Annotated in this window: 58 protein-coding genes (1 of these 58 running past the window's edge); 33 read left to right on the plus strand and 25 right to left on the minus strand. The window is 45.7% G+C overall.

From position 1 onward, the window contains the following. The first annotated feature begins 236 nt into the window (after window positions 1-236). Window positions 237-959: an ATP-binding protein gene (locus tag M0P91_RS10625; protein WP_295066995.1), complete on the plus strand. Its 723-nt coding sequence runs from the start codon at window positions 237-239 to the stop codon at window positions 957-959. 16 nt (window positions 960-975) lie between these two features. Here the strand turns inward: M0P91_RS10625 and M0P91_RS10630 are convergent, their stop codons facing one another. Next, window positions 976-4488, minus strand: coding sequence for an EAL domain-containing protein (locus tag M0P91_RS10630; RefSeq protein ID WP_295066997.1), 3513 nt, complete (start codon window positions 4486-4488; stop codon window positions 976-978). A gap of 179 nt (window positions 4489-4667) precedes the next feature. Between M0P91_RS10630 and M0P91_RS10635 the strand changes: the two genes are divergently transcribed. Both M0P91_RS10635 and M0P91_RS10640 read left to right on the plus strand, forming a co-directional pair. Beyond that, window positions 4668-5375: a YebC/PmpR family DNA-binding transcriptional regulator gene (locus M0P91_RS10635; protein ID WP_295067000.1), complete on the plus strand. Its 708-nt coding sequence runs from the start codon at window positions 4668-4670 to the stop codon at window positions 5373-5375. A gap of 107 nt (window positions 5376-5482) precedes the next feature. Beyond that, window positions 5483-6046 (plus strand): outer membrane beta-barrel protein, encoded by a 564-nt coding sequence (locus M0P91_RS10640; protein WP_295067003.1) that lies wholly within the window; start codon window positions 5483-5485, stop codon window positions 6044-6046. A 239-nt stretch (window positions 6047-6285) separates the two neighbouring features. On the opposite strand, the gene M0P91_RS10645 is transcribed toward M0P91_RS10640, so the two are convergent. The 3 genes from M0P91_RS10645 to M0P91_RS10655 are packed head-to-tail and all read right to left on the minus strand — an operon-like array spanning window position 6286 to window position 9553. Next, on the minus strand, window positions 6286-6957 hold the full coding sequence (locus M0P91_RS10645) for a transglycosylase SLT domain-containing protein (protein ID WP_295067005.1): 672 nt from the start codon (window positions 6955-6957) through the stop codon (window positions 6286-6288). Window positions 6958-6959: 2 nt separating this feature from the next. Next, the gene (locus tag M0P91_RS10650) at window positions 6960-8189 is read right to left on the minus strand and encodes an MFS transporter (RefSeq protein WP_295067007.1); all 1230 of its coding nucleotides are present in this window, start codon (window positions 8187-8189) and stop codon (window positions 6960-6962) included. Further along, window positions 8186-9553, minus strand: a complete 1368-nt coding sequence (locus M0P91_RS10655) for an amino acid permease (RefSeq protein WP_295067010.1) — start codon at window positions 9551-9553, stop codon at window positions 8186-8188. Before M0P91_RS10655 ends, M0P91_RS10650 begins: the two co-directional genes overlap by 4 nt. Window positions 9554-9925: 372 nt before the next feature. On the opposite strand from M0P91_RS10655, the gene M0P91_RS10660 reads away from it, so the two are divergent. Together M0P91_RS10660 and M0P91_RS10665 are read left to right on the plus strand one after the other, a co-directional pair. Then, entirely contained in the window at window positions 9926-10462 is a 537-nt protein-coding gene (locus tag M0P91_RS10660) for a YaeQ family protein (RefSeq protein WP_295067013.1), read from the plus strand. A gap of 101 nt (window positions 10463-10563) precedes the next feature. Then, window positions 10564-10872, plus strand: coding sequence for a hypothetical protein (locus M0P91_RS10665; RefSeq protein ID WP_295067015.1), 309 nt, complete (start codon window positions 10564-10566; stop codon window positions 10870-10872). A gap of 17 nt (window positions 10873-10889) precedes the next feature. Here the strand turns inward: M0P91_RS10665 and M0P91_RS10670 are convergent, their stop codons facing one another. From M0P91_RS10670 to M0P91_RS10685, 4 genes are read right to left on the minus strand one after another with little or no spacing between them, the layout of a single operon-like run. Beyond that, window positions 10890-11834, minus strand: coding sequence for a methyltransferase domain-containing protein (locus M0P91_RS10670; RefSeq protein ID WP_295067017.1), 945 nt, complete (start codon window positions 11832-11834; stop codon window positions 10890-10892). A gap of 46 nt (window positions 11835-11880) precedes the next feature. Continuing rightward, the gene (locus M0P91_RS10675) at window positions 11881-14919 is read right to left on the minus strand and encodes an efflux RND transporter permease subunit (protein WP_295067020.1); all 3039 of its coding nucleotides are present in this window, start codon (window positions 14917-14919) and stop codon (window positions 11881-11883) included. An 8-nt stretch (window positions 14920-14927) separates the two neighbouring features. Beyond that, window positions 14928-15662: an efflux RND transporter periplasmic adaptor subunit gene (locus tag M0P91_RS10680; RefSeq protein ID WP_295067023.1), complete on the minus strand. Its 735-nt coding sequence runs from the start codon at window positions 15660-15662 to the stop codon at window positions 14928-14930. Then, entirely contained in the window at window positions 15659-16891 is a 1233-nt protein-coding gene (locus tag M0P91_RS10685; protein WP_295067025.1) for a TolC family protein, read from the minus strand. The genes M0P91_RS10680 and M0P91_RS10685 overlap by 4 nt, the downstream gene beginning before the upstream one ends. 115 nt (window positions 16892-17006) lie before the next feature. On the opposite strand from M0P91_RS10685, the gene M0P91_RS10690 reads away from it, so the two are divergent. Next, window positions 17007-17615, plus strand: a complete 609-nt coding sequence (locus tag M0P91_RS10690) for a TetR/AcrR family transcriptional regulator (RefSeq protein ID WP_295067028.1) — start codon at window positions 17007-17009, stop codon at window positions 17613-17615. On the opposite strand, the gene M0P91_RS10695 is transcribed toward M0P91_RS10690, so the two are convergent. Continuing rightward, window positions 17612-18277, minus strand: a complete 666-nt coding sequence (locus M0P91_RS10695; protein WP_295067030.1) for a TIGR01621 family pseudouridine synthase — start codon at window positions 18275-18277, stop codon at window positions 17612-17614. The genes M0P91_RS10690 and M0P91_RS10695 overlap by 4 nt on opposite strands. Before the next feature lie 290 nt (window positions 18278-18567). On the opposite strand from M0P91_RS10695, the gene M0P91_RS10700 reads away from it, so the two are divergent. The 9 genes from M0P91_RS10700 to M0P91_RS10740 all read left to right on the plus strand — a co-directional run bounded on the left by M0P91_RS10700 (window position 18568) and on the right by M0P91_RS10740 (window position 24636). Beyond that, complete coding sequence (locus tag M0P91_RS10700; RefSeq protein WP_295067033.1) at window positions 18568-18696, plus strand: hypothetical protein; 129 nt, start codon at window positions 18568-18570, stop codon at window positions 18694-18696. After that, window positions 18693-18890 (plus strand): hypothetical protein, encoded by a 198-nt coding sequence (locus tag M0P91_RS10705; RefSeq protein ID WP_295067036.1) that lies wholly within the window; start codon window positions 18693-18695, stop codon window positions 18888-18890. Before M0P91_RS10700 ends, M0P91_RS10705 begins: the two co-directional genes overlap by 4 nt. 101 nt (window positions 18891-18991) lie before the next feature. Further along, window positions 18992-19246 carry a type II toxin-antitoxin system Phd/YefM family antitoxin gene (locus M0P91_RS10710; RefSeq protein ID WP_295067039.1) on the plus strand — a complete coding sequence of 85 codons (255 nt, stop codon included), beginning with the start codon at window positions 18992-18994 and terminating at the stop codon, window positions 19244-19246. Further along, window positions 19236-19514 carry a type II toxin-antitoxin system RelE/ParE family toxin gene (locus tag M0P91_RS10715; protein ID WP_295067042.1) on the plus strand — a complete coding sequence of 93 codons (279 nt, stop codon included), beginning with the start codon at window positions 19236-19238 and terminating at the stop codon, window positions 19512-19514. The genes M0P91_RS10710 and M0P91_RS10715 overlap by 11 nt, the downstream gene beginning before the upstream one ends. A gap of 67 nt (window positions 19515-19581) precedes the next feature. Beyond that, window positions 19582-23142 carry a hypothetical protein gene (locus tag M0P91_RS10720; protein WP_295067045.1) on the plus strand — a complete coding sequence of 1187 codons (3561 nt, stop codon included), beginning with the start codon at window positions 19582-19584 and terminating at the stop codon, window positions 23140-23142. 22 nt (window positions 23143-23164) lie between these two features. Then, complete coding sequence (locus tag M0P91_RS10725) at window positions 23165-23764, plus strand: pentapeptide repeat-containing protein (protein ID WP_295067046.1); 600 nt, start codon at window positions 23165-23167, stop codon at window positions 23762-23764. Between the two features lie 74 nt (window positions 23765-23838). After that, window positions 23839-24069 carry a ribbon-helix-helix protein, CopG family gene (locus tag M0P91_RS10730; protein WP_295067048.1) on the plus strand — a complete coding sequence of 77 codons (231 nt, stop codon included), beginning with the start codon at window positions 23839-23841 and terminating at the stop codon, window positions 24067-24069. Beyond that, window positions 24062-24313: a type II toxin-antitoxin system RelE/ParE family toxin gene (locus tag M0P91_RS10735; RefSeq protein WP_295067049.1), complete on the plus strand. Its 252-nt coding sequence runs from the start codon at window positions 24062-24064 to the stop codon at window positions 24311-24313. Before M0P91_RS10730 ends, M0P91_RS10735 begins: the two co-directional genes overlap by 8 nt. Before the next feature lie 65 nt (window positions 24314-24378). Continuing rightward, window positions 24379-24636, plus strand: coding sequence for a BrnA antitoxin family protein (locus M0P91_RS10740; protein ID WP_295067052.1), 258 nt, complete (start codon window positions 24379-24381; stop codon window positions 24634-24636). Here the strand turns inward: M0P91_RS10740 and M0P91_RS10745 are convergent. From M0P91_RS10745 to M0P91_RS10775, 7 genes are all read right to left on the minus strand, one after another. Beyond that, window positions 24595-25350, minus strand: coding sequence for a pseudouridine synthase (locus M0P91_RS10745; RefSeq protein WP_295067055.1), 756 nt, complete (start codon window positions 25348-25350; stop codon window positions 24595-24597). The two genes, M0P91_RS10740 and M0P91_RS10745, sit on opposite strands and share 42 nt — an antisense overlap. A gap of 6 nt (window positions 25351-25356) precedes the next feature. Next, window positions 25357-26010: a DUF3226 domain-containing protein gene (locus M0P91_RS10750; RefSeq protein WP_295067058.1), complete on the minus strand. Its 654-nt coding sequence runs from the start codon at window positions 26008-26010 to the stop codon at window positions 25357-25359. Continuing rightward, window positions 26003-26968: an AAA family ATPase gene (locus tag M0P91_RS10755; protein ID WP_295067060.1), complete on the minus strand. Its 966-nt coding sequence runs from the start codon at window positions 26966-26968 to the stop codon at window positions 26003-26005. Before M0P91_RS10755 ends, M0P91_RS10750 begins: the two co-directional genes overlap by 8 nt. Before the next feature lie 70 nt (window positions 26969-27038). Further along, the gene (locus M0P91_RS10760) at window positions 27039-28874 is read right to left on the minus strand and encodes an ABC-F family ATP-binding cassette domain-containing protein (protein ID WP_295067063.1); all 1836 of its coding nucleotides are present in this window, start codon (window positions 28872-28874) and stop codon (window positions 27039-27041) included. A gap of 120 nt (window positions 28875-28994) precedes the next feature. Then, window positions 28995-30071 carry a phosphoesterase gene (locus tag M0P91_RS10765; RefSeq protein ID WP_295067066.1) on the minus strand — a complete coding sequence of 359 codons (1077 nt, stop codon included), beginning with the start codon at window positions 30069-30071 and terminating at the stop codon, window positions 28995-28997. 109 nt (window positions 30072-30180) lie between these two features. Continuing rightward, a complete protein-coding gene (gene flhA / locus M0P91_RS10770) occupies window positions 30181-32316 on the minus strand; it encodes a flagellar biosynthesis protein FlhA (RefSeq protein WP_295067227.1) in 2136 nt (711 codons plus the stop codon). 51 nt (window positions 32317-32367) lie between these two features. Continuing rightward, window positions 32368-32772 carry an Rrf2 family transcriptional regulator gene (locus M0P91_RS10775; RefSeq protein WP_295067069.1) on the minus strand — a complete coding sequence of 135 codons (405 nt, stop codon included), beginning with the start codon at window positions 32770-32772 and terminating at the stop codon, window positions 32368-32370. A gap of 248 nt (window positions 32773-33020) precedes the next feature. Here M0P91_RS10775 and rpsO point away from each other — a divergent pair, with 248 nt between their 5' ends. Continuing rightward, window positions 33021-33296: a 30S ribosomal protein S15 gene (rpsO, locus tag M0P91_RS10780; RefSeq protein WP_295067072.1), complete on the plus strand. Its 276-nt coding sequence runs from the start codon at window positions 33021-33023 to the stop codon at window positions 33294-33296. 152 nt (window positions 33297-33448) lie between these two features. Here the strand turns inward: rpsO and M0P91_RS10785 are convergent, their stop codons facing one another. The 4 genes from M0P91_RS10785 to M0P91_RS10800 form a co-directional block, all read right to left on the minus strand. Continuing rightward, window positions 33449-33790 (minus strand): hypothetical protein, encoded by a 342-nt coding sequence (locus M0P91_RS10785; protein WP_295067075.1) that lies wholly within the window; start codon window positions 33788-33790, stop codon window positions 33449-33451. A gap of 102 nt (window positions 33791-33892) precedes the next feature. Then, window positions 33893-35107, minus strand: coding sequence for an EAL domain-containing protein (locus tag M0P91_RS10790; protein ID WP_295067078.1), 1215 nt, complete (start codon window positions 35105-35107; stop codon window positions 33893-33895). A gap of 41 nt (window positions 35108-35148) precedes the next feature. After that, complete coding sequence (gene kdsB / locus M0P91_RS10795) at window positions 35149-35868, minus strand: 3-deoxy-manno-octulosonate cytidylyltransferase (protein ID WP_295067080.1); 720 nt, start codon at window positions 35866-35868, stop codon at window positions 35149-35151. Window positions 35869-36070: 202 nt separating this feature from the next. Next, window positions 36071-36355, minus strand: a complete 285-nt coding sequence (locus M0P91_RS10800; RefSeq protein WP_295067083.1) for a hypothetical protein — start codon at window positions 36353-36355, stop codon at window positions 36071-36073. 365 nt (window positions 36356-36720) lie between these two features. Between M0P91_RS10800 and M0P91_RS10805 the strand changes: the two genes are divergently transcribed. The 15 genes from M0P91_RS10805 to M0P91_RS10875 all read left to right on the plus strand — a co-directional run bounded on the left by M0P91_RS10805 (window position 36721) and on the right by M0P91_RS10875 (window position 50346). Further along, entirely contained in the window at window positions 36721-37995 is a 1275-nt protein-coding gene (locus M0P91_RS10805; protein ID WP_295067086.1) for an ATP/GTP-binding protein, read from the plus strand. 8 nt (window positions 37996-38003) lie between these two features. After that, window positions 38004-38756 (plus strand): RloB family protein, encoded by a 753-nt coding sequence (locus M0P91_RS10810; protein WP_295067089.1) that lies wholly within the window; start codon window positions 38004-38006, stop codon window positions 38754-38756. Between the two features lie 75 nt (window positions 38757-38831). Beyond that, the gene (locus M0P91_RS10815; RefSeq protein WP_295067091.1) at window positions 38832-39074 is read left to right on the plus strand and encodes a nucleotidyltransferase domain-containing protein; all 243 of its coding nucleotides are present in this window, start codon (window positions 38832-38834) and stop codon (window positions 39072-39074) included. Next, the gene (locus tag M0P91_RS10820; protein ID WP_295067093.1) at window positions 39064-39498 is read left to right on the plus strand and encodes a HepT-like ribonuclease domain-containing protein; all 435 of its coding nucleotides are present in this window, start codon (window positions 39064-39066) and stop codon (window positions 39496-39498) included. The genes M0P91_RS10815 and M0P91_RS10820 overlap by 11 nt, the downstream gene beginning before the upstream one ends. A 109-nt stretch (window positions 39499-39607) precedes the next feature. Continuing rightward, window positions 39608-40639: a PDDEXK nuclease domain-containing protein gene (locus tag M0P91_RS10825; RefSeq protein ID WP_295067095.1), complete on the plus strand. Its 1032-nt coding sequence runs from the start codon at window positions 39608-39610 to the stop codon at window positions 40637-40639. 221 nt (window positions 40640-40860) lie between these two features. Next, window positions 40861-41559: a methyltransferase gene (locus M0P91_RS10830; RefSeq protein WP_295067097.1), complete on the plus strand. Its 699-nt coding sequence runs from the start codon at window positions 40861-40863 to the stop codon at window positions 41557-41559. Then, on the plus strand, window positions 41544-41924 hold the full coding sequence (locus M0P91_RS10835; protein WP_295067100.1) for a YkgJ family cysteine cluster protein: 381 nt from the start codon (window positions 41544-41546) through the stop codon (window positions 41922-41924). The genes M0P91_RS10830 and M0P91_RS10835 overlap by 16 nt, the downstream gene beginning before the upstream one ends. Next, the gene (locus tag M0P91_RS10840; RefSeq protein WP_295067103.1) at window positions 41917-43167 is read left to right on the plus strand and encodes a hypothetical protein; all 1251 of its coding nucleotides are present in this window, start codon (window positions 41917-41919) and stop codon (window positions 43165-43167) included. The genes M0P91_RS10835 and M0P91_RS10840 overlap by 8 nt, the downstream gene beginning before the upstream one ends. After that, the gene (gene trpC / locus M0P91_RS10845) at window positions 43164-43949 is read left to right on the plus strand and encodes an indole-3-glycerol phosphate synthase TrpC (protein WP_295067106.1); all 786 of its coding nucleotides are present in this window, start codon (window positions 43164-43166) and stop codon (window positions 43947-43949) included. Before M0P91_RS10840 ends, trpC begins: the two co-directional genes overlap by 4 nt. A gap of 11 nt (window positions 43950-43960) precedes the next feature. Beyond that, window positions 43961-44527 carry an SCO family protein gene (locus M0P91_RS10850; RefSeq protein WP_295067109.1) on the plus strand — a complete coding sequence of 189 codons (567 nt, stop codon included), beginning with the start codon at window positions 43961-43963 and terminating at the stop codon, window positions 44525-44527. Next, complete coding sequence (locus M0P91_RS10855) at window positions 44524-46047, plus strand: methyl-accepting chemotaxis protein (protein ID WP_295067112.1); 1524 nt, start codon at window positions 44524-44526, stop codon at window positions 46045-46047. The genes M0P91_RS10850 and M0P91_RS10855 overlap by 4 nt, the downstream gene beginning before the upstream one ends. A gap of 137 nt (window positions 46048-46184) precedes the next feature. After that, window positions 46185-47549: a circularly permuted type 2 ATP-grasp protein gene (locus M0P91_RS10860; protein WP_295067115.1), complete on the plus strand. Its 1365-nt coding sequence runs from the start codon at window positions 46185-46187 to the stop codon at window positions 47547-47549. Next, complete coding sequence (locus M0P91_RS10865; protein WP_295067117.1) at window positions 47549-48247, plus strand: alpha-E domain-containing protein; 699 nt, start codon at window positions 47549-47551, stop codon at window positions 48245-48247. Before M0P91_RS10860 ends, M0P91_RS10865 begins: the two co-directional genes overlap by 1 nt. 231 nt (window positions 48248-48478) lie before the next feature. Further along, complete coding sequence (locus M0P91_RS10870; protein ID WP_295067119.1) at window positions 48479-49417, plus strand: M14 family metallopeptidase; 939 nt, start codon at window positions 48479-48481, stop codon at window positions 49415-49417. Beyond that, complete coding sequence (locus M0P91_RS10875; protein ID WP_295067121.1) at window positions 49414-50346, plus strand: M14 family metallopeptidase; 933 nt, start codon at window positions 49414-49416, stop codon at window positions 50344-50346. Before M0P91_RS10870 ends, M0P91_RS10875 begins: the two co-directional genes overlap by 4 nt. Here M0P91_RS10875 and M0P91_RS10880 read toward each other — a convergent pair whose 3' ends face one another. Continuing rightward, entirely contained in the window at window positions 50347-50790 is a 444-nt protein-coding gene (locus tag M0P91_RS10880; RefSeq protein ID WP_295067124.1) for a GatB/YqeY domain-containing protein, read from the minus strand. A gap of 62 nt (window positions 50791-50852) precedes the next feature. Here M0P91_RS10880 and flgH point away from each other — a divergent pair, with 62 nt between their 5' ends. Beyond that, window positions 50853-51569 carry a flagellar basal body L-ring protein FlgH gene (gene flgH / locus M0P91_RS10885; RefSeq protein ID WP_295067127.1) on the plus strand — a complete coding sequence of 239 codons (717 nt, stop codon included), beginning with the start codon at window positions 50853-50855 and terminating at the stop codon, window positions 51567-51569. A gap of 89 nt (window positions 51570-51658) precedes the next feature. Next, window positions 51659-54187, plus strand: a complete 2529-nt coding sequence (locus M0P91_RS10890; protein WP_295067129.1) for a cation-transporting P-type ATPase — start codon at window positions 51659-51661, stop codon at window positions 54185-54187. A gap of 7 nt (window positions 54188-54194) precedes the next feature. Here the strand turns inward: M0P91_RS10890 and M0P91_RS10895 are convergent, their stop codons facing one another. The 4 genes in view from M0P91_RS10895 to trmB are tightly spaced (each overlapping or abutting the next) and all read right to left on the minus strand, a layout consistent with a single transcriptional unit that may run on beyond the window. Next, window positions 54195-55406 (minus strand): murein hydrolase activator EnvC, encoded by a 1212-nt coding sequence (locus M0P91_RS10895; protein WP_295067132.1) that lies wholly within the window; start codon window positions 55404-55406, stop codon window positions 54195-54197. Next, entirely contained in the window at window positions 55407-56219 is an 813-nt protein-coding gene (locus tag M0P91_RS10900; RefSeq protein ID WP_295067135.1) for a cell division protein FtsX, read from the minus strand. After that, the gene (locus tag M0P91_RS10905) at window positions 56206-56877 is read right to left on the minus strand and encodes an ABC transporter ATP-binding protein (RefSeq protein WP_295067138.1); all 672 of its coding nucleotides are present in this window, start codon (window positions 56875-56877) and stop codon (window positions 56206-56208) included. The genes M0P91_RS10900 and M0P91_RS10905 overlap by 14 nt, the downstream gene beginning before the upstream one ends. Beyond that, a protein-coding gene (gene trmB, locus M0P91_RS10910; protein WP_295067140.1) for a tRNA (guanosine(46)-N7)-methyltransferase TrmB crosses the window boundary here: on the minus strand, window positions 56870-57671 show its 3' portion. 374 nt of this gene lie beyond the right edge of the window; only the last 802 of its 1176 coding nucleotides appear in the window; its start codon lies off the right edge, out of view; its stop codon occupies window positions 56870-56872. Before trmB ends, M0P91_RS10905 begins: the two co-directional genes overlap by 8 nt.

Consider the following 57671-nt stretch of genomic DNA (forward strand, 5'->3'; position numbering starts at 1 on the left):
CCGGGCAAAGCCCGTAAAGTGGCAGGGACAATTTGTCCCCTGCACCCCCCTGAAGCTACCCGTATCTTTCGGATACGGGAGATTACTAACCTTTTCGCACTTGTTGAGACAAGGTGCGTAACATCAGCTTGTTATACAGAACGCTTGCCGAGAAGGGGTATCGGATATAAACAAAGTTTGTCCATATATAGGTTATACTTGCCGAAACCACATCAAAATTACCTATGGATGAAATAATGAAACAAAAAATTGGAAAATTTAAAAGCTCAATCGCTACTCTTGAACTCCAAGAGCGGGTATTAACGGAAAATACGCTGATTCTGGCTGAACCGGGTTCAGGGAAAACCCATCTGGCAAATAAAATCCGTGAATTTGTTATTGAGAACGGTATTTCTACCCTTTATCTCGATTTTTCCGATCCGACTCCGGATCAGGTGGAAGAAAAATTCAAAACCAGCAGCGATTTTCACTATATACGGTTTGACGAAAGCGATGCGTTCAATATCGCTCTAGATGAGGCGATCGCACAGCGCCACAACATCTATATGGCCGTTAGCCCCACCTTTTTTGCGAGCAAGCGGGAGATTAAAAGCAAGCTTTCGCAGATGATGCAAAAAAGGGAGCTGTTGGAGAATTATTACTATATCATGCAAGAAATTACCAGTTTGGAAGGGTTTTATACCAAATTTGAAGATTTTATGTTCTATATTTTCGATCTGGTCAATCTTAAAAAATTCGGGTTGACCTTTTTGGCGCAGCCGCACGAGATGTTCGAAAACCCCCGTATCAAACTGCTGTTTTCATTCCTTTTCATCGGTCGCTGCTCCAATGCCTATTATTATAATACGACCGTTTTGCGCAATATGAAACCGCATACCTTTTTGTATCAGCACCGTGTTGATAACCGCTCTCTCCTTTTCAATAATATTCAGAGTGATATCGTTTATATTGACGATTAATCTCGGTGATCCGTTCCTAAATGGACGGAATCCAGACATTGGCGTCTAGGTACTCTTCGTTTCGGTACATCGTTTCAAACTCTTCGGCTCGCAGCGGTTTGCTGTAGTAATATCCCTGTACTTCGTCACACCCCTGATCACGTAGGTAACGCAGTTGTTCTGCCGTCTCTACCCCCTCGGCAATGGTTTGCAGTCCAAGACTGTGTGCCATATGGATAATCGCATCCACAATCGCTTTGTCCTCAGAATCGATACTGATATCACGGACAAACGACTGATCGATTTTAAGCTTGTAAATTTTGAATTGCTTGAGGTAACTTAAAGAAGAGTATCCCGTACCGAAATCATCGATGGACATTCGGATACCCCGTCCGTGCAGATTGGTCATTGTATTGATGGCGGCTTGCGGGTTATGCATGGCCACCCCTTCGGTGAGTTCCAGTTCCAGATATTCCGGGGGGAGGCCGGCTTCGTCGAGGATCCGGGTGACGAGATTGGGAAGATTGGTATGACGAAACTGTACGGCAGAGAGATTGACGGCCATGATCAGAGGGGGGATTGCGCTGTTGATCCACTCTTTTAACTGGTGTACCGCCGTGCGCATCACCCATTCGCCTATCGGCAATATCAGTCCGTTGTTTTCGGCAATCGGGATGAATTCGGCCGGAGAGATCACTCCAAATTCCGGGTGTTCCCATCGCAGCAGCGCCTCTGCTCCGACGATATGCCCGGTATGAAGGGATATTTGCGGTTGATACACCAGATAGAGTTCGTTCCGTTCGAGTGCATGATAGAGCGCATTGCTCAGCTGTAGATTGCGGGTCGAGACGGTTTGCATCTCTTTGGTAAAGAAAGAGTAGGTATTGCGCCCCTCTTCTTTGGCACGGTACATCGCCGTATCGGCATTTTTGGAGAGGATTTCCATATCGGTGCCGTCGGTAGGATAGAGGGCGATCCCCAAAGAGCCGGTGACGGTCAGTTCATGCTGTTCGATATGAAAAGGGCGGGAGATACATTCGAGTAATTTTTGTGCAACATTAGCCGCTCCGTCGGCATGGGTATCGGGGAGCAATAAGATAAATTCATCTCCCCCCAACCGTGAAAGGGTATCTTCTTCACGCAGCATGCTCCGGATCCGTTTGGCCAGCTCGATCAGCAGAACGTCTCCGTAACTGTGCCCGAGAGAATCGTTAATCTCTTTGAAATGATCCAGATCGAGAAAGATCAGGGCAAAATTATTTTGGTGCCGTTTTGCCGATTTTAGGGTAAATTGAAAATGTTCGCTCAGTTGCCGACGATTGGGCAATCCGGTAAGGGGATCAAAATTCGCCAGATAATGGATATTTTTTTCCGACTCTTTTTTTTCGCTGATGTCCTCTTCGATAGCAATATAATGGGTGATTTGATGATCATCGTCAAAGACGGGGGAGATATTGATCGAGTAGCTGTATTCGGTTCCGTCTTTACGCCGATTTTGAAATTCACCGTGCCATCGATTGCCGCAGGTGATCTGGGCCCACATCGTATCATACGCACCGTAGGGGGTATTTCCGGATTGGAGAAAACGGGGATTTTTACCGATGACTTCGGCTTGTGTATATCCGGTGGTTTGGACAAATGCGGCATTGACGTATTCAATAGTGGCTTTATAATCGGTAATAATAATGGTATTTGAGCTTTGCTCGATCGCTTGCGAGAGTTTGAAGAGCTGTTTTTCTGCCTCTTTATGGGCCGTGATATCTTCATATACCCCTAAAATACCGATAATCTCATTGGCTTCATTCCGAAAAGGGACTTTGGAGGTGCGCAGCCATATCGTTTGTCCGTCCGGTGTCGTTTGCGGTTCTTCAAAGAAGAGTTTGGGGTGGCCCGATTCGAGGATGCGGCGATCATCGGCCTGATAGAGTTCGGCTTGTCCCTTCCAGACCAATTGGGTATCGTTTTTACCGATGATGTTTTGGGGGGCAGCTTCTCCGGCATCTTTGGCAAAAATTTGGTTGCACCCTAAATAGTTCAAATGGGTATCTTTCCAAAAAATGCGAACGGGTGCCGTATTGATGATGCTCATGAGGAGATTGTACGAATTTTTCAATCCCTCTTCCGCATTCTTGCGAGCCTCTTCGTGCGCATAGACGGTGAGGGCATGATCGATATCGGCGGTCATTTCAAGGAGGAGATTGCGTGTCAGTTCATCGAAGGCGTCTTCTTCAGCGGCATAGAGGTTAAAGGTCCCGATGATGCGGCCGTTTTTGTGCAGCGGCAGTGCGGCCGAAGCTTTCAACCCATACTCGATACTCCGTTCATGCCAAGGTTTTGTAAGGGGATTGGACTGAAAGTTTTGACACCAAAACGGATGATCCTCACGACAGACAATGCCGCTTGGACCGTTTCCGTTCGGGTGGTCCGAATCGATCGAGATGTGCAAATATTTGATATAATCGCTTCCTTGACCGTAATAGGCGACCGGGTTGAGCCTTTGGGTCTGTTCATCGATTATCCCGATCCAGACTAATTTCATATTGCTATGGGTAACGGCATTTTCACAGATTTTAGGGAACAACTCTGCGGCGTTTCTTGAGCGGATGATGGCCTCATTGCACTGGCTGAGTGCGGCATAGAGCTGACCGGTATGAAGATTGTTTTTTTCGGCCTCTTTGCGTTTGGCATCCAGAAGAGAGAGTTTGATCTGTGTCGCTGAGAGCCATCCGAGAATACTGTTTCCCATCCCTTCGGCTACCGATATCGTCGAAGAGAAATTTCCGCTTCCGATGAGAGAAATCTGCGTATAGAGCTGATTCAAAGATCCCCCCAGAGTTAAATGCAGCGCCCGATAAGTACGCCAAAACAGCAAGAGGAGAAACATTCCGAAAAAGATAAAAACGATCCGCATCCCGGTCGCCGTGTTCTCGGCACAGTGCACATTTTCCAGCGTCCGTTTATCCATCATATCATGAACGTCGCTGATCGGCTGCATGATGGCGGCTTTGGCGTGATGAAACGAAGCGTTGTATAAAAGTCGAATGGCCAGCTCACGATCGGATGCGCAGAGGGAGATTGCCCTAGACTCAATATCGGCCAATGCATCGGATGATCTTTTGGATTCGGAGAGTTTTGCATATTCTGCCGCTGTAAAACCGCTTTGGCGTATCAGTTCGAGTAACGGGATGGATTTGGAGCTATAAGGACGGGGACGCCGGTCATTGGGGCCGATTAAATCCCAGTATACCTTATAATAATTGACGGGACGGGGAGCCGTGCCATTACGGATCGCAAGAATCTCTTCAAAATGACGTTTGTAGAGGGGATTTTTGGTGATGACATAGCTGCGCGCCATTCGGGTGAGATCATCGGAACTTTGGCGCAATTCGTTGATGAGCATGTGCGATTGCAGACGCAGTTCATTGGCATCATCGATCTTTTTTTCCGATTGAACATAGAGGAAAAAAGTGACGGAAAAAACGGTAAATAGAGCCACTGTCTGCCAGAGGCTGCGATAAAACTGGGGCAATCGGCTATTTGACATGTCCATACGTACCACTTGATGAATAAAATTAAAACTATCTCTATTAGTGTATAGCAATTCTTTAAAAAATGGCCTGTTAATTCAGGATTACATAATCCGCTAAAGAGGATATTTGAGTGGGAAGTGTTTGTCATAATCGCTTAAAACGGCTATAATTCCGCTAATTATTCACAGGAGCATACCGTATGGGAAGAGCGTTTGAATACCGTAAAGCGGCAAAGATGAAGCGTTGGGGAAATATGTCGAGAGTATTTCCGAAATTGGGCAAAATCATTACGATGGCGGCCAAAGAGGGGGGTGATGATCCCGACATGAACCCGAAACTCCGTACTGCAATCCTGACGGCAAAAGCGCAAAATATGCCAAAAGACAATATTGAAGCGGCAATCAAACGGGCTTCGGGCAAAGATGCCATTTCATTGGCTGAAATGAATATTGAAGGAAAAGGGCCTCACGGCGTACTCGTTTTTGTCGAGTGCGCCACCGATAACAATGCCCGGACGATTTCGAATGTACGGACGATTTTCGGTCGTGCCAAGGGAGAGACCCTGAACAACGGTTCTTTGGAGTTTATGTTCAGCCGCAAAGCGGTATTTCGATTTCCTAAGCCGGCAACGGATCTCGAAGAGCTTGAATTTGCCCTCATCGATGCCGGGATCGAAAGCATCGAAGAAGAAGAGGGTGAAGTCAGCGTCTACGGTGAATATACGGCATTTGGCGCATTGTCCGCCGAACTGGAAACTATGGGGATTACACCCGACAGTGCCGCATTGGAACGGATTGCAAACTCTCCGGTAGAATTTAGTGACGAGCAGATGGCCGATATCGAAAAGTTGATCGAGAAACTCGAAGAGGACGACGACGTTCAGGCCGTCTACACTAATATCGCCTAATTTCTCCCCCTTCGGGGTGTAAATCTCCGTTTTATCACCTCTTTATCACTTCACAACCGTTTATACGTTATACTTCGTTCCCTTAAATTACCACAACAGGAGAATGAATGAGATTTTCAGGATACGCTAAAGCGGCCCTTATGGCATCTTTATTACTTGGATCTGCATTGAATGCAAAAGAGTTTAAGGTGCTCCCTATACTTGATGGCGGTTTTTGCCCTAAACCGCAGGTAGGCGTGTCGTTAGGCTACACGAATTTTAAGCACATTGATGCGCAGGGGACTACGGTCGGTGCGGAGATCACATTTGACTGCCCGGTATTTACCTTGCCGTGGGATAACCTCCGGCAGCAAATTATGGTCAATCAGTTTAATGGAAACGGAATCAATCTGACGAGTATTGAATTGAACCCGTATTACATCATTGATCTGGGGAACGGTCTGGATTGGGGATTCGGTCCGGGATGGGGGGTGATTTTCTCCGATACCTATAAACGCGACGTTGCCTTTTCGGTTCAGGCGGGGACCGGTCTGCAATACAGTATCGATCATAAGTATTATGCGGGTGCCGATATGCGATGGCAGTGGACCCAAGCTATCGATATCGCTCCGGGTGTGACGGAAACATTGGACAACTACCGCGCTCAGGTTAAAGTCGGATACCGGTTTTAATTTTTTACTTATGGTACGCACTCGATTCGTTTTCCGTCATCCTCGGGCTTGACCCGGGGATCCATCCCCATAAGAGAGCTGGATTCCCGATCAAGTCGGGAATGACGAAGCCAAAGGCAACTTTGAATGGCTCAAATCAATCTTTAATTACCCCCCTAAAGCTTCCCGTATCTTTCGGATACGGGAGATTACTGACCTTTTCGCACTTTTTAACGAATGTCCCTACAACCCCCAAAACATCAGTCGTGCGAAGGGTCCTCTTTCGTATAGTGGATCTTGGCATCAAGGAGCAAGGTTTTGGCAAATTGGGATTTTGCCCCGGAGGGGAAATGGGGATCTTTGAGTAAAACGGAGAGTTTTGTCGTTTTATTTTTTTCAATCAGGCGACGGAGGGTCCCCTCCCCCGATGCATAGGCAAAATCGGCCAGATACCAGGTTCCGAACTCTTTTTTCAAGCTTAAGAGCAATCGGATAATCGCGTCGGTAGAACGCCCCGCATTGAGCCGCTCATCTCTCTTTTTTTGTACCGTGAGACCGAAATTTCGGGCACTTTGTTTGGTCAATTGCCATAATCCCGCCGTACCGTACCCGTGGGCATTGGGCTGGAATTTGGATTCGGAATAGGGGATCAGTGCGAAGAAGAGGGGGATCCCTGCGGCTTCAAACTTCTCTTCCACTTTCCGGTACTCCTCCTGCGTCATCTGATAGCGGTTGTATAAGGTCGTATACCCTGTTTGATAGCGCTCTTTTATATCAAAAAGGGGGCGAATCTGATCCAGTTCTTCGGTCGATTCCAAACTCTTGAGCGAAGCGTTAATCGCTTCGTTGGCAGGAACGGCATAGAGGGATTGGGTTCCAACCCATCCGAGCAGAAAGAGAAAAAATATCGCCTTTACTATACTATCGGGCATGGTTAGGCTTCGATGTAATCGAGATCTTTGTGAAATGTCTCATGGGTATAGTAGAGGGCCACAATCCCCAGTGCAAAACAGACGATGCCGACGATTGCTCCCGCGCCAAGTATCCCATAGCTCTCTTTCAGGAAGATAAATGATGTGGTAATAGGGACGACCGCACCGCGAACAAAATTGGGGGCGGTCGTAGCGACGGTGGCACGGATATTGGTCCCGAACTGCTCCGCCGCCATCGTGATAAACAGCGCCCAGTAGCCGCAAAAAACACCCAGAGCAAAGCAGCTCCAGTAAAACGTATCGGCACTGGCACCGTGCAGGGTGTAAAACCACAAGACGCTAAGGACGGAGAAGAACAAAAAGAGGGCAAACGCTTTTTTACGGCTGCGCAGTTTTTGGGAGAGATAACCGCTTCCGAAGTCACCGATGGCCAGACCGATGTAGCAGTACATCAGTGCCTGCCCCGCAGTGACCGGTTCGGTAATCTCCAACGCTTTTCCGAATTCCGGCGAGAACATCACCAAAACCCCGACAACAAACCACAGCGGTATTCCGATCGCGATCGCTTTGAGATATTTGCTTAAAAGTTTTCGGTTGGAGAACAAAGAGAGAAAATCTCCCCGCTTGATATCTTCGCTGAGATTATGCTCAAACATCCCCGATTCGCGTACTTTCATCCGTAGTACCAAAAGGGAGAACCCGAGGATCCCGCCGATAATGTAGGCGTTGCGCCAGTCGAATTCTTTGGCGACAAGGTTTGCCGCGACGACCCCCAGTACGCCGAAGCTTGCAATCGTCATGATCCCGTATCCGCGCAGCTCTTTGGGGAGGATTTCGGCGACGAGGGTCACACCCGCCCCCAGTTCTCCGGCCAGACCGATTCCGGCGATGAAACGAAGGAGAGCATATTGCTCAACGTTGGTGACGAAGGCGTTAAGAAAATTGGCGACCGAATAGAGGATAATCGAGGCGAACAGGACCGAAAGGCGCCCTTTTTTATCCCCGAGCATCCCCCAGATGATCCCACCGATGAGCATCCCCCCCATCTGCATGTTGAGGATGATAGACCCCCACGAGGTAATCTGATCAGCCTCTAGGCCGAGTTCGGTCAGACTCGCGACGCGGACGACTCCGAAAAGGATTAGATCGTAGATATCGACGAAATACCCCATTGCGATGACGATGACGGGGAGGGTTAGAACGGTTCGTGCCGTAGAGAGCGCACTTCTCATGCGGCAGCTCCTCTTTTGGTACCGTAAAAGGCATAAATCACCATTCCGATCAGGGACCATCCGATAAACCGTAGCCACGTATCAAACGGCAGCCCCGCCATCATGAAAATGATCAGAATGAAATTAAGCGGCATCAGGATTTTGAACGCAGGGACCTTGAACGTGGGATTGATCGTATTTTGACGGCGTAACACGATGATCGCGACCGCAACCATCAGATAGGCGAACAAAGTCCCGATATTGACCAGTTCGGCGAGCGTTTTGAGGGGGATAAGCCCCGCCATAATACTCAAAAGAGCCCCGCCGATCAGGGTTGCCTTATACGGGGTGTTGAACTTCGGATGAATCTCACTCAACGTTTTGGGGAGCAGGCCGTCGCGTGCGAGGGCGAACAGAATACGGGTAAACCCAAGCCCCATGACCAGCATGACGGTCGTGATCGTGATGACCGCCCCCAGCGCAATGATGTTGGCGGCGAACGGTTCGTTCACTTTATAAAGGGCGAATGCGAGGGCATCGGGGACGTTTAGTTCCTGATAGGGGACGATCGCGGTGAGGGTGAAGCTCACGAGGATGAAAAAGACGACCGAGAGGGCCAGTGAGAGGATCAGCCCCATCGGGATGTTTTTCGTCGGGTTTTTCGTCTCTTCGGCGACGGTGCTGATCGCGTCAAATCCCAGATAGGCGAAAATGATCAACGCCGCACCGTGCCAGACCCCTTCCCATCCGAACGGTAAGAAGTTCGAAAGGTTGTTAAAATCGACGTGCGGCAGCCCGACCACGACGAACGTGACCAATACGGCAAGTTTGATGAAAACAATCGCGGTGTTGACCCGTGCGCTCTCTTTGATCCCGATGGCCAAGAGGAGGAAAATCGCCAGGATGATCCCGAACGCGCTGATGTCGATGTAGGTGCCGTTGGCGGGGTTGTACGCCCCGCTGAGCGCCTGCGGCATATGTATCCCCATGCTGTTTTCGAGAAAACGGCGCAGATACCCCGACCACCCGGTAGCGACGGCGGCGGTCGCCACTCCGTATTCGAGGAGGAGGTTCCACCCCACAAACCAGGCAAACACCTCCCCCAACGAAGCGAACGTAAAGCTGTACGCACTCCCCGCCACCGGAAAGGCCGAACTCAGCTCCGCATAGATGAGGGCGGTAATCCCGATCATCACGGCTCCGAGCAAAAACGACAGGACGATCGCCGGTCCCGCCATCGTCGCAGCCGCTTGCCCGGTAATGACGAAAATACCCGCTCCGATAACCGCTCCGACGCCGATAAATGTAACGTCCATCAGCCCCAGTCGGCGATGAAACTCTCCGGGTGCACCGGACATGTCTTTTTTACGAAAAATATCTTTCATAGACTCCCCATCTTGAATAAGTTGTTTATTGTAGTGAAATTCAACTTAATAGCTAACTTTAAGTACCTTCCTTTAACTGGTCCTTTAATACCAAACTTTATTAACTAGGCATACTCTCGTCATTCCGTGCTACGACACAAAATCCAATGTAAGAAATGGATCCCGTATCAAGTACGGGATGACAAAATGCGTATGTACAGTTAAAGATAGACGGTATTAGTAATCTCCCGCATCCGAAAGATGCGGGTAGCTTCAGGGGGTTGTAGGGACTTTAGTCCCTGCCACTTTCCGGGCTATGCCCGGAAAGTGCGTAACATCAGTAACAATATAAAAGGGGTATTGTGGCATAGTTACACGATACAAGGAGTAATGATGGCAGCAGGTTCGACGGTCTACAAAGTGCAGCTCACGATTTCCGATACGGATCGGCACTATTATGAAACGCATGAGATCACGATCGCTCAGCACCCTTCCGAGACGGATGAGAGGCTGATGATCCGCCTTGCGGCGTTTGCACTCAATGCAACCGATCGGTTAATCATCACCAAAGGGATCGGGGGAGAAGACGAACCTGATTTGTGGGAGAAAAACTACGGGGGCGAGATCGAGCTATGGATCGATCTGGGGCAGGTGGACGAGAAACGGCTCCGCAAAGCGTGCGGAAGAAGCGAACGGGTGCGTGTTTACACCTACAATACCAAAAGTGCTACCGCGTGGTGGCGTCAATACGGAGCATCGTTTGCACGGTTTAAAAATCTCACGGTGATCCATTTGAACAGTGAGGGAATTGAGAAACTCTGCGAACGCTCCATGCGGTTGCAATGCACGATCAGCGACGGAGAACTCAGTATGCACAGTGAACGCGGTGATGTTGAGATTACGCAGACGCGAATGACGCCTGAGGGGTAAAAGAGGGTGGAATAGGACAAATGTGTTAAATTTTTGGCTATATTTTTATGTTATACTATACGAAAATTTTAATGGTTATTTTTTAGAAAAGGATAGTGCTAATGCAATTGGAACAAAAAAAAATTCTTCAATTTGCCCTAGAACTTGATATCAAGGATGTTTATACCTATTCGGGGTACAAAGGGGATTTGGTCGTTAAAATTACGGCAAAAGAGAAAGATGTGATTGTAGCCATCCGAAAGTTTGCCCTTTCCCTCGGGATTAAAGAGGTCGTGATCAAGCAAAATCATAATCTCGTCGAGTATGAGATCTATTGTATTACGCAAGATGATGTGTATCAGCTGAAAGGGGACCGCTTCAAAGAGCGGCTTGGACAGCGCAAGTACGTTGAAGATTCGTGGATCGAATAAAGTTGTAGGGGCATCAGTTAATGAGAAGAAGAGGACTGATTTATTTTGGTTGCCGTTAAAAAAACGTAATCTTTTCCCGTTAAAGTAACTCGACATTTTTTTTGCTGAAGATACTTTTTGCAATAATAAACATCTTTGTACAGCAGCGTCATCTCCGAGTAGGGGTAATTGGGCGCTTTGGCTCCGTAAACCATCTCCCCCCCCATCCAGCGGCAGTTTGGAAAACCGAGTATCATCGCCCCCTCCGGCGTCAGATACTCCTGCACGAGTTGCATAAAGAGCGGTTTGAAATCGATCCCCGGACTCTGCAATGTTCCGATCGTGATGATGAGGTCAAAGCGTCCCAAATTCAGGGATGCAAGATTGTTGATATCATGAACATAAAATGTTGCATTCCCTTCGTTAAACCGTTCCCTTGCCGCTTCGATCGCACTTTGTGAGTGGTCGATCCCTATGAGTTCGATTTGTTGATACGTCTCAGCGGGTACGAGGGTCCGGATCAGATCGAACTCATCCCCCGTATTGATCCCCAGATTTAAAATCCGCTTGCGTTCACCCGCCTTGACGCTTCTCAGCGCGCGGCTATAAGGGGCTAAAAATGCGGGCTCTTCGTTTTTATGAATTGCGGAAAATCGGGAGGCTGTTCCGTATTTCTCCTCTTTGGCATCACTATGATGAAATGAGTCGCTGAGATCGAGTTTCTCGTAAGTGATGTATACGGTATGCTCTGCGGCAATTTTTGGGGTCAGCATCCGGCACAAGAGGATTTCCCCTAAATCACTCCATGCTTTGTAGCTACGGTAAAGATAGGGGGTATTTTCTTTTTCGATGAGTTCTCCGGCATAGCACCCCCGCGCACAATCGGGATTGAGAACTTCGAAAGAGAGGGTGTCGGAGGTTTTGAGCGTTTCGGTTGCCCATGCGAGGATGACGCTCATCGGTTCGGAGGTAAAAGTTTTCAAAAACGTTCATCCATCTCTAACCCTTTTGGCCCGGTAAAAAGTGTCGTTATTCTACACTTTTTTGGATCGTATAGAGCTTACGAAGTTTCGCATCCAGCGGTGCGAGGACTTTGTAGAGGGCCGGAACGACGAGGAGGCTGGTGAGGGTCGAGAGGAGCAGTCCGCAGATGACGGCGACCCCCATCGGCCCCTTGACTCCTGAGCCTTCCCCGACCGAGAGGGCGAGAGGGAGCATCCCGAACGTCATCGCCATCGTCGTCATCAGGATCGGGCGCAGACGGGAGATTCCCGCTTCGACGATCGCTTCATCAAGCGGTTTGCCCGCCTCTTGGAGGCGATTTGCGGCATCGACGACGAGGGTGGAGTTTTTCCCCACCAGTCCGAGCAGGAGCATCAGCCCCATCATGCTAAAGAGGGACATATTCATCCCGGCCGCCCACAAACCGATAAATGCCCCCGTAAAGCTCAGCGGCAACGCGCTCATGATGATGAGGGGCTGAAGCGGAGATTCGTACAGTGCGGCGAGAATGAGATAGATCATCACGATCGCCGCGCCGATTGCTACGCCGAACGCTTCGTTACTCTCCTGCATGTGTTTGGCATCGCCGTCAAGTTCGAAGGTGACTCCGTCGTCCAGCCACTCATTTTGGCGCTCATTGACGAGTTTGACGAGTTTATCCAGCGGAAGGGCTTTGGTGATATCGGCTCCGACAATCACTTTTTTGAGGCGGTCGAACCGTTTGATCGTCGTCGGTGCCTGGTCCGTCGTAATCGATACGACCGCCGATAGCGGTACGGTTCCCCCTGATGAGGTACGGACGTCGAGGGTATTGAGCGCTTCGATATTTTCACGTTTCGTGTCGTCCAGACGCATAATGACATCGTACTCTTTCCCCCGTTCCCGGATAAAGGTGATCGTAGTCTCACCCGAATAGCCGCTGGCGATCGTGTGGGCGATCTCATCGACGTTCACCCCGAGGCGTGTGGCGTTTTGGGTGAGGACGGTGATACTCAGTTGCGGTGCTTTAGGCTGAATGTTGCTTTGTACATCCGTCGTTCCGTCGATGCTTTTGAGCAGTTTCATCAGCTTGAGGGCCGAAGCTTCCGCTTCGTCGGCGCTCCGGGCTTTGAGGATCACCTGATAGGGGGTATTGATTTCGTAGCCTCCGATGTCGTTGACTTCGGTAACGCTGCTCATCGTAAACCCTTTGAGGTTCTCTAATATCGAACGGGTCTCTTCCATGACGTCGCTTTGGCTGCGGGTACGCATATGAATCGGTTTGAGCCGGACGTAGAGTGCCGCTTCGTTCGCTTTTTGATCATTTCCCCGTCCGACGTAGAGGGTGCAATAGTCGACTTCAGCCATTTTTCCGATGCGGCGTTGCGCATCAAGGGAGAGCCGTTTCATCCCATGGATACTGGTTCCGGCCGGGGCTTTTAGGGTGATGTCAAACTGGCTTTTGTCCTCTTTTGGCATGAATACCATCCCCAGTGTCCCCGAGAGGATAATCGAGACGACAAATATCCCCAATGCCCCGAAGAGGGTTGTTTTTTTGTAGCGAAGGACGGTGTGGATGAGGGAGCGATAGAGCTCTTCCATGGCGAGGAAGAGAGGTTCCGTTTTGTGATAAAAGCGGCTGTGTTCCCCTTTTGCGATCTGTGAAGCGATCATCGGGATGAGGGTAACCGCGATGATAAACGAGACGACGATAGCGGCGATAATCGTCACCCCGAAGCTGGTAAAAAAGCGTCCGACGATCCCGCTCATTTTGGCAATCGGGACAAAAACCGCCAGCAGCATGGAGGAGATGGCGACGATGGAGAAGAGGATTTCGCCCACCCCCTCGATAGCGGCGTTAAGGCGGTCGCGTCCCGCTTCGAGCCGTTTAAAGATATTTTCGATGACGACGATCGCATCGTCGATAATGATCCCGATCGCCAGAATGAGGGCGGTGAGGGTGAGGAGGTTGAAGGTTTGGCCGCTCCATCCCATGATCGCAAATACCCCAAAAATGGATACGGGGAGCGAGAGCGCGGCGATCAGGGTGAGGGTGAGGTTGCGTAAAAACAAAAAGATAACGAGCGAAGCGAGGAGGGATCCCAGAACAAGGTCGAACTGAACCCCGTGGAGGGTATCGCGGATGTATCCGGTAGCATCTTGCAACGGGGTGAGGGTCATCGTCGGCTCCAATGCCTGCAAGGTGCCCAGCTGTGAGCGTACCGCATCGGCAATCGCGATCTCATTTGCCCCCGTCATTTTTTTAACCATCAGAAGAACGCCCGATTTTCCGTCCAGTGAGGCAAAACTGCGCTCCTCGGCAAGTGTATCGCTTAGGGTAGCCACATCGCCCAAACTCAACCCTTCCCGTATTTGCAGTGCGCTGAGCGCTTCGACGGTTTTGCTGTCGTTGTCAATGAGGATTTGGTACTCATGGGCCGGATCGATCGTTTTTCCCCCATCCATCCGGACATTTTGCGCACGGATGATTCCGATCAGATCGCTCAACGTCAGGGAATACTTGGCCAAAAGTGCCGGGTTCGGGGTGATACGGATCTGTTTTTTGCGCAATCCGGCAAGCGTTACCCCGCCGACCCCGTCAATCCGCTGTAAACGGGGTTTTAACATTTCATCGGCATGTTTCATGACCCGTTGGGTGTCGCCGCCTGCTAAAAAGAGGGTAATGACGGGGGAAGAGTTGATCGAATATTTGTCGACGGAAGGTTTGTCGACTTCATTGGGCAATTGGATACTGGAGACTTTATCCCGGACGTCATTGACCGCTTCATCGAGGTTTTTAGAGAGTTTGAACTGGGCGACGACAACGCTGATCCCCTTGGAACTGTCTGAACTGAGGGTATCGAGTCCCGAAATTCCGCTTACCGCCTCTTCAATCTTGTCGCTGACCTTGCTTTCGACGATATCGGCATTGGCTCCCTTATAGGTGGTGGTGACGATGACGATCGGAAAATCGACGTTGGGATAGAGGGCAGATGGCATACTGCCGCGTTCGACGAGCCCGAAAAAGATGAGGGCGAGGGCGAACATAAGGGTGGTGATGGGACGGAGGATGGCAATTTTATGCATGGTAATCCCTATTTGGTAACGATCATGCCATCACCGAACGTGCCGGGACGCAGACCTGCTCCGTCCGCTTCAGCACTCATTTGACGGCTTTTAGCGTTGATAGAGGGGTATATTTTGGTGATTTTCGAACATTTACCTGTCGCTATCCCATCAATGGAGGTACAGAAACGATTTCCGATTTTGACTTCCGAAGCATATTTGGAATCGTACCGGATCAGCAGTTTGGTTTGCTTGCTGATCAATTTAAAAAGGGGGGCTCCCCCCATGGCGGAGACCATATCTCCTATTTCGATATTTTTTTCGGAAATACTCCCCGCAAACGGTGTTATCAGACGCATTTTGGAGAGTTTTTGTTCGGCATAGGCGACCGATAACCGGGCCCGCTCTCGCTGGGCGAGTTTCGTCTCCAGTTCGGATTTGAGTTTATCGAGGGTGTTTTTATCGAATACCTGGGCACTTTTTTCGTACCGCGCATATTGGTCGCCCAAAAAAGTACACTCTTTGGAGAGGGCATCCAGATCGGCTTTGGCCATCCGAAGGGAGAGCCGCTCTTCCGTGCTGTCGAGTTCGAGCAATTGGGAGCCTTTTTTGACCGGATCGCCGTTTTGTACGGAGACGGTTTTCACGATACCCGACGCGTTCATCCCCAGTGAGGCTTCTCGGTAAGGTTGGGATTCAAAGGTGGCGTACACATCCCCCCATACGCTGAGTGCACTCAGTGCCGATAGCAGTATCATTTTCATTTTTTCTCCTCGAGTAGTGTCATAAGATCGGTTCCGTAGGTGTAGGCGAGATGGGCTTTGGAAAGTTGCAGGGCGTTTCGGGCAGTTTGTACTTTTGCACGGGAGGCACTGAGGTCACTGAGTTCGCTGAGATAGGCGGTTGTATTGACGAGTCCCGCTTCGAACCGTTTTTTGATGTAGCCGAAAGCGACACTGCGTGCCTCTTCTTCGGCGACGGCTGCATTGTAGGCGCTTTGGGAGGCATCGAGTGTCATCTGCGCGATAGCGGCTTCGTTGCGGACGCTTTTGCTTTTGTATTCGAGCAGTTTTTGCGCTTTCAATGTGGTGAGGCGGGCTTGTTCGCGCTCTTTCGAGATGCTCCCCATATCAAAGAGGGTCAGGGAGAGAGAGGCGATAATCTCATTTTGCCGTTGGGGCTGGACATTGGCTCCCCCCATCGTATCGTAATCGGCGTAATTGAACTCTTTGTGTTTTCCCTGAACGCTCACGCTGGGAAGATAGGTGTAGAGCCCTTCGGTATGTTTGAGGGTATCGATCATCGCGTGATCGGCCTTTAGATCATGCCGCTCTATCTCCCCGCTCTTCGGAGTTATCAGCTCTTTGTACTCCAGTGTATCGATGGAGGTACCGCTGATCAGTTCGAGATTTCGTCGGCTCCGTTCGAGTGCGATTTTTTGGTTTTGCTCATCGTAATCGGCCTGGAGTTTGGAGGCGATGAGCGATTTGAGAATATCGGCGGTTGCCAAATCGTTTTTGACCAGGATGCCAAAGCGCTCCACTTGCGCGGAGAGTTCGGTTCGCTTGTCTTGAATGGCATCCAACGATGATTTGGCATTCAAATAGGTGTAATACATTTGGATGGTCTGCAGTAAAACATCCTGTTCCTTTTGCCCGAGGGTATGCTGGGCGGAGTCAATCGCGGAGTGGATCGCATCGAGCGTCGATTCGCGGCGTAAACCGTCAAACAGGGTGATTTTGGTCCCTATCTCCACCCCCTGTACGGTTCTGGGCTCAAATGCGGTCGCTCTGTCTTTCTTTTGATAAATCGCTGTGGCATTAAGCGTCGGATAATAGGCGGTTTTTGCCTGTTCAAGCTGCTCTTTGGTTTTTTGCGTTTCGAGTCGGACCGATTCAACCTGAAGATTGGTTTTTGCACCCGGAAGCAAGGAGGCAAGATCGGCACACATAAGAGAGTGGGCCGCAAGAAGCAAGAGGACGATAGGTCTCATCAAATGTCCCTTTACGGATAGGTTTGGAGGTTTTATGTTGACAATGTTAACATTTAATGTAGACAATGTCAACATAAGGTGTCCGATTTTGCGGTAAGCATGTTACAATGTCATTATGAAAGAAAAAAGAACTTCCCCCTACCATCATGGAAATCTCAAAGAGGCTCTGTTGCAAACGGCGTTGGAGATCATTGATGCGCAAGGGCTTGATGCGATTACTTTGAGAGATTTGACGCAAAGACTTGGGACCTCCCGAACCGCAGTTTATCGCCATTTTGCAAACAAAGAGGCCCTGATACTCGGGGTGATCGAAAAAGGGTACGAACAGCTCAATTTGCTTTTTACCCCTATATTTCAAGATCGTACTCACAGCGTCGCGGAACGGTTCGAGACGATGGGGAGGGCCTATCTCGACTTTGCAATCGAGCATCCGAATCTGTATCGATTGCTGTTCGGTGAAAAATTTCGTCAAGAGCGCGAAGAGATTTGCGACTATAAAGATGAGACTCAGGCAACGGGATTGTATGCCCTCATCGGACTTTTGCTGGAGGCTCAGGAAGAGGGGATCATTGCAAAAGTAAATCCGATAGTACAGGCGGCCATGGTGTGGGCATCGATCCACGGTTTGGCATCGCTCTTGATCGACGGACATTTGATGATGAGCGATAATATGGAAGCGATTTACGAGTATAGTATAGAGGTGCTGTTAAAAGGGCTCCGTTAAAACAGTTCCCACGGTCTATTCCAGAGGACGAGTTGAGCTATACACTCCTCGCTTACAAACCGCTCCCCCTCTTCGGGGGGTAAAACAAAACGAAACGCTTCATCACCCAGACGAAACCGCAATGCGTAAGCGTGCAGATACCCCCGCTCCTCTTTACGCGCTTCCTCGGATGCCGCGTAGCGTTCATCTCCCGCGATAGGAGAACCGAGAGATTTTAAGGCGACGCGGATCTGATGGGTCTTGCCCGTATGGGGTTTGATGAGGAAAAAGCGCTCATGGGTACGCAGCGCACAGCTGACGAACTGGGTAATGGCCGGATTTTCCATCGTCGTAAGGAGTTTATAATCCCCCCGCCGCGCACTCGCCATATCCCCTTTGATCCACCCCATTTTTTTCTTCGGTTTACGCATTGAGATCGCAAGGTAGTATTTTTCAATCTCGCGGTTTTCAAACATTTTCCCGAACTGCGCCGCCGTTTCGGAATTTTTGGCGAGGATGACGAGTCCCGAGGTCATTTTATCGAGGCGGTGGACGGGAAAGAGGGGAATCCCCATTTGCTCGCTGACTTGGACGACAAATCCCGCTTCGCCTTCGGAGTGGAAATTGACCCCTGCGGGTTTGAGGGTGATGAGAAAGTTTTCATGGTCATATACGATTATCATGGCGTGATTATAGCGAAAGGGGATAGGCGGTTGGAGATGATCGTTGAATATATCTATGAGCAAGCAAAGTCAAAAGAGCTTACACGCGAGTATTTGCAATCTTTACGAGAGTTTATCGTAGTCACGTGGAGTTTTTTTTCCTATGCGGGACGAAGTTCGGAAGAACTGATCAAAGGTGAAGGGGATACTAAACAGCTATCGTGTTTAAATAAGATTTGAGATAGAATACTTATACATACATCCGCCGATATTATCGAAACAGAAAACTGTTTTTTGAACAGTATAAAGAGATGGCGGACCGGTGGTTTTTATTTTTTAACGCCGATGATGAGTTCGAAGAGGTTGCTAACTTCGCCGATGGTGAGCTTACCGTACTGCATGAACCGTATTACAATACTTTTGTGGGAGGACTACAATGAAGACCATCGAAAATTATAAATTCCGTGACATGATCCTAAAAATCGGAAAAAAAGCGATCAAAGAGGCACAAGTACGGAGCCTTGCTAACGGTGTACCGAATGTCTATAGCCGAGACGGAGTTCCTTATTTTCAAATGCCAGACGGCGAAATCACCTCAAAAGTTCCGAAAGAGTACGAAGGGATTTATAAATAATTTTTTATCCCGTTCGCCCTGAACCTGTCGAAGGGTGAGAATGATATTGGTTTGTAAAAAAAAGTGTTATAATGACAGAAAGCTGTCATAAAGGCAATCCCATGCTAGCATTAAACTACACCACCGCGCGTAACTCTCTCAAAACAATCATCGATGAAGTATGTGACAATAACGAAGAGGTGATTGTCACGACTAAAAACGACAAGAGTGTTGTCATTATGTCACTCGATGAATACAACCGCACCCATTCACAGCTCAAACGTGAGGTCAAAGAGGCGATGGAGCAGATCGAACGCGGTGAATACATGGGTATTGATGAAGCATTTGATAGTGTAATCACGAAATATGCGGATTGATTTCTCTCCCAAAGCACATCATCGATTGGAGATGATCGCTCAATACATCTATGAGCAGACTAAGTCCAAAAAACTCACACGAGAGTACTTGCAACGGCTTCGGGAATTTATCGTGTCTACGTTGAGTGCTTTTCCCTATGCGGGGCGAAGTTCGGAAGAACTGATCAGCGGTTCGCGTAAACTCGTTTATCAGGGGTATTCGATTATCTATACACTCGAAAAAGATCAAATTTGGATATTGACCCTCTATCGGGAAAACTTGCCGTAATGTTTATTTATGATAGGGTGGAAAATGAGGCATTGAAGAGGGAAATTGAGGATAGAGAGGAAATATTTTGAAGATATATGAAGTATTAAATAAACTATTTGAACAGCCATTTTTCAAAAAATTGATAGAAATAGTTAAATTCTTTAAATTACAAAAAAACTATTGGAGTGTTGCTTCACTGCTAATTATTTTTATTATTGGGCAAGTTACTGCTTTAATTTCAAGTGATCAAATTGAACAAATTACTCAAAATAAACTTAATGATCAAACGATTGATATTTGGAATAAGATATTTTGGAATCTTGTTGAGTTGATACTTACAAATGGGTCTTGGTGGGCACTATTATTAGGAATATCGATATTGATTTTGGTAACGTTAGTTAAGATTTATGAGACTAAACATACATCAGGAGTCATTGATAGCATTTTATATAACAAATTTTTCGAATCATTTGATGTTTTTGAATATGAAATAAAACAAGCAAGTGATAATGTTGAATATATTCATGACACAAATAGAAATGCTGGAATAATTCAAATTAGAGAAGAAATAGACAAAACATTATCTGTTGGTAGTTCATCATTTGTTCGTATAGAAGGTTTCTCAGGAATTGGTAAAACTCGATTTATTTATGAAACACTGAATGATAATAAATATAAAAAGCATATTTTGTATGTTCAAAGTTATGAGGAGTCAATTTTTGCTGATTTGAAAATATTATTAAGAAAACTTCCTACAGATAGAGAAATACTCATTTTCATTATAGATGAATGCCCCTACGAAGCACATGTCAGAATATGTCGAGGTTTAAATCAATATTCAAATTTAATAGTGATCACCATAGATCAAGTCTTGTCACAACAAGATAAAACTAATTGTAAAGACGAAAAAAGAATTACATTAGAGGGATTAGGCGAAATAGAAAGAGTCAAATTAATACAAGAAATAAATTCTAGGTTACCTGAAGATACAGCCAAAAAGATTGCTTTTTTTACTGAAGGATACCCAAGATTAGCAAAATTTATGGCTGAGTCTTATGATATTGAAAAAGGGGATACGAATGACCCTAATGAAAAAGCAAGATTATTAGACCGTATTGTAGAAAAAGTAACTGCAAATAATGTAGAAAGCATTAAGTTGCTTCAAGTAATAGCATTATTTAAAATGTTTCCAAATAAAGCTGAATTACAGCCCTATAAAAAGATTATTTTTGAACATTTAGGAATTAATCATGCATCAGCGTCACTCGCGATTAAAGACTTTATAAAAAAAGGAATTATCAGAGAAGGTGGAAGATTTTTATATATCAGTCCAAGACCTGTTTCTATTCATCTATTTAACCAATTTATAGAGATTAATGATTATGAATTTATTAATGAATTGTTTCAAAAACTAAATAATGAAGGTTTGATGAATAGTTTTTTTGAAAAACTTCAAGGTATTCCATTTGACGCACGTCAACACAAGGATTTACTTTTTCAAGTTTTATCGAAAATTACATATGAAGAAATAAAAGATGGATTTGGATCAAAAATATTTTACTCGTTATGTCTAAAAGATCGAGTGCTTTCTATAGAGATTTTAAATAATTTACTCAGAGATAAAACTAAAGATGACTTGTTGCAGCTAAATGATGGAAGAAGATATTTAGTCCATTCGCTTGAAGAACTGATTGCATTTCAAAATACATATTTGGAAAGTGTAAAAATATTGTTCAAACTTGCAAGAGCTGAAAATGAGTCATGGGGTAATAATTCGAAAGGGATATTTATTGAATCTTTTCAATGGATTCTCGGAGGAACAGAAGTTAACATTGTAAAGAGACTTGAAGTATTAAAAAGTCTATATCAAGAATATATATCTGATGAAGATAGAATTATTTTATTGAACGCATTAAAAAGAGCGTATCCTCAACATAATTATATGGCAACACATAAAAACCATTCGACTTTCCCAGAAGATATTCCAGAGCATTATCGTCCAACTTCTCAAGAGGAGATTGATCTCTATTTTAAAAAATTAAAAGAGTTGATAGAGGTTTTTTATAACCTGTCATCTGAAGTAATACAATCGAAAATTATCAATGATTTAATTGACTCATTTAGAATGCTAATACGGTACTCTCAGATCAATAATTGGATTTTAGATTTTATAGAACAATCAATTAATAAACATACTCAATTAAAGACACATTTTTTTGAAATCCTATCAATATTTCTTGAGTTTGACAAAGATGATAAATTATCAGACGATATTACAAATCGTGTCAGCAGTTTATATGACAAATATACCAAAGCAGAAAGCATTGATGAGATAAGAGAATTGTTTTTGAACACGGAAAAATATAGATATTATTCTGAAGAAGTATTTGAAAATCACTGCCAGACTATTGCTCAAGATATTGTGCAAAATAAAAATTTTGATGTTTTATTGAACAAAAACACTGCTAACCTCTTTGAACTCGGAAGAGAAGTGGCAAAAATTGATGATGAGTCTAAACTGTATGAAGATATTTTGAATCTTATTCCTCTTTTGACACAAAATTCAAGTAATAGATTTGTTTTGGCTTATATTTTTAATAGTAAGATGGGTACTGAAGACAACTATGAAAAACTTTTTAAAGAAATTTACGCGAAACTAAATGATAAAAGTTTGATGTTTGATTTTATACATTATTCGAAACCGACAGAAATAAGTATGAATTACATATGCAGACTTTTGGAAAATAAAGAAATAAAATCAGAAGTATTGGAAAACTTGACCTTTGGATTTTGGTTAAGAGAACTTCAAAAAAGTGAATTCATCATTTTTATTGATAAGATTAATACCATAATAGAGGATAAATGCGATAGCTTTGATTTATGTATGCAGTATATTCATACAAATAAAGACACGGAATTAATTAAAAAATACACAGAATACTATATTGAGCATAATCTATTTGGTTGTATTGGTAAGCGTAGAATGATAACCTATCTGAATGAGATAGTTGATGAATACTTTTCAAGTAATTTTGAGTTGAATGAAGCATTACTAGCAAAGGTGTGGGATTTTATTTTAATAGAATTGAAAGGAAAGGGTAAATTTGACGAAAGAACTTTTCAGCCAGTATATAAAATAATAAAAAGTAATTCAAATTACTTTTGGAAAAATATTAGAGATTTACTTGAAGAATTAAAACCTCAAAAATATCCACTTTATGGAAGTTTTACTCATTTTATGCAGGGAGGGTATTTATCAGATACATATGAACAATCTATATTTTCATTTATTGACTCAAATCATGTAATAGATTGGTTAAAATCTACTTCTTTTAAAGAAGCCAAATACATTATTGCTGATACATTGAATATAGATTTTGAAACGGATTCTTTGCCTGAAATCGTTATTCAATTATTAACTGAGTTTTCTGATGACAGAGATTTATATGCAAGTATCAAATCAAGAAGTGAAGGTTGGACTGGCTCATATGTACCTGTAGCTAATAAAAAAATCTCTAATATTGACAGAATGTTAGAATATTATCAAAATAATAAAAATGTGATAGAGTTTTTAAAATGGGCGAAAAAAAGCTTTGAATATCACAGAGATAGAGAACAAATAAGAGATGAAGAGAGATTATATTGATTTACGAAATTAAATTCATACCATGACCCCCATCACCGATAACATGGACGTATTCGCCGAAAAATTCGAGAACGTTGATCTCTATGGCAAAAAGATCACCAAAGCCGAATTTGATGACTGCACCTTCGTTTCCTGCGATTTCAGCGAGACCTTTTTCTCCTTCTGTAAATTTACCGAATGCCGTTTTGAAAACTGCAATCTGAGCCTCATGAAGCTCACCAACACCAAAATGAGCGATGTCGATTTTGTCTCGTGCAAGATGATCGGGATCGATTGGACGATGGCGGATTGGAAGAGTCTTCTCAATGCCGACCCTTTGCGTTTTCGTGAGTGTATTCTCAATGATAGCAATTTTTTCGGGCTGAATATAGAGGGATTGGTGATGCGGGAATGCCGAGCCAAAGAGGTTGATTTTCGCAACGGGAGCTTTCAAAAAGCCGACTTTAGCTTGAGCGATTTCAAAGGGGCGCTGTTCGGTAATACCCACCTCGAAGGTGCCAACTTTACCGACTCCTCTAACACCTCTATCGATATACGCTCCAACCATCTCAAGGGGGCGATATTCAACCGTTATGAGGCGCTCTTTTTACTTGAATCGATGGGGATTGTGTTGGTTGATTGAGTTACATTCTTTGCTTGACACGCTAATTCAAAAACACTACAATTGTATCTACAAATACAGAACAAGGCAATCCGATGAAACAGGCGATTAATATCCGTCTCGAAAAAGAGATGATTGAAGCGTTGGACGAATATGCGTCAGAGCTGGACAAAACACGTACGGGACTGATCGAAAAAGCGATAGAACTCTATTTTGATACGCTTGATGAGATGGTGGCGGACAAACGGATCGACAATCTCAAAAGCGGAAAATCACACGTCGTATCCCTCGAAGAGGTATTTAAACAAGCCGGAATCAATGTTTAAAGTCGCATTTGAAAAAGAGGCGCAAAAAGAGTTTTTAAAACTCGCCGATGAGGCAAAAAATCTGATTGCCAAAAAAATTTTAGACCTGCAATCGGGTAACTTCACCGGAGACAAAGCCCTGAAAGGGAAACACAAAGGGAAATTCCGTAAACGTGCCGGAGATTATCGGGTGATTTATCTGCGCGAAAACGAACTGGTGCTGATTACGATTATCTGTGTGGCGCATCGCAAAGAGGTCTATTAGCTAAGAGAAAGGATCTCATTGCTGCATCATCTTGACATGATGTATTGTAAAGGAGAGAAGTTATTATGAAAAAAATCCCTGAACTAAAAACCGAAGAAGAGATTGCCGAGTTTTGGGACGAACACGATTCGGCGGAATATATCGATTGGGATAAAGCCAAACCGGTTCGCCTTACCAAGCTGCAAAAGAGCGCGAAAACGATCTCGATCCGTATGCCGATCGATATGATTGAAACGCTCAAAATCCAAGCGAACAAAAACGACATTCCCTATCAGTCGTATTTAAAGATGTTGATTGCGGATGGGTTGAAGGCGCATGGGTGATTCGTTAGGTATCTCTTCTTGAGTTAATATCTGATACTCCCCCTCTTTTAAATCCCCCAGTCTCAAATCTCCGAAGTGTGAACGGTGGAGTGCGGTGACATGATTCCCCACCGCCGCAAACATCCGCCGTACCTGATGGTAGCGCCCTTCGGTGATTTCGAGTGCCACGTGAGTATCATCGAGTATCGTAAGCTTTGAAGGGAGGCAGGGGGTTTTTTCACCGTGCAACATCAACGTTCCCGAAGCAAATATTGCTGCTTCGTCTCCGTTTAGCGGTCGATCCAACGTCGCTTCGTACACTTTTGGCACTTTATGTTTGGGGGAGGTGAGGCGGTGTAGCAGTGCGCCGTCGTCGGTGAGGAGCAATAATCCGCTGGTGTCCTTGTCGAGCCGCCCTATGGTCGATATTTTCGGATCGCGCATTCTCCATCGTGGCGGGAGGAGGTCGTAGACGAGTCTCCCTTCTCCTTCATCATGGCTACAGACCAGCCCTGCGGGCTTGTACATCAAAATTACCATCCCAGAGGGGGGATCGAGGGGCTCGCCCTTGAAGCGGATCTCTTCGTGCAGCACTTTGGTGTCGGGTTTGAGAGGGAGATTTTCGGTGTGGGTGACTATGCCATCTTTGATGAGTGCCGCGACTTCGCGGCGCGCGCAATACCCCAGGGAGCCGAGGAGTTTGTCGAGGCGAACTTTAGAATTTGAGGTTTTCACAATTTTTTAAGAAAAAAGTTTGAGAAATGCTTTGAAATCAGTAAGGGCTTCATGCTCAAAATTCCAAATAGGTTTTTTGATGGCAATCTCATTTTTACATTTTCTATCAGCTTGTGTTTGTTCTCTTTTTGTGCATGTATCGTATCTTAGATAGTTATTGACCCAAAATTTGTTAAATTCTTTATCACTGATTTTTTTGCCATTTTTATCAAGACATTCTCTCCAAGCATCTAAACAATCTGCATAAGTTGAGTCTTCTAATTTTACAGTTTTAAGGAGTGTTTCGAGTTCGCCGTGTCCATCTACATTGGTGATATAGCAGATAAATTCAAGATCAAGTTTATCACTTCTTATGGGTGTATTAATATTTTTGATTTCAATAGTATCATCAAACTTTTTAACAACAGAGTCGATCTGTGCTAACCGATTTTCGATACCTTCTTTATCAGCATCGATAACAATGCCGATTTTAGTGTAGTCATCAAATTTAATCTCTTCGAGACATTGTAAAAGTTTTGCTTCTGAAAGACCGTTTAAGCATTCATAATCATCTATCTGGCATATTGGCTGATTAACTTTTATGTCAATAGTCAAAGATTCACTTAATGCCTCAATAAAGTATTTGTCGTTATGACTCTCTACAATCAAAAGATTACTCACCTCTAAATTCTCCGTTATGAGATAGTGAATATTCTAATTGCTCTTTGTTTCGTTGTTTCACATTAATTTGGTTGGTTTTTTTACTTTGATAAAATTCAAGATATACACCAGCATCTTCACAATTTACTTCATTAAATGCTTCAATGCATTCTTTTGAATGGGTGGTAGCAAATACTTGGCAATTTACATCTTTTGAAATTTGAAAAATCAGTTTCCAAATATTTTTAATTTGGGCATAGTGAATACCATTGTCTATTTCATCAATAAAAAGCTGGCCATTTTTAGATCCATAAAGAGCACAAATTATTGAGATAAAATGTTTTAAACCATCCCCAAATTCTGTAAGATCAATGTATTCGTCATTTATTTTACATTTTGGCTTATCGCCTATTACTTTGAAAAATTCAATCTTTGGATCAAAATTATTAATTAAATTATTAAGTTCATTTTCTTTGTCTTGTTCTTGAATAGCAATATAATTGGCAATTAATTCTTGGTCAGAAAATCCAAAGTTATCAATATAGTCAACATTTGAACCTACATACTCTATTGAAAAATCATTTGCATTGATGATTTTTTCATTTTCATTAATCATGAATAGATATTCTTTAATACCATCTTTATTTGAAAATTGAAATTTGATTTTTTGATTGTTTGAAGTTGTCGAATAATATTTTGTTGATTCTAAATATTCTTTTGGATTAAATTTTTTGTTTGTTGAGATAACCTCATTAAGGATATTAATATTTTCTCGTGCAACTTTAATATGTGCAAGAGAGGCCGCGAATGATGCAACATTTTTTGTAAACGCATGAATGTAGCATGCTTCTAAAAAAGCAGTTTTACCTATATTGTTTTTGCCACCGATAAGATTAACGCGTCGCAAATTATTTACTTCAAATTCATGGAAGCATTTAAAATCAACAATGTTAATCCATTTTAAAAAATGTTCTTCCATATTAATCCTTTGATTGTGTATTAAAAAAATGTACTTATTCTACAGTGCATCATCTAAAAAAATGTAATAGTCATGACAACTCTTCAAGTTTTTCCTCGTATTCGGCTTCGATCCGCGTGATCTCGTCACTCGCGATTTCGAGCCTCTCGAACAGCTCTTCAATCATTTTCTCATCCTCGCCGACCTGCTTGGAGAGTTCGAGGAGCTTGGAGGTCTCCCCCTGATTCGAATAGGTCGTTAGGAGTTCATGGGAGGTTTTGAGTTTCTCTTCGAGCTTCATGATCGTACTCTCGCAATAATCCGCCTCTTTTTTCAGCGGGCTGAGGAGTTTGGAACGCTCCTGAATCAATGCGGCACGTTGTTGTTTGTTCTCTTTTTTATTGACGTTTTGGGTCACTTTGGCAGGTTTGGGGGCGTCGGTGATCTCTTCATCCCATCCGATTTTATCCAAGAATTCGTCGTAGTTGCCGTCGAAAAATTCCGCATTACCTTCGCGAAAGATGATGAGCTGGTCGGCGAGTTCGCGGAGCAGCATTTCGGAGTGGGTGACGAGGACGACGGAGCCCTCAAACCGCTTTAGCGCGTCGCAGAGCGAATCGATCGACTGCATATCGAGGTGGTTGGTCGGCTCATCGAGGAAGAGGAGGTTGGCGGGGGTGGCGATGATTTTCCCCAGCATAACGCGGCTGCGTTCTCCCCCTGAGAGGATGGAGATCTTTTTGTCGGCATCGTCGCCGCTGAACATCATCGTTCCGCAGATACCGCGAATGCGGACGTTGGGGAGGGTGTTGTCGGCGCTTTGGATTTCGTCGGTGATCGTGCGGTTTTTGTCGAGGCGGTCGATGTTGGTCTGGCCGAAATGGGCGATGGCGGTGGAGGGGTGAGCGGTGATCTCTCCATTGGGTGTCAAAACTCCGGCGAGGGTGTTGAGCAATGTCGATTTCCCTTTGCCGTTTTTACCGATGATGGCGAGGCACTTTTTCGCCTCCAGTGCAAAGGAGAGGTTTTTAAATAATAGCTCATCCGGGGTGTATCCGAAGGAGAGATCTTTGACCTGCATGATCACTTTTGCGGGGATAGGCTTATAGGAGAACGAAAACGAGAGATCTTTTTCACCCTCCAGTGACTCCATGACCCCCATCTTGTCCAGCTCTTTTTGTTTGGATTGGGCGAGTGTCGCGGTGGAAGCGCGGGCTTTGTTGCGGGCGACAAAATCCTCTAACTCGGCACGCTTTTTATCGTGGTTGATTTTGGTTTTCTCATACAGCTCATCTTCGCCCGCCATCATCTCGTAATATTTATGGCTGTTCCCTTTGATGATACTGACACAGCGGCGGCGAAGTCCCATCGTGTGGGTCGTGACCGAATCCATAAAATCGCGGTCGTGGGTGATGAGGATCACTTCCCCCTCGAAACTGCGGATAAAGCTTGCAAGCCACCGGAGCGAGACGATGTCGAGGTAGTTGGTCGGCTCATCGAGCAGCAGGAGGTTGGGTTCGGTGACAAGGAGTTTGACGAGGTTGAGACGGATCTGGTACCCCCCCGAAAAGCTCAGCGGGTCACGGTCCAGATCCTCCTGGGTAAATCCGAGGCCGAAAAGGATTTTTTCGACGCGGTAGACTTCGTGCTCCATATCGCCCTCTAGAACCGATGCACACTCTTCCCGGACGGTTTTATGGGTAAAATGGAGGTGTTGTCGGAGGGTGCCGATCCGGTAGTTTTTGGGGAGGATCACTTCGCCGCCCTCATAAGGCTCTTCGCCGAGGATGATTTTAAAGAGGGTCGATTTCCCCGTGCCGTTGCGCCCGACGAAGCCCACTTTGTTCCCCGCGTTCAGTTTTAGCGAGAGGTTGTCGAACAAGACGCGCGTTCCGTAGCTTTTGGTGAGGTTGTTGATCTGAATCATTTTGGTTCTTTTATTTATTTTCTTTGTTATTCCCGCGAAGGCGGGCGAAGTGCCCTTTAGGGTGAATCCAGCTTTCGCTTGGGGATGGATCCACGGGTCAAGCCCGAGGATGACGATAGATTATTCCTCTATTTTATGAGAAAGTTTTCCCGGCATCGCCTCTTTGTTGGCGAGGAGATCTTCGATTTGACGTTTCACCTTATCGTAGCGGAATTGCTCTTTGAACCCGTTGATCCGTCCGCCGGCGGCGTTGGGATGACCGCCCCCTCCGACCCATTCGCCTGCCATGAGAGCCACATCGACCTGATTGTGTCCGCGTATGCTCAACGTCCCTCGGGTGCCGACATCAATGATAAAATCGAAATCGGGGAATGCGGTGACAAAACCGTTTCCGATAATCGAGGTATTTCCCAATCCGTAGCTCAAAAAGCCGCGCCATCCTTTGTAATAGATCGTCATCTCGCTACGTTTGGTCCCCAGCAATGCGACGATGTATTTGGTCGAGAGATTATCGAGGGTATTGTCGGCATCGTCTTTGAAAAAATCTTTTTTCATTGTATGAAGGGCCTCGTCAAGGAGGATATTGGCGTTGGGGAGATCGCGCATCTGTGCCGCTTGTTCGAGCATGGCGAGCTTGTAGGTGCGGTCTTCATCGCCGAACATGACACGGCTGAGCTCTTTGGCATCACTGATGAGACGCATACACACTTTGCCGTATTCGAAATCCTCTTCTTCGTCCTGATGCCACAGATCGACGGCATTGACCACTTTGACAAACGGCTCCAGCCATCCTCCCGCCTGAAGGCCGTAGTGTTCGAGTGCGTACTCGTAGACGATTTTCGTTGCGCATCGCTGGGTATCGAGAAAATACCACGGATATTGGGCTGCGGTATCTTTTCCGCTGCCGTGGTGGTCGAGGAGGGTGATGGTGAGGCTCCATCCGTTTTCGTTGAGGCGGTTGACTTCGTTATTGAGCCATTTGGCCTCTTCGGGATAGAGATTGAGGTCACTGATGAGGATCGTAGCCGTCTGTTTTGTTTTTTTGATTGTCTCGATAATTTGTTCGAGGCGGTCCATCACTTCGGCACCGTAGTTGGCGTTGAAGCTGATCATCGTGTGGGGAGTCTGGGCCATGACAAGCTGGCAGCTGTAGCCGTCAAGATCGATATGGGAGAGGTGGTAGATGGTTTTTGTCATTTAATGATGTTCCTTTTTAGATAACAAGATTCAAAATTTCTGCCCCCTCAGGGGCAAGCTTCAGTGCCATAGCGGCAAGCGTAGCCAGCGGGATTTTATTCCTCTGGCGTTATCCCAAACTAATAGACCCGAGCACTTCAAATTTTGCTCCGGAATCAATTTCGGCGTGAGAGAGGGTGGCGATATCAAGACTGAACCGTTCATAGATTTCAGCCAACGGGCGGCGGAGTTTTGGGTCAACAATAACGACGATCGGAGATATCCCTTTCTGGAGGAGTTCGCTTGCTTTTTGACTGGTTGCCTGGATCAGACTGTTGATCTCTCCGACATTAAGCATGAGCTGCCGGGTTCCATCCCGTTCGCTTGATTTTTCCAGCAGTTTTTGTTCACTCATCGCATCAAACGTCAGCAGTTTGATCACCCCGTCAGGACTGGTATAGGCCTGTGTAATAATGCGGGAGAGTTTGGCACGGACGTGTTCGGTGATGGTGTCGACGCTTTTGGTGTATTCAGCGACGTCGGCGATCGTCTCTAGAATCGTAATCATATCTTTCAGCGGGACACGCTCATGCAACAGTGCTTTAAGAACCCGCTGGATAAGGCCGATATTGGCCATTCGAAGAAGATCGTCCACCACGACGGGGTAGTCGTTTTTGATTTTCTCGATCAGTGATTGGGTCTCTTGACGGGTAAGAAGCTCTTCGGCATATTTTTTCACCAGTTCGCTCATGTGCGTCGAGATAACGGTAGCCGGGTCAACGACGGTATAGCCGTTCATAATCGCGTCTTCTTTGATACTGGGGTCAATCCAGTAGGCATCCAGTCCGAAGGCCGGTTCTTTGGTCGCTTCCCCCTCGATCTCCGCCATCGCCATACCGCTGTCCATAGCGAGAAATCGGTCCGGCTGGATGATGCCGTCTCCGATATTGACCCCTTTGAGGAGGATTTCGTACTGATTCGGTTTGAGGTGGAGATTGTCGCGGATACGTACCTGCGGCATCAGAAACCCGAAATCGGAAGCGATTTTACGCCGCATTGAGCGGATACGCTCCAGCAGGTCCCCCCCCTGATTCGTATCGGCGAGACGGATGAGCTGATAGCCCAGAGTGAGTTCGAGCATCTCGATTTTGAGGATGTCTTCGAGGGCGGCTTCCTCCTCTTTGGCGATCTCTTCGTTGCTTTTTTTACGAGGCGCGGCAGGAACGCTCCCCTCGGCCCCTGCACCGGCTGCTCCGGCAGCTGCCGGTGTAGCCCCTTTTTTGGGTGCGGTGGAGAGGAGAAGATCCCCTTTTTCGTATTTGTAGAGGGCGTAGCCCAAGCCGGCAAAAATCAGCCCCACAAATCCCATGGAGAGGGTCGGAAGACCCGGAACGGCAGCGAAAAGGATCATGATAAAACCGACGATCATCATCACTTTCGCATTTCCCATCAGCTGGTTGATACTTCCCTCGGCAAAATTGCCCGAATCATTCGAACCGCGGGTGATCATGATACCGGTAGCGGTCGAGATAATCAGAGCGGGGATCTGGGAGACCAGACCGTCCCCGATGGTCAGAATGGTAAACGTTTGAGCACTCGTAGAGACGTCGAGATCAAACTGGAAAACCCCGATCAAAAATCCGCCGATAATATTGATCATCGTAATGATGATCCCGGCAATCGCATCCCCTTTGATAAATTTACTCGATCCGTCCATCGCCCCGTAAAAACTGGCATCCTGCAAGATTTCGGCACGCCGTATTTTTGCCTCTTTTTCATCGATGAGACCGCTGTTGAGATCGGCATCGATTGCCATCTGTTTTCCGGGCATCGCATCGAGGGTGAAGCGGGCCGCTACCTCTGCGACCCTTCCGGATCCTTTGGTAATAACCATAAAGTTGATCAATACTAAGATGACAAAGACAATCACACCGATAACGTAATTTCCCCCGACGACGAAGTTTCCGAAACTCGTAATGATGTCACTGACCGCTTCGGGCCCCTCATGCCCGTGACTGAGAATCATCCGTGTCGTGGCAATATTCAAGGAGAGACGAAAGAGGGTAATAATCAGCAGCAATGTCGGAAAGGTGGTCAGATCGGTCGGTTTGGGAATATAAAGGGAGATCAATAAAATCAAGACCGAAATGGCGATAACGACGGCAAGGAGCAGGTCGAGCATCGCACTCGGCAGGGGGACGATGATGATCGCCAAAATGGCCATAACAAAAAAGACGACGCTTAAATCACGAGAGGCAAATATAATGCCTAAAAGATTCTTTACGCCCGGGGTTTTGTCTTTTGCTTTTGCCAACGGTTACTCTTCTAAAATGGCTTCAAGGGTTAAAATTCCTAAAAAAGCATCCACTTTTCCCTGAAGGCGGTTGAGAAACGGCCATAAACCGCAGGTAGGTGCTTTGTTAGAGGGGCAATCTTCTTGGGAGGGGGAGCAGTTAAAAACCGCCGGGCTTTTCCCCTCCGCCGCTTCCATCACTTCGAGTACGGTGATCTCACTGCTTTTGCGCGCCAGTTCAAATCCGCCGTTCACCCCTTTGTAGGAGTTTAAAATCCCTTTTCGGGCAAGCGACTGAAGAATTTTGGCCAAAAAACTTTTTGAGATATCGAGTTCGCGGGAGAGGGTATCGGCATCCATTGCACGATCCGCTTTTGCCAAGACGATCAGCGATAATAATGCGTACTCGCTCGCTTTGGTCATTAGCATCGGCATCCTTGATAATTATTTTTTTTGATGTGCCGCCCGTGCGGCATCGGAAGTTTGCCTCGGCAAGAGGCAGAAAATAGCGTTATCGTATTTTCTTTCTTTATTTAGGGCAATTATAGCTAAAAAAAATAAGAGGTTACTTTCGGAATTTTTTACCGCAAACGGGAAATTTATTCGCTATAATTCCGACCCTGCTTTATGAAGAATTGTCTTTATCGAGTAAATATCATACCCATCAGGAGGCTACCATGGCTTTAGATACGGCTAAAAAAGCACAGATTATTGAACAATACCAAAGAACTTCCGGTGATACCGGTTCAAGCGAAGTACAAATCGCACTTCTCTCTACCCGCATCGCCGGTCTTACAGAGCACTTGAAAACATTCAAAAAAGACCACTCTTCACGTCTCGGTCTTTTGAAATTGGTTGGTCAGCGTCGTCGTTTGATGCGTTATTTGAAACGTACTAACCGCGAAAGCTACAACAAATTGGTTGCTGATCTCGGTATCCGCGACAATATCTAAGTATTACTCTATTCAGAGCGCCAAAGGAATTCATCCCTTTGGCTTCGCTAGCCGCTACGGCACTGCATCTTGCCTCTTTCGAGGCAAATTTTCTCATACAGTCACTTCTTGAATCTTCGACAAATGTTTCAAAACTTCATTATAATAATCGCTCACGCATCGTGATGATAATGTTCCAATACCCGTTTGTACTCTTCATACACCTGTCGCGGTGTCAGTGAACCTGTATACATTTTGAGGATTTGGCGGGTAAAATCGAGCGGATACTCAATCGACAGACCTGCATTGCGTTTGTATACCGCATCCAAGGTTTCGTACATCCCCTCGTAGACTTCCGGATCTTCGTGTTTGAGACGTTGAAGGTTCTCTTCGGCTTGGATGAGCGAAGCGTCGTTGAACTCTCCGCGTGTTTTGATCGTTTTACGTACCTCTACGTAATCTTTTAGACTTTTTCGATTCAGGATATAGTCGGTAAAGATTTCTATGAGTAACATGGTTTCTCCTTATGTGTCCATTGAAACCATTCTACTCTTCAACCGTAGCAATAGTGTAGCAAGCGTATCATCGAAACTTTTTTCTTGTTTCTAGCACGGTAATCATATTTTGTTTTTATCGATCTCTATTCCGCCGCATTCAAGGGTATTGACCAGATCGGAAGTGTAGAGTTTGTCAAAATTGGCGAGCATGATTTTTCTGAGGTACTCTTTTTCCGCCTGTTCCGCCCGCATCAAGCTCCCCGCAAAGATCCCTTTTTTCTCCAGAACCAGCGAAGTGATGTCGCTGTCCATGTGGATGTGATGCATTAGCTCTTTGATATTGGTTTCAAAAATGGACCCCAGGAGGGAAAACATTCCGGCCAAATAGGCTTTTTCCTTATTTCTAGGGGATGCTTCGGCTTCCATCCTTTCGGCCCTTTTAATCGCAAGTTCAAGCAGGGTTTTCGACGCCGGATTTCGTGAAAGTTCCGAGTACAGATAAACCAAAAGCCAACGGAGAAGTTTTTGTCTCCCCATCAGGTTGATCACTTGGGTCAGCGATTCGACTTTGATATTGAGCTTTTCGGAGTTATTGAAAAACTGGATGAGTTTGAACGAGAGATCGGCCTGTTTTTTTAAAAAGAGTTCAAGCTGTTCATTGGCAGTATTGTCCTCTTTGATAATCTTGATGAGTTGAAGAATGACAAACTGAGCGGCCTCTTTCGGCCCGACGATCTCGATCACTTCAGGCCGGTCGAGATAGTATCCCTGAAACCAGTGAAACCCGAGTTCCTGACACCGCTTATAATCTTCATTCGTTTCGATATTCTGGGCTAAGAGCCGGATACGGGTCCCTTTGAATTTTTTCACCACTTTTTCGAGATTCTCAGGGAGGGAGAGGGCAATATCCATCTTGATAATGTCGATAAAATTAAACAGCCGTCTGAATTTATGGAGCATCTGAGCACTGGAATCAAAACGCTCCAGTGAGAGCATGAACCCCCTTTTTTTATACTGGATGATTTTATTGATGATGTTGTCATCGAGTTTGATGTTCTCGTGGATATTGAGGACAAACCGATCCTTGTCAAGGACATCGAGAATCCCTTTGGTGATGGTCGATTCATCGATGTTTACAAAACCGAGACTGTTTCTCCCCAGCAGCCTGTCAAGCTCCGGACTGGTGATGGAACTCATGATCAGCTGCGATGTCCCTTTGACACTGTCAATCAGCCCGGTCTCTTTGTCATAACCGTCCTTAAATAGGAGCTCATAGGCAAAAACTTCGTTTTTTTGGTTAAAAATTTTTTGTTTTGAGAGGCGTATAATATTCATCGTCAATTCCTTAGGCAGTTTGCGTGTGTGGGGAAATAAACTTATACCCCGAAAATCTTCTTCGCCCGCTCTAAATCTTCCACCGTATCGATCCCAAACCCGCTACTCGCTACTTTGACCATCGAGATTTTTTTGCCGTGATAGAGGGCGCGGAGCTGTTCGAGTTTTTCGATGTCTTCCAGCGGTGCTTCGCCGAGGGCGCAGAAATCGTGGAGCGATTTTTTGGTAAAGCCATAAATCCCGATATGGCCGAAATAGTTCGCCTCTCCGCTGCGGTTGAACGGGATAGGAGAGCGGGAGAAATAGATCGCGTTGTGATCTGCATCGGTGATGACCTTGACGAGGTTCGGATCTTGCGCCGATTCGGTATTGATTGCGTTGTAACAGCTTCCCATGATGAACGGAGCATTTTGTGCTTTGAGGGCGTTGAGACGTTCGATCAGGAGTTCGAGTACTTCCGTTTCGATAAACGGCTCATCGGCTTGGACGTTGATGATCAGCTCATCATCGGGGATGTCGAGGATTTGGGCGCATTCGTTGATCCGGTCGGTTCCGCTTTTGTGGGTAGTAGAGGTGAGACGCGCTTCGACACCGTGAGCGGCGCAGATGTCGAGGATTTTTTCATCGTCACACGCGACGACGACACGGTCGATGGAGGCGACCCGTTTGGCAGTACGGATCACCATCGGCAAACCGCCGATATCGGCGAGCACTTTTTCAGGAAAGCGGGTGGAGGCGAGACGGGCAGGGATGATAATCATAGTTAAACCTGATATGAAGTGATATAATTGTTGAATTATATCCCAAAGGGTGAGAGATTGGGTGGTCTGGAGTTATAGAGACAGTTTTATCAGGCTTTTCCAAATGGTCACACACTGTGTGATGAGCTCGCTGATTGCTTCGTAGGGTTATAATTCTCTCCACATTGTAGAGAGAATTGAATTGAAGCGGCAGAAAATTAGGTTAATAATTTTTCCAATTATTTTGAATCCATTGTTTCACATTGATTTGGCTTCTCATATCAGATGGCAAATGATTTCGAATCATTTTTTCCATTTTTTCAGCAGAGGATTTTTGTTTCCAATCCCACATTTTTGCTAATTTATTGATTAAGTATAAAACTTCATAGCCTTCATGTCTATTGAATAATGTACTATCCGGCTCACCTGTCACTTTTGGGTTATCCCCAGATACAGCAGTCCAACTGTAATCTTTATAGATTAAATCGCTTTTTGAGATTAAACTCATTTTTACTTCCTTTTTAGTTGAATAAAATGAGCAATTTAGTAACATCAATGTGACAGGTGAAAACAGGAGTCTACTGAATCATAAAAAATTTAGTGCTTATCTGCTATAGTCATTATCACATTAACTAGCGCGTTAATTGCTCAATACAAGAGTATCTCTATTGGCGTAGAGTTACTCAATCTCATTTACTGCAATCACAAATCATAATCGCAATAATTCCTCTGTTACTTAGTTATGCTGTAACATTAGCATAAGTATAGCATATTTTAGCGGAATTGTAAATAATAAATCTTATTTTTGTAAAATTTATGCAAAAATGTAATTTATTATGATATTATTTCTGACAATATACGGAGGTGGGAGATATGTTAGTAGAATTTAAAGTTAATAATTTTCGTTCTATCAAAGATACTGCAACATTTAGTATGCTTACTTCCTCGAAAGATGAGGAAAATTATTTTCCAGTTAGAGATTATAACTTGTTAAGAAGTTCGATCGTGTACGGTGCAAATGCAAGTGGAAAGAGTAATCTACTTAGAGCAATGGCTTTTATGGGAAGATTAGTATTAAATCGCTATAAGATTATGCAATCTACCGATCTATTACCACATGATCCTTATCGATTGTCTATAGAGACAGAAAATGAGTCAAGTACATTTGAAATTGTTTTTTTTATCGATGAAATCAAATATAGATATGGATTTGAAACAGACAGTGAAGTTGTTTACAGTGAATGGCTTTTTGCTGATGAAAAAGGTAAAGAAGCAAAACTCTTTTTCAGAGACTCAGAAGAGTCAAGTTATGTCAATCCTAATAAGTTTAAAGAGGGGTATGACTTTTTCAATAAAAAAGATGAAAAAATAAAAATTGCAAAAAATCAGCTTTTCATCTGGAAATGTGACCAATCAGATGGAGAAATTTCTAAGGCGATTCTCGGATGGTTCAATCAATTTAATATGATTGATGGGATGGATCACAATGGATATATCAATTTTACAATGAAAAAAATGGAAGATGAAGTATTTAGAAAAAAGATAATTGATCTTGTTAAAACAGCTGACATTGGCATTGATGATATTCAAATTGATGAAGAAGAAATGTCGGTAGATGTTATTAATGGGCTTCCATTTACGGATGCGTTTAAAACGGAACTTTTTAATAAAGGAGCTATGAAATCTATTTCACTTAATACAATCCATCAAAAATTTGATCAAGATGGTGAAGTAGTTGGCAATGTTGTTTTTGAGCTAAATGAAGATGAATCAAAAGGTACAAAAAAGTTTTTTGCAATGTCGGCACCAATTTTGGATACATTGCAGCATGGAAAAATTTTAATTATTGATGAGTTAGATGCAAGTTTGCATCCTATCTTGACTCAGCATCTTATTAAACTTTTTCATGATGAGAAGATTAATAAAGAAAAAGCGCAACTCATTTTTGCGACGCATGATACTAACCTTTTAAAGCCTGAACTTTTTAGAAGAGATCAAATTTGGCTTACAGAAAAAGATCAATATGGCGCAACAAATATCTATTCGTTGGCACAATTTAAAAATGTGAGAAAACAAGAAGATTTTGAAAAACAGTATATTCAAGGTAAGTATGGAGCCATCCCTTATCTTGGTAAATTTGAGTTTTAGGAAGCATCATGGCACGGAGAAGTGGTGGGGATAAACTTTTTCAAAAAAATAAAGAAAAAGCCAAAGTAGACTTCAAAAGAGCTACTAATGATAGACACACAGTTAATGATGTAATTATTGCGTGTGAAGATAGTGTCTCTTCTCCTGCTTACTTTATGATGATAATAGAAGAACTTATTAAAGCGAAAAAAATCACACAAGACTCTATCGTTATCGTGCCGCACGATGGTGCAACACATCCAACAGGAGTTTTGGAAAATCTCAAAAGTTACAAAAATCAATATGGGAAAACTTACAAAGAATTTGATCATAAATGGATAGTGATTGATAGGGATGTTGAAAAAGTTAATGCTGGAGGACATACAGCACAAGATTTCAATAATGCTATTGAAAATGCAAAAAATAGAAGAAAAGATTTAAATGTTGATGTGGCTTATGCCAATGATGCCTTTGAACTTTGGTATCTTTTGCATTTTGAATATAGAACGACAGCTATAATTAGAGATAAAATAGTGCAGCAAGTTGTAAAAAAACTCAAAGAGGTTGAGCCCCATAAATTTTCTAATTTAAATAAAGATAATATTAAGCAAGCAAATTATGCAAAATTGATATTTGAAACTCTTCAGAATAGCCAATTTACAGCAATAAATAACGCTAATAGATTACTAAATAGTTATGGTGAAAATCATAATCCAGAAAATGACAATCCCTCTACAACGATACATCGATTAGTTATACTACTGAAGGAAATAGCTAATTAAAAAACCCGTAAAATTTAGGCAAAGATATTTATGAATAAAAGTTTGATACTCAATTTTTTGAAACAAAATAAAGAGATGATAGAAACCAAATATCAGGTCAAGCAAATCGGGCTTTTTGGCAGTTATGTCAAAGGGTTGGAAACCGATGAGAGCGATATTGATATTTTGGTCGATATGCCCTCAAGTTTTGATAACTATTATGATCTCAAAGAGTTTTTAGAGGCAAATTTACAAAAAAAAGTAGATTTAGGATTGATCGGGACGGTACGAGAACATTTGAAAGAGAAGATTTTTAGTGAGGTGGAATATGTCCGATAGAGATCATTCGTTCTATGTTGTCGATATTTTTATCGCTATGAATAAAATAGAGAGATATACCCATAAGTTTGAAAATGCGCAAGATTTTCTCGATAGCGAATTGGAATGGGACGGTGCTATCCGAGAGTTGGAGATAATCGGTGAAGCGACAAATTATCTCCTAAAAGCCAATCTGATTGATCCGACCTACAGACGAATCGTCGATTTTAGAAATCAAATTATCCATGGGTATTTCGGTATAGATGAAAATATCGTTTTCGATGTAATAAAAAATAAACTACCCCTCTATTATGACGATCTTTTAGAACTCTCCAAACTGCAAAATATAGATATTTTAGAAGCAATTAATGCATCAAGAAAAGAAAATTTCGGCAATAAAAATGTACTCAATTTTTTAAATCAGTTAGTTTTGGAAATAGAATGACCTCAAGTGCTCTCAAAACTCTACCCCCCCCAAAAGAGATAGAAACCACTAAAATCCTCAAAAAATCGATAAGTGCGATTCTCATCAACTTTGATAGGAAATATATTTAATGAAACCAATGATCAATGAAACACAATTGTTAGATGATTTAAAAACGATTATTTTAGAATCGAAGAATCGAGTTATACAAAGCGCAAATAGTATTTTAACGACGATGTATTGGGAAATCGGTCATAAAATCAATCAAGAAACTTTAAAAAACAGTCGTGCTGAATATGGAAAGTCAATTGTCGTAACACTGTCACGACAATTAAAACAAGAGTTTGGTAATGGATTTGAAGAGAAAAATTTGAGAAGAATGATGCAATTCGCGACATTTTTTGAAAAAGAGAAAGTCGTATCGCTGATGCGAGAATTATCTTGGAGTCATTTTTTAGTTGTTCTGCCTATCAAAGATGAAACTCAAAGAGATTTTTATCTTCAAATATGTAAAAATGAAAAATGGAGCGTAAGAACGTTTCGAGATAGAGTGAATTCGATGCTTTATGAGCGAACGGCCCTATCAAAAAAACCGGATGAGTTGATCAAATACGAATTAGAAGAGCTGCAAAAAGGGACAATAAAAGATAGTTTAGTTCTTAAAGATCCTTATTTGCTCGATTTTTTAGATTTGAAAGATAGATTTTTAGAAAAAGATCTCGAAGATGCTATTTTACGACAACTGGAAGAATTTTTACTAGAACTTGGAAATGGATTTTCGTTTATAGCACGACAAAAAAGAATCCAGTTGGATGGAGATGATTATTATATTGATCTCCTTTTTTACAATAGAAAACTCAAAAAACTCATAGCAATAGATTTGAAAATCGGGGAATTTAAACCCGAGTATAAAGGACAAATGGAACTTTATCTAAGATGGCTTGATAAATATGAAAAGCAAGACGATGAACAAAGCCCGATAGGGATTATCCTCTGTACGGGTAAAAAAGATGAACAGATAGAACTTCTGGAAGTGGAAAAAAGCGGTATTCATGTAGCTGAATATTTGACGGTTTTGCCACCAAAAGAGGTACTTCAAAATAAATTGCATCAAGCCATAGAATATGCGAAATTAAAGCATTTGGAAGATAGTAATGGATAAGTTAGTGGAAAATAAAATGACCCCATTCACACTTAAAACTCTACCCGTTCAAAAAGAGATAGAAACCACCAGGATCCTCAAGAACTCGATCAGTGCGAACCCTTCGACAGGCTCAGGGTGAACGGGAAAAATATACCGATAAAAGTGAAAAATTTCGGTATATCTTCAAAATATGTCGAAAAACAGCAAAATTTACACATTACACAAAAAGGTATCTAAATATGCTCCTTTATCAGCCCGATGGCGGCTATTGTTACAACAGTGATTCGATATTGCTGTACGGATTCATTTCCCGTTTTGCCCCGCGTGGGAAGGTACTCGATGTCGGTGCGGGGAGTGGAATCGTGGGATTGCTGGTAGGGCGGGATTTTCCGGAGATCACCTTGGAGTCCGTTGAAAAACAGCCTTTGTATATGGAGTTTGCCCGTCGAAATGCGGCGATCAACCGTATCGGCTATACGCTCCATGAGGGGGATTTTTTGGAACTCGGAAATCATGGGAGTTATGACTGGATCGTATCGAATCCTCCGTTTTACCATGAAAATGTGTCGCGCTCTCTTAATCCTATCCTCCATCAGGCACGCTACAACGTCCATTTGCCGATTGAGCCGTTTATCACTAAAATCTCCAAACTTCTCAAATCCAACGGCGAAGCGGCGATCTGTTACGATGCGCGTCAATTTGTACTGTTGTGCGGTGCGTGTGAACGTACAGGATTAAGAGTCGTTGATGTACAATTCGTCCATTCGAAAGAGGATCGTCCCAGCACATTGGTGATGCTCCATCTGAAAAAAAACAGCAAAGCAATGCTGAATGTTCTCCCTCCGTTGATCACATTTTCGGAGGAGAGTTATACCCCTGCGGTGCAGGCGATTTACGATAAAGCAAAGGTACACAGTATCAAATGTCCGAGTATATGACACGAGAAGGATTCAGCTACGCATTTGACCCCTCCGCCTGCGCCAAATGCGGGGGGAATTGCTGTACGGGGGAGAGCGGCAATATTTTTGTCTCTGTGACCGAAATCGAGACTATCGCAAAGCTGCTGGAGATGGAGGAGGGGGAGTTTCGCCGTACCTATCTTCGCAAAGAGGGTTACCGTTTTTCGATTAAAGAACGCCAGGTAAACGGGTCGTATGATTGTATATTTTTTAATCGTTCACTAAATGGGTGTAGTATTTACGAAGCAAGACCGTTGCAGTGCCGGACGTTCCCTTTTTGGGACTATTTTCGCCACCGCATCGATGAGCTCAAAGCTGAGTGTCCGGGGATAATTCATGAATAAAATACTTTTGGCGGCACTGGTCCTCGTAAGTGGACTGCATGCAACCCCAATGTTAAGCAAGAGGGTATTTGAAGATACGTTTATCCTCTATGCTTTCGATGCGCAAATGCGTCATAAGCCTCATGATGCATCGGAATATTTTTCCGAGCTCTACAAGCGAACGTCCAAAAAAGAGTATCTGTACCAATCCCTGCGGATGCTGGAAGAGGCGAATGAGCTCCCGTTACTCTCCCAGAGGGTGAAGGAGTCTTTAAAAGAGCTTCCCGAAGATGAGATGCTTCAGCGTTTCGGGATAATTGTATTGCTGCAAGAGGGGAGTTTTGCGGAAGCTTCCCAAAAAGGGCTGGAATTAAGCAATAAAACGAAAAAAGCACCGGATTATCTTCTGTATGCCGAAGCACGTCTTAAAATCAGCGATTTCGAGGGGACCCTTTCGGCGCTTAAAAAGGCGTATGATTTGACGTATGACGAACGGACGGCAGAGCGGATAGCTCTGGTGTATTATGCCCACATGAATCAGAAAAAAGAGGGGATCCAATTTTTAAAAGAGCACATCAGCGCACACGGGAACAGTGGATTGATCGGGAAACGGCTGGGGAGTCTGTATGCCGACAGCGGCGCGCTAGACGATGCGGCCGAGATTTATGCCCAAACGTATGAGCTGACCAAGGAGGCGGAGATTGCGGATGAAGCGGTCAGAGTGTACCTTCACACCCAAAAGTACACCAAGGTTGTAGCGATTCTGGAAAAATCGGGGGTGAACGATCCGATGCTATTGGAATTTTATGTGAAAGAAAAAGAGTTTAACAAAGCTTCGGCCCTTGCTCAAAAACTCTATCTTCATCAGAACAATCCCCTCTACCTTGCCCAAAGCGCCGTATTTATGTACGAAGGGGCAAAAGACAAGCACGATGCCGCAGTCATAGCCAAGGTCGTAGAGAGTCTCAAAAAAGCGACCTCTATGGTCGAAGATCCCCTCTACCTCAATTATCTGGGGTATTTGATGATCGATCATGATCTCAATGTCACCGAAGGGATGGGGTACGTCCGCCGTGCCCTCAACAAACAGCCCGATTCCCCGTTTTACATCGATTCGCTGGCATGGGGGAATTACAAACAAGGCGAGTGTGCCGAAGCGCTGCGCCTGATGAAACAGGTCGAATCGATGATAGGCAGCAATGAGCAAGATGTTAAAGAACATCTTAAAGCGATTGAAGCGTGTAAAACCAAGGAGAAGAAATGATCTTAGACGATATTATCAAAAAAACCAAAGAAGATTTAATCGAGAGGGAAGCTAGATTCAGTATGGACTGGCTGGGAAAATCGTTAGCGTTTAATGCCCGGGCTCCCCGTGATGTGCGCCCTTTTTTAACCTCAACTCCCGATGAGCCCTACCGCATTATCTCCGAGGTGAAAAAAGCGAGCCCGTCGAAAGGGGTGATCCGTGAGGATTTTGACCCTTTGGCGATTGCTCAAGCCTATGAGCGCGGCGGGGCGAATGCGATTTCGATTCTGACCGAACCCCATTTTTTTCAGGGGAATCTCGATTATCTGGCGGAGATACGTCGCTATGTGAGTATCCCGCTGTTGCGCAAGGATTTTATCGTCTCCAAATACCAGCTCCTCGAAGCACTCGTGTACGGAGCCGATTTCGTCCTTCTTATCGCGGCGGCATTGTCCAAAAATGAGCTCAAAGAGCTTCTCGACTATACCCGTCATCTGGGGATGGAAGCGCTGGTCGAGATCCACGATAAAGTAGAACTGACCAAAGCTATTTATGCCGGAGCCGATATCATCGGGATTAACCACCGCAATCTGCAAACGTTTGAGATGAATATGAATCTCAGCTATGAATTGATCCCGTTGATCCCTAACGGTAAGATTATCGTTGCCGAAAGCGGTATCTACGAACACGGACAACTGGAAGATCTGAACAAAGCAGGCGTGGACGCGTTTCTCGTCGGTGAGTCGCTGATGCGCCAGGATGATGTCGAAACGGCACTCCGCACCCTTAAAAACGGTTAATTCCACTTTTAATGAAGAAAACGATTAAAACCCTTTCCGGTGTTGTTTTGATCGTTATGGGATTCGGGCTGATCGTTGCGCTGGCCTTTCCGTCGCTGAGCGATTCGGCCCATGCCGGACGGAGCGAAAAAAAAATCCCCCTTGAATTTTCATTTTTGAAAGAGGAACACGCCCCGCTGGTATTGATCTATTTCGGATACGTCGGTTGTACCCGGGTCTGTACCCCGGCACTGAGCGATCTGGCCCAAATTTACCGTCTCCGAAAAATCGCCTCCGCAGATCATCTGCCCGCACTCTGGTTTGTCAATATGACCCCCCGGATGGATTCTGCCTCAGTGCAGAGCTGGGCGGAACATTTTGATTCTGATTTTAAATCCTATGCCCCGAGCGAGAGCGAGCTGCAAACGATTTCCCAAACTCTGAACCTCGTTTATACCAATCTCGGCGTCAAAGCGGAACACATGCCTTATGCGTATTTGGCTAAAAAAACCGATATCGGCTATGAACTGGTTTACATTTATACATCTTCACCGTATAATCGCACAGTAATGTTACAAGATATGGAGGCACTGCAATGAATTTTAATTTCCTTTTTCCGGCCCATGACACCTCTCACAGCCCTGATATCCGATTGCGGCTTCATGAAGATTTTGTTAAAGCCGATAAAGTTATGCTGATTATCGGAATAGTCTCCTTCCTCGCTGTTGCGTTCGTAACCTCGATTCGCTACTCCACCTACTCGTTCGGAATGATTAACGGCGCATTGGCTCTGGGACTTATCGTGATCGCTTTTATGGCGTTTCGAGGGACGACGATCGGGCGGATTATCATTGCACTTGGGCTGTCGATTTTTCCGATGATTATGATCCAGCAGCAGCTGGGGATGATCGAGATGCATTTTGCCCTTTTTTTTATGGCCGCTTTTTTGGCGATTTATAAAGACATCATCCCCGTTCTGACGGCTACGGTGGCGGTCGCGTTTCACCATATTCTTTTCTTTTTTCTCCAGCTCAATCATGCGTCGATGTTTGGTTTTGAGGTGATTGTATTTGCCAGCGGCTGCGATGTCTGGATTTTATTGACCCATATTATCATGTTTACGGTACAGGTTATCGGCCTCGTGTACATTATCGTCAATACGACTCACCAGTTTATCAAAAGCAACGAACTTCAGATAGCATCGGATAACAACGTCAAATTGATGGAAGAGGGGATCCGTCAGGATGCCCATATGGTTCAGGAGGCGGTCGGTATCGTGGCGGAGGTTTCGAAAGGGATACTGGATCGCAATCTCAAGGCGGTTCCGGCAAATTCTCAGTTGAGAGAACTGCGGGATGTTTTTAATACCATGTTGGGCGATCTGCGCCGGATGGTTGGCCCCAATATCGTTGAAATTACCCGTGTCGTTGAAGCGTACGGCGATTTTGACTTTACCAAACGGATTTCCCACAACAGCGGAAAAATCGAACAGCTGGTGAATAAGCTCGGCGATGATATTTCGGCGATGCTGCGTACCAATCTGGCCAACGGGACCGAAATGGATGAGAGTGCACAGCGCCTTAAGAAAAACGTTGACGAATTAGCCAGCTCTTCCAAAGAGCAAGCCAAAGGGATCCAAAAAACCTCCCAGCAGGTCGATCACATGACCCAAAGCGTTGAAGGGGTTCTTCAGCGTACGCAGGAGGTGAGCCATCAGTCCGAAGACATTAAAATGATTATTACCGTCATCGGCGACATCGCGGATCAAACCAATCTGTTGGCATTGAATGCGGCTATCGAAGCGGCACGGGCAGGGGAACACGGAAGAGGATTCGCCGTTGTCGCCGATGAGGTGCGAAAACTGGCGGAACGGACCCAAAAATCACTCTCTGATATCAATGCAAATGTTGGATTATTGGTGCAGTCGATTAACGATATCGGTGATGCGATCGAACATCAAGCCGGAGGGATCCGTCAGATCAATCACATCATCAGCGAATTTGAAGGGGAGATTCAAAACAATGCAAAAATCGCTTCCAATACCGATGCAATCGCGAATGAGGTATTTGTGATGGCGGATCGCGTTCTAAGCGACGTCAAATCGAAAAAATTTAATTGACCCCTGCTAAAAGGGAACATTGGGGCACTCAGAGCAGCAAAAACAGTTAAAAATAAAATTTGAGTATTTTTTAAGCAATCCTTGATGTTAGTTTAGGATATTATTGAGATAGTCCTATTTTTTCACAAGGGGTGTTTATGATTGAACCGATAAGTCCGGAATTACAAAAATTTTATGATGTTTTTGAAGGTGTGGATCAGACAAAGGTTTCTGAGTTCAAAGATTTTTTAGAGGCAAATGCGGTCAATTTCAATCTATTCAAAGATGGCAGTTTTATTGAACGCTCTTTTCCGTTTGATATGATTCCCCGTATAATCCCGAAAGCGGAGTTTGACCATTTGGAAGCGGGAATCATTCAACGGGTTAAAGCGCTGAACGCCTTTCTAAACGATGTTTATACCGAGCAGAAGATTCTAAAAGAGGGGATCGTTCCGCGTGAATACGTCGATTCGGCCAAAGGGTTTTTAGGCGAATTTATGGGGGTTGTCCCTCCCAAAGAGATCCGTACCCATATCAGCGGAATCGACTTGGTCAAAGATGCGGTGAGCGGTAACTGGATTATTCTGGAAGATAACCTTCGTGTCCCCAGCGGAGTGAGCTACCCCCTCACGATTCGACGTGCGTTTCGCCATACCTACCCCGAGTTTTTTGAATCCATGAAAATCTCGAAAATCAAACAATACGGCGATCAGCTCAAAGCGGCAATGGATTACGTCAATACCGGCGGATTGAATGTCATTTTGACTCCGGGTCGGTACAATTCGGCCTATTACGAACACAGTTATCTGGCGAAAATCACGGGAGCGACACTGGCGGAGGGGGAGGATCTGATTGTCGAAGAGAATGAGGTCTTTTTACGCAGTTATAACGGCCAGATGCTTCGCGTCGGAGCTATTTACCGCCGTCTTGACGACGATTTTCTCGACCCCAAAGAGTTTGATCCCGAAAGCCTTATCGGAGTGCCCTACCTTGCGAGCGCCTACCGAACGGGAAATGTTGCGATTATGAACAGTATCGGCAACGGTGTCGCCGATGATAAAGGGATCTATTATTTCGTCCCGCAGATGATCCGGTATTATCTGGATGAAGAGCCGATTTTAAGCAATGCACCGACGTACCTGCCGTATTACGAAAAAGATCGCGAATATGTGCTGGCAAATATCGATAAATTGGTCATTAAAGACGTTGCGGAAGCGGGGGGGTATGGCGTATTGTTCGGCAATCGTCTGAACCCGGAACAGCGTGAAGAGATTATCGGGATGATTTTGGCCGATCCCCGCCGTTTTATTGCTCAGGAGGTGATCGAGTTTTACGACCTTCCGTGCATGATGAACGGAGAGATTTTACCGCGTAAAGCCGATTTGCGGGCATATGTTATACACGGTGAAGAGATTAGCGTCAGTATGGGGGGATTGACCCGTTATGCGATGGAAGAAGGCAATTACCTCGTCAACTCTTCACAGGGGGGGGGATTTAAAGATACATGGGTGGTGGAATTATGATGACAAACGGTGTAGCTATTTCCGTCAATACGGCGCAGCAGCTTTATTGGTTCGGGCGCTATGTACAGCGTGCGGAGACGATTTTACGCGAATTGGTGAAGAGTTACGATTATGTGATCGATCGGGATGTGGATGACGGACGCAAGCTGTATGCAAAATTAGGGGTAGAGATCGATTATCGGAGTGCCTGTGATTTTTTGAAGCAGGGGGTTTACGGAAAACAGGGGGGAAGTATTGAATCCATTATCACCTGGGCGAGAGAAAATGCGATAGAGACCCGCCATCTTCTGGATGAACGGGGTTTCGCCGCACTGAATAAAATCTACAATCATATATCGGCGGGGCGTGAACGTGCCGTCAGCCCTACCTATCTGGAAGAGGCGATTGATAATTTCGCCCTTATTCTGGGGATATTTTCATCCGAATTAGGACGCCCGAAAGCGTATAATTTTATCCGTCTCGGTCAGCAGGTGGAGCGTTTTGACCTGATTTTACGTTTATACGACGGCATCGATCTTGTGAATGCCGAGCTTGAGTCGATGAATGCGATCGGAAGACGGCTGAACCGGAATTATCAGCCGCTTAAAATTACGTCATCGAGCATTCCCAAAGCGTTGAGTGCCGTCAACGGCGTCATCGATCGTGTGATCGTAAAATCCGAAGTTGCGTCGGAGTCTTCCCAGAGACAAGGACAATAGCGTTTTATCTCTCGAAAAGCAAAGAGAAGGGATGGTATATTTCCATCATTAACTGATGTTACGCACTTTTCAGGCAAAGCCCGTAAAGTGGCGGGGACAATTTGTTCCCTGCACCCCCCTAAAGCTACCCGCATCTGTCGGATGCGGGAGAAAAACTTCCCTTTACACACTTGCTAAAGCAAGGTGCGTAAGGTCAGTCATTAAATAGTTACGCGTCGAAGAGGAGAAAATGTGGGTGTTATTGAAGAGGTTTTTTCGATCGAATTGCCGGTAGGGGAACAGTTTCGGATACAGCGGTGCCGTTACACCCCCTCTAGCGGTGAGACGGATAAGAGGATTTCGATTGTCAGCGGAATCCATGGAGACGAACTGGAAGGTCAATACGTCTGTTTTTTGTTGGGAGAGTGGCTTCGGGACAACAGGGAGAAGATTACGGGGACGATTGACATCTATCCGGCGATCAACAGTCTGGGACTTGATAGTATCACCCGTTCCGTCCCTTTTTATGATGTCGATCTGAATCGGAATTTTCCCGGCAGCAAAAACGATTTTCTCCCGGCACAAATCGCCGATGGGGTGGTAACGGCGATGAAGGGATCCGAGATTGCCATTGATATCCATTCGAGTAATATTTTTTTACGGGAGATTCCTCAGGTCCGTATCGCAAAATCTCAAGAAGCCGTTTTGGTCCCTCTGGCCAACAAACTGAATATCGATTTTGTGTGGGTGCATGATGCGGTGACGGTTCTGGAATCGACGTTTGCCCACGCGATGAATATGGAAGGGACCAAAACCCTTGTCGTTGAGATGGGTGTCGGGATGCGTCTGAGCAAAATGTACGGTCTTCAACTTTTGGACGGTTTGCTCAATCTAATGGCGTGCGAAGGATTTTTATCGATAAACCCGTTGGATGTCCGTATGCCGATCCAGTCGCATGTGGGGGAAGTTGCATATCTTAATGCTTCGCAACCCGGACTTTTTGTCTCGGCGATCGAGCATTGTCAAATAATCGAGGAAGGTTCGATTGTCGGTCACATCGTCGATCCGCTCAGCGGGGAGAGGCTGGATGAAGTGATCGCTCCGATTGCCGGGGTCCTTTTTACCCTCAGAGCCTATCCGATTGTGTATGAAGGCTCTTTGGTGGGACGAATTTTTGGAGAAAAACGATGAAACGACTGGAAATACTTGCGCTTAAATCCCCCAATCGTGCACCGCTTAAAGTCGAAGGATTTGTATTCGGGGACGAAGAGGATGACGCCCCATCGATAGCGATTGTGGGGGCGATGAGCGGCGATCACATCAATCAGCTCTATGTCGCATCCCGTTTTGTCGATTACCTCCGCCAAAAAGAGGAAGAGGGGAAAATCACGGGAAAAATTCTGGTGATTCCGGCGGTGAATACCTATGCGTTGAATATGGGAGAAAAGTTTTGGCCTTTGGACAAAACCGATCTGAATATGATGTTTCCCGGCTACAAAGAGGGGGAGACGACACAGAGGATTGCGTCGGCACTTTTTGAAGCACTGCAGGGGTTTGATTATGGGATCATTCTTGAGGGGCGTCGGGATCAGGGGATGTGCATCCCCTATGTAAAACTGATCAAAAGCGGTTATGAAGATATAGAGGCGGCGAAGGATCTGGGGATGCGCTTTATCCATTACCGCGAGTACAGTCCGATCGAGACGGTGATGCTTCAGTACAATTGGCAGTTGTGGGAGACCCGGGCCATGTCGCTTGTTTTCGGTAAGAACGGAACCATCGATGCGGTGACGAGCGGTGAAGTGCAGGGGGCTCTGGTCCGTTTCATGAGCAAGCGGGGGATTCTTAAAAACGGAGTTTTTAACGGATTTTTAAGCAATATTATCGGACCGGAAAACATTACGATCCTGAAAGCTTCACGTGCCGGGATCTTTGAATCGGTCGTTGCATGCGGCACCCGTGTCCAAAAAGGGGAGAAACTGGGGCGCATCACCGACTCTTTAAGCGGGGAAAAATTAGAAAAAATTGTTGCCCCGCGCGATGGTGTGGTGACGTGCCAGTATTCCCATCCGCTGATTTTTCAAAATTCGATCGCTTTTAGAATCGCGTCGGTAGAGTAATCAGCCTAAAATTTTTTTGGCACACTCGTTGATCCGTTTACCGTCCGCCTGAGCTCCGAGCGCTTTGGAGGCGGCACCCATCACTTTTCCTATCTCTTTCATTGAGCTTGCACCCACTTCGGCAATAATGGCCCGGATGGCGGATTCAAGCTCTTCGTCGGAGAGCTGTGTCGGGAGGTAGGTTTCAAAAATAGCCGCTTCCGAAGCCTCTTTGTCATACAAATCTTCACGCCCCGCATCGCGGTACTGCACCATGGCATCGTTGCGCTGTTTCACCTGTTTTTGGATAATCTTGATCACATCGTCGTCGCTAAGCTCTTTGCGCTCATCCACTTCGACCTGTTTCATCGCACTGCTGAGAAGTCGAAGGGCATCGCGTTTTTCGACATTTTTCTCTTTCATAGCGGTTTTGATATCGTCGTTAATCTGTTCTCGTAATGTCATAAGTATCCTTTGGAACTATTTTTGCTTTATTATAGCTAAATTACGATTCGGATGGGAAAACAATGCGCGTACACCTCTATCTTTCGATACTGTCGGCTTCGTTGCTGCTAAGCGGCTGTACAACACGAACCCTTGATCCCGAAATAAGTTTTGTCCCCCCTACCTACGTGCAGGAGATGCCGGCACGGGAGGAAGAGAGCAGTTTCGTCTCTCGCGGAAGCCTTTTCGGGCAGGGGGACAGCCCTCTTTTTTCCGATCATAAGGCAATGCATGTTAACGACATCGTTACGGTGGTGATTTCGGAAACGGCGACAAGTTCGAATAAAGCGAGCAAGGCGCTCAGCGAAAACGATAAGCTGGGATTGAACGGAGGAGCCTTTACCTCAGGAGGGCAGAATGCCGCCGTTAATTCAGCGGTGGGATCGCTAAACGGCTTGGCCAATATCGGATTTAGTGCAGGTTCGAGCTCCAATTATACCGGTTCGGGTTCCGCAACGAAAAATGCAACGTTTACGACAACGGTATCGGCCCGTATCGTCAAAGTGATGGCCAACGGGAACTATTTTATCACCGGACGGCGGGAAATTATGGTTGACGATCAAAAACAGGTGATGCAGCTCAGCGGCGTGATCCGCCCCTACGATATCGACCAGAACAATCAGATCAATTCCGCAAAAGTTTCCGATGCCAAAATTCTTTATGCCAACCAGGGGGATATTGACCGTTCTGTCAATCAAGGGTGGGGGAGCAAAATAGTGGGGGCTATCTGGCCGTTTTAAGCTTCACTCAATCCATACGGTTACTATGGTATGATAACCTGCTGAATGCTATGAGCAAGCGCAAATAAAGCGTGAGGAGCGGCAGTACGATGAAATACCCCGAAAATTCGCATTCCAAAATGGCGGAAGAGCTTTATATACTTTTGGAGAGTTCCCCTTTGGGGATAGCGGTGGACGAAGCGCACAGACGTTTGGCTACATTCGGTCCCAATCGATTAAAAGAGGAGGGGCGATCCCTTTTTGCTATCTTCATCGATCAGTTTAAAAGTCCGATCGTCGCGATTCTGGTCGCCGCGGCGCTGCTCTCTTTTGGCATGGGACAAATGAACGATAGTCTGATCATCGCCGGAATTTTGGTCGTCAACGGCCTCCTCGGCTTTTTTCAGGAATACCGGGCAGAAACATCGATCCGCGCCCTTAAAAAACTGACCGAAACCCATACACGAGTCCTTCGAATGGGACTTGAAGCGAGTATCGCTTCCGATGAAATTGTAGTGGGGGATATTGTCCTCTTAGCCGAAGGGGATTTGATTCCGGCCGATATTCGTCTGATCGAATCGCACGGATTGCAAGCCGATGAGGCAATTTTGACTGGGGAATCGGTCCCGAGTACCAAACAATCACTTCAGCTCCTTTCCCCCGATGCCCCTGTGTATGAACAGAGCAATCTCCTTTTTTCCGGAACTCATATTCTTAAAGGTGTGGCTAGAGGGATTGTCACGGCGACCGGAGAACATACCTATCTGGCGACGATTGCCAGAAGCGCACAAGAACAATCTCCCAATTCTCCTCTGACACGTGCATTGGCCCTTTTCTCCAAACGGCTTATTTTTCTTTTGGTCGGAATGTTACTCCTTATAGGGATAATCGGAATGGCACAGGGACGCAGCGGTGTCGATATGGCCAGCATATTGATCGCGGAGCTTGTGTCGGCTGTTCCAGAGGGACTTCCGATCGTGGTGACGCTTATTTTGGCATTGGGGGCTTACCGCCTCAGCCGCTATAAAGTGCTTGTTCGTCATCTCCCTTCCGTCGAATCTCTGGGAAGCGCCTCGGTAATCGCTACGGACAAGACGGGAACAATTACCGAAGGGTTTCTTTCGGTACAAAAAATCGAAACACTCGACGAAGAGGGGTTGCGACGTTGTGCCGCACTCTGCAACGATGCCACGATTGAGCAGGGGGATCCGGTCGAAACGGCTCTGGCCCGCTGGATCGGCGATGAGTATTCTGCATTGCGGGAGGCGAATCCCCGTATCTTTTACCATCCGTTTGATCCGAAACTGCGATTAATGGCCACCGTCAATCAAATCGGCACTCAAGAGTCTCTCTATATCAAAGGGGCGTATGAAGCCCTTGTCGGGCTCTCTCGAAATTCAATTGAAGAAATAAAGAAGCTGAAAAGTGCGCACGATGCGATGGCGTCAGAGGGCTTGCGGGTATTGGCATTTGGAATCAGTGACGAGAAATGGGAAGATCCGGAACAATGGAGTGTTCAAATTGTCGGTTTGATTGGGTTTGCGGACGGTGCAAAAAAGGATGCTGCATTGGCCGTCGCTCAGGCTAAAGATGCCGGAATCCGGGTCATGATGATTACGGGAGATAACCCGTTGACGGCAAAAGTGATTGCTAAAGAGGTCGGAATATGGGGTGAAGGGGATACCGTCATTAGCGGGACCGAAATCGAGGTGATGGGAGATGAAGAGCTTCATAAAGCGCTGATAGGGTGCACGGTGGTTGCACGGGCGCTTCCCGAACATAAATACCGGATCGTCAAGATGCTTCAGGAAGAGGGTGAAATTGTTGCGGTGACGGGGGATGGGGTAAATGACGTCCCGGCACTCAAAGCGGCCGATTTGGGGATAGCGATGGGGGGAGGGAGCGAGGCGGCGAAATCGACCGCCAAGATGGTGATTACCGACAATAATCTCGGTGTGATCGTCGATGCGATTCGTCAGGGGAGGATCATCACCGCCAATTTGCGGAAAGTGATTTTTTATCTTCTCGCTACTTGTTTTGATGAAATCATCGTGATCAGCGGAGCCATTTTCATGGGGCTCCCGCTCCCGATCCATCCGACCCAGATTCTCTGGATCAATATCGTCACCGACGGCGTGACCGATAAAACCTTTCCGATGTGCCGGGAGGAGGGAAATGTGATGAAACACCCCCCAAGACGGCTGGAAAAGCAGTTTTTCGACCGGTGGCAGATGGCGAGGATCGGGTGGGTTTCACTGGTCAACGCTTCGGTGACGCTGAGCGTTTTTTATTATCTGCTCTCTAGCGGCCACAGCTATGAGGTTGCCCTGACGGTCTCGTTTTGTACGATCGTCACCTCCCAGTGGGTCAACGGTATCCTCGCCCAAAAAGAGAACGAACCGTTTCTTCTGAATATCAGACGCAGTTTAACGATCAATCCGGCGATATGGATCGGTATCGGCATCGGAATAACCCTTCAGGGGGTCGCCTTATATGCCATACCGGAGTGGTTTCACGCCATCCCTCCGACGCAAGAGATGGTGAAAATAATCGTTGAATCGACGGTAGTGGTGTTTGTCTTGATAGAGAGTTATAAATGGGGGGAATGGAGTTTGAAAAAGCGGCTCAAAAGAGCTTAGACCCGCTTTAGCGGATCATCTGCATCGGATCGATATGGGCGTTGCGCTGGGTTACCTGAAACATCAGTTCCCGTCCGACACGGCCGATGATAGCCCCTTGTTTAATCCGTTTGCCCACCTCTACGGTCGGGGCGATTTTATCCAGGTGGGCATAAATCGTGTGCAAGCCGTTGTCGTGTTCGATAATAATGACGTTATCGAGCATCGCGGTCGGTTTGGCCAGAATAACCTTTCCGTTGAGAACCGCTTTGACTTTGTCATCGCCGGTCGGTTTGAGGGAGACCGATTCGTTATTGATTCGGATGCCGTAAACCGGATCGGTATAGGGGCCGAACCGTTTGAGAAGAATGTATCCGTCGAGCGGCGCAATGGTACGTTCTCCGCTGTAGGCAGAGATTTTGGTCGGTTCATACTCAATTGCGGCTTGTTTTACCTCTTCGTGAACCGGTTTGGCTCCGGGTTTCGGTGCGACGAGCGGCGGCGGGGCTTTTTTCGGTTTGAGTGCTTCGCGCTTGATAATGTTGAGACTTGCAAGGGTATTTTGGAGTGAACGCTGTTGCGAGATGATTTTATCGAGGGACTTTTTATACTCGAGTTTCTCTTTTTCAAGGGTGCTGATCGCTTTTTCATTCTCTTGCTTCGTCACCAAAACCTTTTTCTTTTGTTGATCAATAACGGCGATTGATTTTTTGAGCACCGTTGTCTGCGACGCAAGGTTGGCAATTTTATCGGCATTTTCGGTGAAAATGAAGTTGAGTTCTTTGATCTCCTGTTTGATCTGTTTGAGGTGGAGTTTGAGCGCCTCCTCCGTGATGATCGCCTCGGCCTCTTTTGCCCGGTCGTCGTTGATCAGCAGAGAGATCGAGGTATTGCGCGCAATGGCGAATACGAGACGCTGCTCAATCTCGTTCTGGGTTTTAATCAGATTATTTTGATGCGTTTCGAGCCCTTTTAGGGTCATTTTGGTGGATTGGTAGACACTCTCTTTGGATTTGAGTTCATCGACGAGGGAGTTGAGGTGTTCTTGCTGTGCACCGACCAGTTGTTTTTGATGCACAATCTTTCCGGCGGTCTCTTCGAGTTTGGCACTCAGTGCCGAATAGGTTTGTTTCGTTTCGTTCAGCTTTAATGCGGTCGTGTGGATCTTCTCATCGATTTTTGCCCCGTTTAGGGTACACCCCAAGAGCGAAAGGAGGAGAAGAGAATGGGTAAATTTCATCTATTCCTCTTCTTCATGGCCGATAACGATGGTGAGGGTCAAGACGATGGCGACTCCCAGTGCGATCAGAAGCGATCGGAGCGAATCGTTGAGAAAATCGAACAGTTTGATCTCAATACCGACCGTATTGAGAAGCAGATTCATCCAGCCGTACTGATCGATCGCAAAAAAAGTGAGGCATAATAAAACCGTTGCGATCAGCGCATCAACGATTGCGAGACGGAAAAGGACCGCCGATCGGAGCCATACGGGGGCACCGAAAAGGGCCATGATACTCATCCGCTCCGCGTGCTGAAACTGCCACAAACGCATCTCTTTTAGGATCAGCAATGAGGTGACGGCGGCGATGGCGATGGAGAAAAGCTGTACGACGTCTTTGAACAGGAGCATCAGCTTATAGACGGTATCGTGGGTTTGGGAGTACCCTTCAATCCGTTGAATCGCACTGTTACGCTGCAGCCGTTTTTGGAGTTTTCCGATTTCATCGGGAGTCGGAAAACGGGTGAGATAGACACGATAAAACTTGGGGAGGGTGAGGCGCAAAAGGTCGAGATTCTTTTTGCTCATCTCCCCCTCAAGCCGTTCCAATACCTGATCGACGCTGATGGATTCACTCCGTTCGATCAAGGAATCCATCGCTTTAAATTCGACGGGGGTGAGGGTTTTGGAAGCAACGACGATAATGGAATAATCGTTTTTCAAACGGGTTTCATACGCGGCAATGGTACGATCAACCCCGACATAAATCTGAACCGAAAACAAGACGGTAAAGAGGGCAACAATCAGCGAGATATGGTTTTTAAGCGATTTCATGGATAGTTCCCAACTCGATATGGAAGTGTTTGAACGGAACGTTCATCTCTTCAGGAATGTGGTGGGTGACAACCACCACCGTTGTCTTGAGCTGCGTATTCGCCCCCTCCAGCAGATTCCAGATCACCTGGGAGGAGTATTCATCCAGATTTCCGGTCGGTTCATCGGCCAGGATCAGGATCGGGTTATGGGCAAGGGCGCGTGCCATCGCAACACGCTGCTGCTCTCCTCCGCTCAGTTCCGGGGGGTATTTCCCCGCCTGATGGCCAAGTTTGACATGGGAGAGGAGTTTATCCACCTGCTCACCGCTCACCTCTTTGGTATATCCGGAGATAATGAGGGGGAGCATGACGTTTTTTTCGATCGTCCACTCTTTGATCAGTTTGTAGTCTTGGAAGACGATACCGATATGACGGCGCAGGTAATTGAGCTTTGAGGTGCTGATGCGGTTCATTTTAACGCCGCCGACGACGAGTGACCCGGCGCGGGGCTCGATGGCTCCGTAAAACGATTTGAGGAGTGTCGATTTCCCGCTTCCGCTGGCACCGGTGATAAATACAAAACTTCCCGCATCGATCGAGAAACTCGCTTTGGAGATAATGGACTCAAACTCTTTGTAGGAGAGGGAGAGGTTTTCGGCAATGATGACTTTATCCATGGAGTAACTCGTCTAGTAAGATATGGGCGTTTAGGTTGGCGGAGGAGTGGACGGGATCGGTCGGATAGTAGCGGGCATCCCCATTGTCGACGATCAGATAGCTGTGCTCGGGGCGATCATAGCTTCCCATCGCCAGACGGACCATCCACCGGTTCTCATCGATCGTAAAACGGCGCTCGCAGTGGAGAAAACCCCAGTCGCGTTTGTAGGTCTCGGTTCCGATCCGCTCATACGCATCGGGAGATATCATTTTTGAAGAGAAGGAGAAATCCCCCTGGATCATCGATTCTAGGCTTTGCTCTTCGCACGTGAAGGTGACGTCATAGATGTTTTTTTCGAGGCGTTTCCATCGGTCTTCGTATTTGCTGCTGATGGCGATATCCTGATTTTTTCGGACATCAAAACGGCTTTTTGCCGGGGTGCTGAACGTCTCAAGGGCAAATCGGTAGTAGTTTTCGCTATCGGTACGCAGCTCCAGCGTCCCCCCTGCCTTTAAGACCCGATTGGATTCCTCTAAAAAATCATTCGAGATGACCCGACGGTGCGGTTTTTTGTCCCACGGAACGGGGAAATGGACGTATATTTTACCGACAACGTTGGAGGGGACAAACTCCAAGAAGAGGCGCGCATCGTAATCGATGATCATCAGATTGTTCAATCCCTGAATGGCGATCTGTTTGAGTGCCTGCTCGATGGAGGGTTTGTGGATCTCCAATCCGATAAAGGTGACGTCGGGATGAGCGGCGGCTTGGTGGAGAAGATGGCGGGCGGAGCCAAATCCGATCTCGATTCGC

This window comes from Sulfuricurvum sp. (assembly GCF_023229695.1).
Lineage (GTDB): Bacteria > Campylobacterota > Campylobacteria > Campylobacterales > Sulfurimonadaceae > Sulfuricurvum.

Excerpts from the sequence above, each read along its gene's own strand:
- M0P91_RS10650 (WP_295067007.1), bottom strand. The coding sequence starts at position 8,189 with ATGAGAAGTGCGCTCTCTACGGCACGAACCGTTCTAACCCTCCCCGTC.
- M0P91_RS10850 (WP_295067109.1), top strand. The coding sequence starts at position 43,961 with ATGAAGAAAACGATTAAAACCCTTTCCGGTGTTGTTTTGATCGTTATG.
- flgH (WP_295067127.1), top strand. The coding sequence starts at position 50,853 with ATGCGCGTACACCTCTATCTTTCGATACTGTCGGCTTCGTTGCTGCTA.
- M0P91_RS10755 (WP_295067060.1), bottom strand. The coding sequence starts at position 26,968 with ATGGAAGAACATTTTTTAAAATGGATTAACATTGTTGATTTTAAATGC.
- M0P91_RS10630 (WP_295066997.1), bottom strand. The coding sequence starts at position 4,488 with ATGGACATGTCAAATAGCCGATTGCCCCAGTTTTATCGCAGCCTCTGG.
- M0P91_RS10905 (WP_295067138.1), bottom strand. The coding sequence starts at position 56,877 with ATGGATAAAGTCATCATTGCCGAAAACCTCTCCCTCTCCTACAAAGAG.
- M0P91_RS10700 (WP_295067033.1), top strand. The coding sequence starts at position 18,568 with ATGGCGGACCGGTGGTTTTTATTTTTTAACGCCGATGATGAGTTCGAA.
- M0P91_RS10725 (WP_295067046.1), top strand. The coding sequence starts at position 23,165 with ATGACCCCCATCACCGATAACATGGACGTATTCGCCGAAAAATTCGAG.
- M0P91_RS10810 (WP_295067089.1), top strand. The coding sequence starts at position 38,004 with ATGGCACGGAGAAGTGGTGGGGATAAACTTTTTCAAAAAAATAAAGAA.
- M0P91_RS10715 (WP_295067042.1), top strand. The coding sequence starts at position 19,236 with ATGCGGATTGATTTCTCTCCCAAAGCACATCATCGATTGGAGATGATC.
- M0P91_RS10685 (WP_295067025.1), bottom strand. The coding sequence starts at position 16,891 with ATGAGACCTATCGTCCTCTTGCTTCTTGCGGCCCACTCTCTTATGTGT.
- M0P91_RS10695 (WP_295067030.1), bottom strand. The coding sequence starts at position 18,277 with ATGATAATCGTATATGACCATGAAAACTTTCTCATCACCCTCAAACCC.
- M0P91_RS10840 (WP_295067103.1), top strand. The coding sequence starts at position 41,917 with ATGAATAAAATACTTTTGGCGGCACTGGTCCTCGTAAGTGGACTGCAT.
- M0P91_RS10640 (WP_295067003.1), top strand. The coding sequence starts at position 5,483 with ATGAGATTTTCAGGATACGCTAAAGCGGCCCTTATGGCATCTTTATTA.
- M0P91_RS10740 (WP_295067052.1), top strand. The coding sequence starts at position 24,379 with ATGAAAAAAATCCCTGAACTAAAAACCGAAGAAGAGATTGCCGAGTTT.
- M0P91_RS10690 (WP_295067028.1), top strand. The coding sequence starts at position 17,007 with ATGAAAGAAAAAAGAACTTCCCCCTACCATCATGGAAATCTCAAAGAG.
- rpsO (WP_295067072.1), top strand. The coding sequence starts at position 33,021 with ATGGCTTTAGATACGGCTAAAAAAGCACAGATTATTGAACAATACCAA.
- M0P91_RS10735 (WP_295067049.1), top strand. The coding sequence starts at position 24,062 with ATGTTTAAAGTCGCATTTGAAAAAGAGGCGCAAAAAGAGTTTTTAAAA.
- M0P91_RS10855 (WP_295067112.1), top strand. The coding sequence starts at position 44,524 with ATGAATTTTAATTTCCTTTTTCCGGCCCATGACACCTCTCACAGCCCT.
- M0P91_RS10765 (WP_295067066.1), bottom strand. The coding sequence starts at position 30,071 with ATGACAAAAACCATCTACCACCTCTCCCATATCGATCTTGACGGCTAC.
- M0P91_RS10805 (WP_295067086.1), top strand. The coding sequence starts at position 36,721 with ATGTTAGTAGAATTTAAAGTTAATAATTTTCGTTCTATCAAAGATACT.
- M0P91_RS10775 (WP_295067069.1), bottom strand. The coding sequence starts at position 32,772 with ATGCTAATGACCAAAGCGAGCGAGTACGCATTATTATCGCTGATCGTC.
- M0P91_RS10660 (WP_295067013.1), top strand. The coding sequence starts at position 9,926 with ATGGCAGCAGGTTCGACGGTCTACAAAGTGCAGCTCACGATTTCCGAT.
- M0P91_RS10900 (WP_295067135.1), bottom strand. The coding sequence starts at position 56,219 with ATGAAATCGCTTAAAAACCATATCTCGCTGATTGTTGCCCTCTTTACC.
- M0P91_RS10785 (WP_295067075.1), bottom strand. The coding sequence starts at position 33,790 with ATGTTACTCATAGAAATCTTTACCGACTATATCCTGAATCGAAAAAGT.
- M0P91_RS10825 (WP_295067095.1), top strand. The coding sequence starts at position 39,608 with ATGAAACCAATGATCAATGAAACACAATTGTTAGATGATTTAAAAACG.
- M0P91_RS10625 (WP_295066995.1), top strand. The coding sequence starts at position 237 with ATGAAACAAAAAATTGGAAAATTTAAAAGCTCAATCGCTACTCTTGAA.
- M0P91_RS10835 (WP_295067100.1), top strand. The coding sequence starts at position 41,544 with ATGTCCGAGTATATGACACGAGAAGGATTCAGCTACGCATTTGACCCC.
- M0P91_RS10635 (WP_295067000.1), top strand. The coding sequence starts at position 4,668 with ATGGGAAGAGCGTTTGAATACCGTAAAGCGGCAAAGATGAAGCGTTGG.
- M0P91_RS10890 (WP_295067129.1), top strand. The coding sequence starts at position 51,659 with ATGAAATACCCCGAAAATTCGCATTCCAAAATGGCGGAAGAGCTTTAT.
- M0P91_RS10865 (WP_295067117.1), top strand. The coding sequence starts at position 47,549 with ATGACAAACGGTGTAGCTATTTCCGTCAATACGGCGCAGCAGCTTTAT.
- M0P91_RS10710 (WP_295067039.1), top strand. The coding sequence starts at position 18,992 with ATGCTAGCATTAAACTACACCACCGCGCGTAACTCTCTCAAAACAATC.
- trpC (WP_295067106.1), top strand. The coding sequence starts at position 43,164 with ATGATCTTAGACGATATTATCAAAAAAACCAAAGAAGATTTAATCGAG.
- M0P91_RS10730 (WP_295067048.1), top strand. The coding sequence starts at position 23,839 with ATGAAACAGGCGATTAATATCCGTCTCGAAAAAGAGATGATTGAAGCG.
- M0P91_RS10800 (WP_295067083.1), bottom strand. The coding sequence starts at position 36,355 with ATGAGTTTAATCTCAAAAAGCGATTTAATCTATAAAGATTACAGTTGG.
- M0P91_RS10645 (WP_295067005.1), bottom strand. The coding sequence starts at position 6,957 with ATGCCCGATAGTATAGTAAAGGCGATATTTTTTCTCTTTCTGCTCGGA.
- M0P91_RS10895 (WP_295067132.1), bottom strand. The coding sequence starts at position 55,406 with ATGAAATTTACCCATTCTCTTCTCCTCCTTTCGCTCTTGGGGTGTACC.
- M0P91_RS10655 (WP_295067010.1), bottom strand. The coding sequence starts at position 9,553 with ATGAAAGATATTTTTCGTAAAAAAGACATGTCCGGTGCACCCGGAGAG.
- M0P91_RS10815 (WP_295067091.1), top strand. The coding sequence starts at position 38,832 with ATGATAGAAACCAAATATCAGGTCAAGCAAATCGGGCTTTTTGGCAGT.
- M0P91_RS10820 (WP_295067093.1), top strand. The coding sequence starts at position 39,064 with ATGTCCGATAGAGATCATTCGTTCTATGTTGTCGATATTTTTATCGCT.
- M0P91_RS10760 (WP_295067063.1), bottom strand. The coding sequence starts at position 28,874 with ATGATTCAGATCAACAACCTCACCAAAAGCTACGGAACGCGCGTCTTG.
- M0P91_RS10680 (WP_295067023.1), bottom strand. The coding sequence starts at position 15,662 with ATGAAAATGATACTGCTATCGGCACTGAGTGCACTCAGCGTATGGGGG.
- M0P91_RS10880 (WP_295067124.1), bottom strand. The coding sequence starts at position 50,790 with ATGACATTACGAGAACAGATTAACGACGATATCAAAACCGCTATGAAA.
- M0P91_RS10790 (WP_295067078.1), bottom strand. The coding sequence starts at position 35,107 with ATGAATATTATACGCCTCTCAAAACAAAAAATTTTTAACCAAAAAAAC.
- M0P91_RS10675 (WP_295067020.1), bottom strand. The coding sequence starts at position 14,919 with ATGCATAAAATTGCCATCCTCCGTCCCATCACCACCCTTATGTTCGCC.
- M0P91_RS10705 (WP_295067036.1), top strand. The coding sequence starts at position 18,693 with ATGAAGACCATCGAAAATTATAAATTCCGTGACATGATCCTAAAAATC.
- M0P91_RS10830 (WP_295067097.1), top strand. The coding sequence starts at position 40,861 with ATGCTCCTTTATCAGCCCGATGGCGGCTATTGTTACAACAGTGATTCG.
- kdsB (WP_295067080.1), bottom strand. The coding sequence starts at position 35,868 with ATGATTATCATCCCTGCCCGTCTCGCCTCCACCCGCTTTCCTGAAAAA.
- M0P91_RS10860 (WP_295067115.1), top strand. The coding sequence starts at position 46,185 with ATGATTGAACCGATAAGTCCGGAATTACAAAAATTTTATGATGTTTTT.
- M0P91_RS10665 (WP_295067015.1), top strand. The coding sequence starts at position 10,564 with ATGCAATTGGAACAAAAAAAAATTCTTCAATTTGCCCTAGAACTTGAT.
- M0P91_RS10875 (WP_295067121.1), top strand. The coding sequence starts at position 49,414 with ATGAAACGACTGGAAATACTTGCGCTTAAATCCCCCAATCGTGCACCG.